The sequence below is a fragment of the Taibaiella koreensis genome (assembly GCF_003545715.1).
Classification (GTDB): Bacteria; Bacteroidota; Bacteroidia; order Chitinophagales; family Chitinophagaceae; genus Taibaiella; species Taibaiella koreensis.
Genome location: NZ_QVNU01000001.1, coordinates 288,358 through 346,028, shown reverse-complemented (window position 1 = coordinate 346,028; position 57,671 = coordinate 288,358). Strand labels below are relative to the sequence as shown.

Annotated in this window: 41 protein-coding genes (2 of these 41 only partly in view); 28 read left to right on the top strand and 13 right to left on the bottom strand. The window is 51.3% G+C overall.

Features of this window, described 5'->3' with window-relative positions:
* A protein-coding gene (locus tag DZK30_RS01470) for a putative LPS assembly protein LptD (RefSeq protein ID WP_118972310.1) crosses the window boundary here: on the bottom strand, positions 1-901 show its 5' portion. It extends 1,781 nt beyond the left edge of the window; 901 of the gene's 2,682 nt are visible here — the first part of the coding sequence; the start codon lies at positions 899-901; the stop codon falls past the left edge of the window.
* A gap of 178 nt (positions 902-1,079) precedes the next feature.
* On the opposite strand from DZK30_RS01470, the gene DZK30_RS01465 reads away from it, so the two are divergent.
* On the top strand, positions 1,080-1,961 hold the full coding sequence (locus DZK30_RS01465) for an N-acetylmuramoyl-L-alanine amidase family protein (RefSeq protein ID WP_118972309.1): 882 nt from the start codon (positions 1,080-1,082) through the stop codon (positions 1,959-1,961).
* 90 nt (positions 1,962-2,051) lie between these two features.
* Here DZK30_RS01465 and DZK30_RS01460 read toward each other — a convergent pair whose 3' ends face one another.
* Positions 2,052-2,909, bottom strand: coding sequence for an energy transducer TonB family protein (locus DZK30_RS01460; RefSeq protein ID WP_162902746.1), 858 nt, complete (start codon positions 2,907-2,909; stop codon positions 2,052-2,054).
* A gap of 187 nt (positions 2,910-3,096) precedes the next feature.
* Between DZK30_RS01460 and nadC the strand changes: the two genes are divergently transcribed.
* Together nadC and DZK30_RS01450 are read left to right on the top strand one after the other, a co-directional pair.
* Positions 3,097-3,933, top strand: a complete 837-nt coding sequence (nadC, locus tag DZK30_RS01455) for a carboxylating nicotinate-nucleotide diphosphorylase (RefSeq protein ID WP_118972307.1) — start codon at positions 3,097-3,099, stop codon at positions 3,931-3,933.
* Positions 3,934-3,950: 17 nt separating this feature from the next.
* Entirely contained in the window at positions 3,951-4,835 is an 885-nt protein-coding gene (locus DZK30_RS01450; RefSeq protein WP_118972306.1) for a diacylglycerol/lipid kinase family protein, read from the top strand.
* An 80-nt stretch (positions 4,836-4,915) separates the two neighbouring features.
* Here DZK30_RS01450 and DZK30_RS01445 read toward each other — a convergent pair whose 3' ends face one another.
* Entirely contained in the window at positions 4,916-6,064 is a 1,149-nt protein-coding gene (locus DZK30_RS01445) for a TlpA disulfide reductase family protein (protein WP_118972305.1), read from the bottom strand.
* Between the two features lie 286 nt (positions 6,065-6,350).
* Between DZK30_RS01445 and DZK30_RS01440 the strand changes: the two genes are divergently transcribed.
* The 6 genes from DZK30_RS01440 (at position 6,351) to DZK30_RS01415 (ending at position 11,799) form a co-directional block, all read left to right on the top strand.
* A complete protein-coding gene (locus tag DZK30_RS01440; RefSeq protein ID WP_118972304.1) occupies positions 6,351-7,445 on the top strand; it encodes an Ldh family oxidoreductase in 1,095 nt (364 codons plus the stop codon).
* On the top strand, positions 7,442-8,284 hold the full coding sequence (gene folP, locus DZK30_RS01435) for a dihydropteroate synthase (RefSeq protein WP_118972303.1): 843 nt from the start codon (positions 7,442-7,444) through the stop codon (positions 8,282-8,284). Before DZK30_RS01440 ends, folP begins: the two co-directional genes overlap by 4 nt.
* An 84-nt stretch (positions 8,285-8,368) precedes the next feature.
* A complete protein-coding gene (locus DZK30_RS01430; protein ID WP_162902745.1) occupies positions 8,369-8,752 on the top strand; it encodes a hypothetical protein in 384 nt (127 codons plus the stop codon).
* A gap of 147 nt (positions 8,753-8,899) precedes the next feature.
* Positions 8,900-9,499, top strand: a complete 600-nt coding sequence (locus DZK30_RS01425) for an NAD(P)H-dependent oxidoreductase (RefSeq protein WP_118972301.1) — start codon at positions 8,900-8,902, stop codon at positions 9,497-9,499.
* Between the two features lie 23 nt (positions 9,500-9,522).
* Positions 9,523-11,421, top strand: a complete 1,899-nt coding sequence (locus DZK30_RS01420; protein ID WP_118972300.1) for a monovalent cation:proton antiporter-2 (CPA2) family protein — start codon at positions 9,523-9,525, stop codon at positions 11,419-11,421.
* Between the two features lie 12 nt (positions 11,422-11,433).
* A complete protein-coding gene (locus tag DZK30_RS01415) occupies positions 11,434-11,799 on the top strand; it encodes a CoA-binding protein (protein WP_118972299.1) in 366 nt (121 codons plus the stop codon).
* 28 nt (positions 11,800-11,827) lie between these two features.
* Here DZK30_RS01415 and DZK30_RS01410 read toward each other — a convergent pair whose 3' ends face one another.
* Positions 11,828-13,009 (bottom strand): exo-beta-N-acetylmuramidase NamZ family protein, encoded by a 1,182-nt coding sequence (locus DZK30_RS01410; RefSeq protein ID WP_118972298.1) that lies wholly within the window; start codon positions 13,007-13,009, stop codon positions 11,828-11,830.
* Between the two features lie 220 nt (positions 13,010-13,229).
* Here DZK30_RS01410 and DZK30_RS01405 point away from each other — a divergent pair, with 220 nt between their 5' ends.
* The 9 genes from DZK30_RS01405 (at position 13,230) to DZK30_RS01365 (ending at position 28,917) form a co-directional block, all read left to right on the top strand.
* Positions 13,230-14,975, top strand: coding sequence for a glycosyl hydrolase family 28-related protein (locus DZK30_RS01405; protein ID WP_118972297.1), 1,746 nt, complete (start codon positions 13,230-13,232; stop codon positions 14,973-14,975).
* A gap of 194 nt (positions 14,976-15,169) precedes the next feature.
* Positions 15,170-15,595 carry a SufE family protein gene (locus tag DZK30_RS01400; protein ID WP_118972296.1) on the top strand — a complete coding sequence of 142 codons (426 nt, stop codon included), beginning with the start codon at positions 15,170-15,172 and terminating at the stop codon, positions 15,593-15,595.
* Positions 15,596-15,618: 23 nt separating this feature from the next.
* Positions 15,619-15,921, top strand: a complete 303-nt coding sequence (locus DZK30_RS01395) for a DUF59 domain-containing protein (protein WP_118972295.1) — start codon at positions 15,619-15,621, stop codon at positions 15,919-15,921.
* A gap of 118 nt (positions 15,922-16,039) precedes the next feature.
* Positions 16,040-16,891, top strand: a complete 852-nt coding sequence (accD, locus tag DZK30_RS01390; protein ID WP_118972294.1) for an acetyl-CoA carboxylase, carboxyltransferase subunit beta — start codon at positions 16,040-16,042, stop codon at positions 16,889-16,891.
* Positions 16,892-17,045: 154 nt separating this feature from the next.
* Positions 17,046-18,047 (top strand): recombinase RecA, encoded by a 1,002-nt coding sequence (gene recA / locus DZK30_RS01385; protein ID WP_118972293.1) that lies wholly within the window; start codon positions 17,046-17,048, stop codon positions 18,045-18,047.
* A 754-nt stretch (positions 18,048-18,801) separates the two neighbouring features.
* The gene (gene smc / locus DZK30_RS01380; RefSeq protein WP_118973362.1) at positions 18,802-22,332 is read left to right on the top strand and encodes a chromosome segregation protein SMC; all 3,531 of its coding nucleotides are present in this window, start codon (positions 18,802-18,804) and stop codon (positions 22,330-22,332) included.
* A gap of 234 nt (positions 22,333-22,566) precedes the next feature.
* Positions 22,567-24,573, top strand: coding sequence for a gliding motility-associated C-terminal domain-containing protein (locus tag DZK30_RS01375; RefSeq protein ID WP_118972292.1), 2,007 nt, complete (start codon positions 22,567-22,569; stop codon positions 24,571-24,573).
* Between the two features lie 197 nt (positions 24,574-24,770).
* Entirely contained in the window at positions 24,771-26,777 is a 2,007-nt protein-coding gene (locus DZK30_RS01370; RefSeq protein ID WP_118972291.1) for a gliding motility-associated C-terminal domain-containing protein, read from the top strand.
* A gap of 154 nt (positions 26,778-26,931) precedes the next feature.
* Positions 26,932-28,917 (top strand): T9SS type B sorting domain-containing protein, encoded by a 1,986-nt coding sequence (locus DZK30_RS01365; protein ID WP_118972290.1) that lies wholly within the window; start codon positions 26,932-26,934, stop codon positions 28,915-28,917.
* A 12-nt stretch (positions 28,918-28,929) separates the two neighbouring features.
* Here DZK30_RS01365 and DZK30_RS01360 read toward each other — a convergent pair whose 3' ends face one another.
* The 3 genes from DZK30_RS01360 to gcvT all read right to left on the bottom strand — a co-directional run bounded on the left by DZK30_RS01360 (position 28,930) and on the right by gcvT (position 33,329).
* Positions 28,930-29,577 (bottom strand): NUDIX hydrolase, encoded by a 648-nt coding sequence (locus DZK30_RS01360; RefSeq protein ID WP_118972289.1) that lies wholly within the window; start codon positions 29,575-29,577, stop codon positions 28,930-28,932.
* A gap of 123 nt (positions 29,578-29,700) precedes the next feature.
* Positions 29,701-31,935: a DNA helicase RecQ gene (recQ, locus tag DZK30_RS01355; protein ID WP_118972288.1), complete on the bottom strand. Its 2,235-nt coding sequence runs from the start codon at positions 31,933-31,935 to the stop codon at positions 29,701-29,703.
* Positions 31,936-32,240: 305 nt separating this feature from the next.
* Positions 32,241-33,329, bottom strand: coding sequence for a glycine cleavage system aminomethyltransferase GcvT (gene gcvT, locus DZK30_RS01350; protein ID WP_118972287.1), 1,089 nt, complete (start codon positions 33,327-33,329; stop codon positions 32,241-32,243).
* A gap of 192 nt (positions 33,330-33,521) precedes the next feature.
* On the opposite strand from gcvT, the gene DZK30_RS01345 reads away from it, so the two are divergent.
* The 3 genes from DZK30_RS01345 (at position 33,522) to DZK30_RS01335 (ending at position 36,709) form a co-directional block, all read left to right on the top strand.
* On the top strand, positions 33,522-34,541 hold the full coding sequence (locus DZK30_RS01345; RefSeq protein WP_118972286.1) for a vWA domain-containing protein: 1,020 nt from the start codon (positions 33,522-33,524) through the stop codon (positions 34,539-34,541).
* Positions 34,538-35,353 carry a tetratricopeptide repeat protein gene (locus tag DZK30_RS01340; protein WP_118972285.1) on the top strand — a complete coding sequence of 272 codons (816 nt, stop codon included), beginning with the start codon at positions 34,538-34,540 and terminating at the stop codon, positions 35,351-35,353. Before DZK30_RS01345 ends, DZK30_RS01340 begins: the two co-directional genes overlap by 4 nt.
* A gap of 183 nt (positions 35,354-35,536) precedes the next feature.
* Positions 35,537-36,709: a hypothetical protein gene (locus DZK30_RS01335; RefSeq protein WP_162902744.1), complete on the top strand. Its 1,173-nt coding sequence runs from the start codon at positions 35,537-35,539 to the stop codon at positions 36,707-36,709.
* A gap of 101 nt (positions 36,710-36,810) precedes the next feature.
* Here DZK30_RS01335 and DZK30_RS01330 read toward each other — a convergent pair whose 3' ends face one another.
* The 4 genes from DZK30_RS01330 to DZK30_RS01315 all read right to left on the bottom strand — a co-directional run bounded on the left by DZK30_RS01330 (position 36,811) and on the right by DZK30_RS01315 (position 45,893).
* A complete protein-coding gene (locus DZK30_RS01330; RefSeq protein WP_118972283.1) occupies positions 36,811-37,446 on the bottom strand; it encodes a carbonic anhydrase family protein in 636 nt (211 codons plus the stop codon).
* Positions 37,447-37,535: 89 nt separating this feature from the next.
* The gene (locus DZK30_RS01325) at positions 37,536-39,242 is read right to left on the bottom strand and encodes a SulP family inorganic anion transporter (RefSeq protein ID WP_118972282.1); all 1,707 of its coding nucleotides are present in this window, start codon (positions 39,240-39,242) and stop codon (positions 37,536-37,538) included.
* Between the two features lie 94 nt (positions 39,243-39,336).
* Positions 39,337-39,633, bottom strand: coding sequence for a hypothetical protein (locus DZK30_RS01320; protein ID WP_162902743.1), 297 nt, complete (start codon positions 39,631-39,633; stop codon positions 39,337-39,339).
* Positions 39,634-39,812: 179 nt separating this feature from the next.
* On the bottom strand, positions 39,813-45,893 hold the full coding sequence (locus tag DZK30_RS01315; RefSeq protein WP_118972280.1) for an alpha-2-macroglobulin family protein: 6,081 nt from the start codon (positions 45,891-45,893) through the stop codon (positions 39,813-39,815).
* Between the two features lie 204 nt (positions 45,894-46,097).
* Between DZK30_RS01315 and DZK30_RS01310 the strand changes: the two genes are divergently transcribed.
* The 5 genes from DZK30_RS01310 (at position 46,098) to DZK30_RS01290 (ending at position 52,389) form a co-directional block, all read left to right on the top strand.
* On the top strand, positions 46,098-46,802 hold the full coding sequence (locus DZK30_RS01310) for a ComF family protein (RefSeq protein ID WP_118972279.1): 705 nt from the start codon (positions 46,098-46,100) through the stop codon (positions 46,800-46,802).
* 196 nt (positions 46,803-46,998) lie between these two features.
* On the top strand, positions 46,999-48,435 hold the full coding sequence (locus tag DZK30_RS01305; protein ID WP_118972278.1) for a T9SS type A sorting domain-containing protein: 1,437 nt from the start codon (positions 46,999-47,001) through the stop codon (positions 48,433-48,435).
* Positions 48,436-48,655: 220 nt separating this feature from the next.
* Complete coding sequence (gene carB, locus DZK30_RS01300) at positions 48,656-50,317, top strand: carbamoyl-phosphate synthase large subunit (protein ID WP_118972277.1); 1,662 nt, start codon at positions 48,656-48,658, stop codon at positions 50,315-50,317.
* 195 nt (positions 50,318-50,512) lie between these two features.
* Positions 50,513-51,013 carry a hypothetical protein gene (locus DZK30_RS01295; RefSeq protein ID WP_118972276.1) on the top strand — a complete coding sequence of 167 codons (501 nt, stop codon included), beginning with the start codon at positions 50,513-50,515 and terminating at the stop codon, positions 51,011-51,013.
* Positions 51,010-52,389, top strand: coding sequence for a hypothetical protein (locus DZK30_RS01290; RefSeq protein ID WP_118972275.1), 1,380 nt, complete (start codon positions 51,010-51,012; stop codon positions 52,387-52,389). The genes DZK30_RS01295 and DZK30_RS01290 overlap by 4 nt, the downstream gene beginning before the upstream one ends.
* An 87-nt stretch (positions 52,390-52,476) precedes the next feature.
* Here the strand turns inward: DZK30_RS01290 and purQ are convergent, their stop codons facing one another.
* Together purQ and DZK30_RS01280 are read right to left on the bottom strand one after the other, a co-directional pair.
* A complete protein-coding gene (purQ, locus tag DZK30_RS01285; protein WP_118972274.1) occupies positions 52,477-53,184 on the bottom strand; it encodes a phosphoribosylformylglycinamidine synthase subunit PurQ in 708 nt (235 codons plus the stop codon).
* 5 nt (positions 53,185-53,189) lie between these two features.
* Complete coding sequence (locus tag DZK30_RS01280; RefSeq protein WP_118972273.1) at positions 53,190-54,278, bottom strand: DUF6427 family protein; 1,089 nt, start codon at positions 54,276-54,278, stop codon at positions 53,190-53,192.
* A gap of 179 nt (positions 54,279-54,457) precedes the next feature.
* Here DZK30_RS01280 and DZK30_RS01275 point away from each other — a divergent pair, with 179 nt between their 5' ends.
* Entirely contained in the window at positions 54,458-55,339 is an 882-nt protein-coding gene (locus DZK30_RS01275) for a flavin reductase family protein (RefSeq protein WP_118972272.1), read from the top strand.
* A gap of 136 nt (positions 55,340-55,475) precedes the next feature.
* Positions 55,476-57,671, top strand: partial view of a sensor histidine kinase gene (locus DZK30_RS01270; protein WP_118972271.1) — the 5' portion only. 741 nt of this gene lie beyond the right edge of the window; the window shows 2,196 of its 2,937 coding nt (coding positions 1-2,196); its start codon is at positions 55,476-55,478; its stop codon lies beyond the right edge, outside the window.

The window sequence follows — 57,671 nt, the reverse complement described above, 5'->3', positions numbered from 1 at the left end:
GATCGAACTGGGAGATCACACCGAGGTTGTCGTTTACGGCAAAATAATAGCCGCCGCGCTGCAGCCCGACGCCCAAAGCGTCCGAAATGGTATAGGTAGGCAGTATAAAACCCGATCGTTGGCCCTGCTTGATGGGAAACATGCCGAACGGAAGAAATAAAGGCGTGGGAATATCCATGATCTCCAGGTTGGCCGGCCCTGCAGCGATGATGCGACCGGGTATCACTTTGATCTTGCGCGCCCGTATACCAAAGTGGGGATGATCCAGGTTGCAGGTGGTATAAATGCTTTTATAGCCGTAGATGCTTTCGTCGGGATTACGCTTTACCTGCTCGCTGATCACGAAACCATCGCCATATTTGGAATGGGCATTACGCACGATAGCCCGCTTGCTTTTGAAATTATACTTTAGCGTATCATAAGTAAACGTTTCTTCTCCCTGCTTGAATTCCTGCACCGAAACCTTCTTACCACCGGTATCCAATATAGGTATGGCGGAAAGCACATTGGTTTTTTGATTAAAAATCAATACCCCCGATTGAACACCTACGTCCTGGTAAGTGGCCTTGGCGTCGCCATACAGATAGTACATGCTTGCCTTCATATCCAGCACCGCGGAATCTTTGGCCGTAGTGGTTACCGCTGCCGGCAAGGCATCTTTCGATATTCTTACGCCCAGCTCCTGCTCTTTATTCGCCACCTTGGCGCTATCGCTCAGCGCGCTGTCTGCAGCAGAAACGGTATCGGTATTATCCGTGACGGCCGTATCGGTAGTCAGGTCCAGCTGCTTTACTTCCTGCGCAGAGGCACCGATGGTGCACAGCAATACAAAAACAGCTACCACGGCAAAGCGGCAGCTTGTAAAGATAGCTGAGCAACAGGAATGGAGCGGATTACTCATCGATGGCTGCAAAAATAAGCTATAGTTTTTTGACTATGCCGGCTATTTTTTAAGGTTAATTTTGATAAAAATTTTATTTTGCACTCTTTCCTCCAATAAACAGGATAACCAGGCAATTTATTTTGTGGATTGCAGTTATAATTTTATTGGTATCCTGTAAGTAATTCTGTAGAAAACGATGACGAAATATCACCGCAAGCATACCCGGTACGGGCGTATCATCAGTTGTTTCCTTACCTTTCTCTTTCTCCAATTTACTATCGCCGGCTATGCCCAATCGGGTAAATCGTTCAAGACCATTGTGCTCGACGCCGGCCATGGCGGCAAGGATCCCGGCGCCCGGGGCAAATTTTCCAATGAGAAGGATATCACACTGGCTGTAGTGCTGAAGCTGGGAAAAATCCTGCGCGACAGCATGCCGCAGCTTAAAGTAATTTTTACGCGCAATACCGATGTCTTTATCGACCTTAAGGAGCGCGGCCCCATCGGCAATCGCGCCGGGGGCGATTTCTTCCTTTCGGTACATGTCAACTCTACGGCAGGGCGTCGCGAACGTATCCAGACCGGGACCCGCACCGTGGGCAAAGGCAGGAGAAAGCGAAAAGTGCCGGTTTACAAAACCATCATCCACCGGGAAACAGCCACCAGTGGCACCGAAACTTATGTGCTGGGACTTACCCGTACGGGAGAGAAGGAACGGGCCATAGGCGAATACGGCGAACAGGTCGAAGAAGAGCCCGGCCTGCTGGACAAAAACGACCCGATGACCGCGGTGCTCGTCGCGCAATACTCGCAGGCTTTCCTAGGACGCAGCGTGAATTTTGCCGGCAAGGTCCAGGCCAACTATTCCGGCACAGGACGCAACAATCTTGGCGTAAAGCAAATGAGCCTGCAGGTGCTGGCCAACAGTACCATGCCCGGTGTGCTTACCGAGATCGGCTTCATCAACAATCCGGAAGAAGAGGAATATCTCAATACCCAGGAAGGTCAGCAGAATATTGCGATGTGTCTTTACAGGGCCATTCGCTCATACAAATACGAAATGGAGAAAGGCAAATAACAAGACCCTCCCATTCCTAAAATCAATAAGGCTGTCCTTCCCGACAGCCTTATTGATTTTAGGAACACGAATACTTATTTATATGCAATCCTATTTCCGGGTTGCCTTAAAATCGAAAGTGATATTGCCGAACTGCTCGGCGGGCGCCGAAGCCGACTTATTGAAGCGTACGCTCTGCAGCTTCTTCAGCGCCAGTGCCCGTATGGTCGCATTGGCTGCCGATACAACGCGGGAATCGGTAATGTGCCCATCGCGGTTTACCGTAACCCTGATCACGACTTTGCCACCTTCCCTGAATTCGGCTTTGGGATCGGGACGGCTCACGATATTGCGCCCGGAGATCGAATGGCCAATGGATGTGCCGCCACCGCCCGGCACGCCGGTATAGTTGCTAGCGCCCGGTGTTCCGCCGGGTACACCCATATCTCCCTCGCCCTGCCCGATCCCCTCGTTGCTCCCGGGCCGGTTGTCCCTGGCGCTATTGCCGCCTTTCCCGGTAGCGCCGGGATACACATACCGCGGCGCCTGGGCAGGCTTATTGTTATGGGCTGTTGCCTGCTGTGGCGTAGGTTTATTGCGGTTACGCTCAGGCTGGGTGGCCGGCTGCGGATTCCGTTTTTTGTTGGGCGGCGTTTTGGGTGTATTGACTACGGGAGCATTCGCATCTTCCGAGGTCTCGACTTCCTTTTCGGTATGTTCATCGGCTGTTGCGGAAGCGCTGCTGGGTAACGCGGCCAATGCAGCCGCCGGATCCTCGGCGATCTCGGGCTGGTCGCTGCCATATCCGTTATCAGAAGTACCCAGGTTCACTTCCATACCGGCATCCAGCACAGGTGGGGTTACCGCAGGGAGGGTGTACTTTAATAGCAGGAAGGCCAGCAACAGCAACAGGTGAATGCCTATGGTCCAAACCAGCGCCTTTGTATTTTTGGTTTGCTCAAATGTCATGAATACACTTTTTATCCGGTACGGACAGCCGTGCAGCATATCCGTGCTCAAAAATAATCAATATAGCGGAAACAGGCCTTAAAGGAAAAACAAAAGCGGCTTTTCTTCCATCCCGTAATCCGATAATTCACCGCAACCTTCGGCCCCGCCTGATCAAATAACCTTATCTTTGCGTTATTTTTCGAACATGGACATTCAGGAATTTATCCGGCTGGCCCTTGAAGAGGACGTGGCAACAGGCGATTACTCCACACTCGCCTGCATTCCGGAAGACACCCAGGGTAAGGCTACTTTAAAGATAAAAGAAGATGGCATATTGGCCGGCATGGCAGTGGCAAAGGCGATCTTCAGCTACCTGGAGCCCGGTGCAGCTTTTATCGCACATAAGGAAGATGGTAACAACATTACCAAAGGCGAGATCGCCTTTGATGTAGTAGCCAGGGTGCATACTATTCTTAAGGCCGAACGGCTGGTTCTTAACTGCATGCAGCGTATGAGCGGCATCGCTACGCTTACCAGGAGCTATGCCGATAAAATAAGGGACTACAAAGCCCGCATACTCGACACCCGCAAAACAACACCCCTGTTCCGGCGCTTCGAAAAGGAAGCTGTGCGTATCGGGGGCGGCTACAACCACCGCATGGGGCTTTACGATATGGTGATGCTGAAAGATAATCATATCGACTATTGCGGTGGCATCGAAGCAGCAATCCGTAAAACCAACGAATACCTTAAGGCGAAAGGACTCGACCTCAGGATCGAGGTGGAAACGCGCAACCTGGACGATGTACGCAAAGTGCTGGCTACAGGACAGGTGCATCGCATTATGCTCGACAACTTTACGCCCGGGCTCATCACAGAAGCAGTCGGGCTCATTGGCGGACGCTTCGAGACCGAAGCTTCCGGGGGCATTCACCTTGGCAATCTCGTTTCCTATGCTGCTACCGGTGTGGACTTCATTTCCATCGGGGCATTGACGCATCATGCCGTCAGCCTCGACCTCAGCCTCAAAGCAGTCCTTTAATACCGGCTATTGTATCTATGGAGAAAATCTTGTTTATCATCAATCCCAAATCGGGGGTAGACCGGGTAAAGGCGTTGCAGGGTCTTATCGACAAACATCTTGACCGGGCAAAGTTTGCGCCCGAGATCGCTTATACGCAATATGCCAAACATGGCACAGAGCTGGCGCGGGAGGCTACACAGAAGGGATTCACAACCATCGTAGCCGTAGGCGGCGACGGATCGGTCAATGATATCATTGCCGGCATATACGGCACCGCTGCCACATTGGCCATTATCCCGAAAGGATCGGGCAACGGGCTGGCACGCAGCCTTGGCATTCCCCTTGATCCCGTAAAGGCTATTACGCTCATTAACAGTGGCCACAAAAGCACGATAGACCTGGGCAGGGCCGATGGCCGCATTTTTGTGAGCAATGCCGGCGTGGGCTTTGATGCACTTGTGGCCCGTAAATTTGCCAAAAGTAAGCGCCGGGGCATGGCCATGTACAGCTGGATCGTAACCAAGCACCTATGGACCTACAAAGAATGGCAATGGGATATAGAAGTGGATGGCCGGCACCTGAGCGAGAAAGCATTTATCCTCACTGTCGCCAACGCCGAGCAGTTTGGTTATAATTTCAGGATAGCGCCCTCGGCCGACCTGCAGGATGGCCTTTTCGACATTGTCATTATCAAAAAATACCCCAAAATACTGGGCTCAGCCATTGCCATAAGGGCATTTAACGGGACCATCCTGAAAAGCAAATATGTAACTCACCTCAAGGGACAGAAAGTGGTGATCCGCCACCCGAAACTGAATCTCCTGCAAATGGACGGCGATGTGCATCCCTGCGGGCACGAAATTTCGATAGAAATGATCCGTTCTGCGCTGCCCGTGGTTACACCCGGGCAATCAGCGTAACAATGGCTCCAGCAAAGAAGCAGCCGTTCCCTCTGGGAACGGCTGCTTCTTTATTTGTACGATGACAGATAATCTGCCTGTTATTTTTGCACCAGGGTTTCTCCATTAAGCTTAGCAGTCAGCACCTTCTCCAGATCATCGCCGCGCAGGTCCGTCGCAATAATCTTTCCGGCAGGATCGACCAGGAAATTGGCCGGTATGGATTGCACGCCGTACAAAGCAGCAACAGTAGATTCCCATCCTTGCAGATCGCTCACATGATTCCAGCCAAGCTTGTCTTTGGTCACGGCTTCCTGCCATTTATCCTTGTCTTTGTCGAGGGATACACCCAATATAGTAAAGTTTTTAGACTTGAATTTTTCATAAGCAGCCACCACATTAGGATTTTCGGCACGGCAGGGCGGGCACCAGGAAGCCCAGAAATCGATGAGCACATACTTGCCGCGGAACGCGCTCAATGCAATCTGCTTGCCGTCCAGCGAGACGAGGGTAAAATCGGGCGCTACGGAACCAATCCTCGGCCCGCTCGTCTTCTCTTGCGAAGCCAACCGCTCCTTTACCTTATCTTTAAATTCGGTCAGCAACTGGTTATCGGCAAAACGCTTCGAAAGGTTGCCGGCAAAGGTTTTCATATAATCCAGCTCCGAATTGTCGCTGAGCAGCTTGCTTACGGCATAGATGGCCACAGGCAGGCTTTTAGTCGTATCAGATACCTGCTTCACATAAGCTCTGAAAGCTTTGGACCGGCTATCCAGGTCGGCCTGGACCATAGTGATCATGCTGTCCGGCGCCGAGGCCGCATTCAGACTGTCTGCTACCATTTCCAAAGCCAGCATTTCTTCGTTGGCATTGATATACCGTTTCATGAAAGCGGCCAGGCTATTGGAGCCAGGTGAACCTTCGGCAGTATAATCTGCCGGATGCTGCCAATCCGATTTCAGGTTGATCTTTTCACCATCTATCACCACCAGTATTTCCTGTGATCCCAATTTCAGACGGTACAATCCCGGTTCACCATAGATACCTTTAAGATGGAATCGCCCTTCTTTATCAGAAGTTGTAGAATCAATCAGCTTGGTTTCGTTAAAACCCAATTCCTCCAGCACTACGCTTTGCGGCGGCATTCCTTTTACAGAACCTTGCAGGTTAAAAAAATGGTCTTCGCTACTGCAGGACGCAAAACTGAGCAAGGCTAATAAACCTATGATATAGTGGTAATTATTTTTCATGAAAAGCCCGAAAACGTTAAACGCAAAACTACTATTATTTTATACCATCCATTATAAATGAATGCTAAAATAGATTGGCTGATTGGTTAATCTGTGGTTAAGGAAAAGGCATATAATGCGCGACCGGATTGTCCAAAAAAAACGCAATCACGAATCTGCATTCAGACACAAATCTACCCTAATTCTGTAGGCGGGAAAATACCCGTCGACGGGTATTTTTAATATCGGCAAATAGTTGTAGCTGTCGTTGACCGGCAACCGGACGATAATGTGTTACTTTGCGGCCATGAAGGAAATACGATACTCCCTTGGGCAACTTTACGACTTCACCGTAGCCGTATTCGACGCCATTGGCTGTCCCGGCAGCGATGCCCATACCGCCGCCGGTGTGCTGCTCTCCGCCGATCTGCGTGGCATCGACAGCCATGGTATCGCAAGGCTCAGCGGCTATGTGCGGTTGCAGGAGGCAGGCAGGGTCAATCCTGTCCCCCATATCAGCAAGGTACACGAAACCCCTTCGACAGCCGTGATCGATGGCGATGCCGGCCTGGGCCTGGTAGTGGCCCCGCTGGCGATGCGCACTGCTATGGAAAAGGCCAGGCTGGCCGGTACAGGTTGGGTAAGCGTACGCAACAGCAATCACTTCGGTATCGCCGGCTACCATGCTATGCTCGCGCTGGAAGAAGATATGATCGGCATCGCCATGACCAATGCCAGCGCCCTGGTAGCGCCTACCTTTTCTATCGAACGTATGCTGGGTACCAATCCCATCGCAGTGGCCATCCCAGCCGGTGAGCAGCCGCCCTTTGTAGCCGATATGGCAACCACCACGGCCGCCAACGGCAAGCTGGAGCTATTGCAGCGCCAATCGAAAGCAGCGCCCTATGGCTGGGTACAGGACAAACACGGCGATGCCACCACCAATGCCCATGCGCTCAGGGAAGGCGGCAGCCTGCTGCCCCTTGGCAGCGACCGGGAGCATGGCAGCCATAAAGGTTATGCGCTGGGCAGCATCGTTGATATTTTTTCTGCGGTACTGAGCGGCGCCTCTTATGGTCCCTGGGCGCCACCTTTTCCCGCTTACGTGCCCATGCCCGAAAACATGCCGGGGCAAGGTCTCGGGCATTTCTTCGGCGCGATGCGCATCGATGCGTTCCGCACCGCAGAAACATTCAAAGAGCATATGGATCATTGGATCGGCCGCTTCCGGCAGGCAGTCCCAGCAAATGCGGATCAGAAAGTGCTGATCCCGGGCGATCCCGAGCGGGAAACCGAAGCCTTACGAAGGGTCGAAGGGATTCCGCTGGTCGCTTCTGTAATAGATGAGCTGCGCGAGCTTGCAGCCAGATTATCGCTCACCGGTCATCCTTTTTCCTCATGATATTCCAGCTGAATGCCAACGGCAGGCTGCTTACCGCATCGCAGCCCGTAGTGATGGGTATCCTTAACGTGACACCCGACTCCTTTTACACCCGGGGCAGGGAAAACACCCCGGAAGATCATTTACGGAAAGCGGAAAAGATGCTGGCCGAAGGCGCGGGTATACTCGATATAGGCGGTATGAGCACCCGGCCCCGGGCCGATGTCATTTCACCGGAAGAGGAGATCGCGAGAGTGACTCCCGTAATCGGGCTCATCCGCCGCCATTTTCCCGAAACCTTTATTTCTATCGACACCTACCGGGCCGCCGTAGCCCGGGCCGCCGTGGAAGCCGGCGCCGACATTGTGAACGACATCAGCGCGGGCAACCTGGATGCCGGCATGCTGACTACGGTAGCCGCCCTAAAGGCGCCTTATATCCTCATGCATATGCAAGGTACGCCTGCCGATATGCAGCAGCATCCCCACTACAAGGATGTAGTGGCCGATATTTTGGATTTTTTCCTGGACAAGATACATCGGTGCAGGGAAGCCGGCATCAACGATATCATACTTGATCCCGGCTTTGGCTTCGGGAAGACCCAAACCCACAATTTTCAATTGCTGAAAGGAATGCATGCTTTTGCCCTTACCGGCTTGCCGGTCCTGGCCGGGCTTTCCCGGAAATCGATGGTATACCGGCTGCTGCAATCATCGGCCGAAGAAGCCCTGAACGGCACTACAGCGCTGCATATGCTGGCCCTGCAGCAAGGCGCCGCTATTTTGCGCGTTCACGACGTGCGGGAAGCAGTAGAATGTGTGAAACTCTACCATTTTTACCAAACTATTCAGGAAATTTAACTGTCTAACTTGCTGAAGACACGAAAGACAACATTCTTTTTTTTAACTTCGATGAACATTCATCTGCAAAAAATTACCATAGTTATGAATTTAAAAATTGCACTGGCCACCGCAGTACTTTTTACCGGCGGGGCTTATGTATCCAATGCACAGCAACAAACGACGCCCGCTACTGCCAAAGCTGCCGCAATTGCCAAAACATTCAACAGTAAGGTTTCGGAGTATGAAAAAGCAACAGCAGCACAACAGGGCCCTATACTGGAAGAGTTGAAGCACCAGATGGATGAAGGCGTAGCAGCTGCAAAGCAAAAGATCATCCTGGCTTCAAACAACACGGAGAACCAGCAAGCTTCGGAGCGTTACCAAAAAAGAGTTAGCGCCTATAATGATGTGAACAGCCTTTCCAAAAGCGCTGCAGGCAAAGCCGGCATCATAGCTGCACTGAAACAATACGCAGCTACGCTGTAAAAAACTATTCCGCTATTTCCCCATCCCCGCACAACAACTGCGGGGATTTTTTTGTCCTTAATATTCTCATAAGACATGCTTATTGGGTTTTCTGCCCGAACTGCGTTATTTTTGGGATTCCTGTTAACCGGCTAAATCCTTCTGATTATGAACAAGATATTACTGGTTGTGGCCCATCCGGCCCTGGAAAAATCCCGGAACAATATCCGGTTGATGAAAGCGGCCGGCAATGTGGAAAATGTCATTATCAGGGACCTGTACGAACTCTATCCCCGGTTTTCCATCAATACTGCTAAAGAGCAAAGCCTGCTGGAGCAAAGCGACGTCATCATCCTGCAGCATCCCTTTTACTGGTATAGTATTCCTGCATTGATGAAGCAATATCTCGACATGGTCTTTACCCATGGTTGGGCTTATGGCAAAGAGGGCAATAAGCTTGAAGGCAAGGTCCTGTTCAATGCACTGACGACCAGCGGCACCCGCGAAAGCTACAGCTGGGAAGCGCACAACCGCTTTCCCTTATCGGCCTATATGGTACCTTACAACCAGCTGGCACATGTATGCCGGATGCATTACCTGCCGCCTTTTGTGCTGCACGAATCGGGCAGGGCCGACGCCAGCGCTTCGGCACGCCATGCCCGACAGTTTAAATTGCTGCTGAAGCGTTTTTCAACCGAACGCCCCGACCCGGCGCAGTTCAAAGAGCTGGAATACCTCAACGATTATGAGGTAGAAAATGTATTGTAAACGATTACTTTTTTAGCGCGCTTATGGATCATTCTTTCTTCGTACAGGCATTGATATACCTCGGCTCGGCCGTATTGCTGGTCCCGCTATCCAAGAAGCTGGGACTGGGATCAGTATTGGGCTACCTGCTGGCCGGCATTCTTATCGGCCCCTCCGTATTGGGCTGGATCGGTAACGACGGCGCAGACATCATGCACTTTGCGGAGTTTGGTGTAGTGATGATGCTGTTCCTTATCGGGCTCGAAGTAGAGCCGCAGCTCTTGTGGCGGTGGCGCACGGCGATCCTGGGGCTGGGCGGCCTGCAAGTACTCATTACGGCCCTTATTATCGGCTTTATCGCACACATTATAGTGGGCCTCAGCTTCAATCAGTCTTTATCCATCGGCCTCATTTTCGCTATGTCGTCAACAGCGATCGTGCTGCAAACCATGACGGAGAACAACTGGATGCAGACGATTGCTGGCCGCAACGCCTTTTCTGTGTTGCTGTTCCAGGATATCGCCGTAATCCCTATCCTGGCATTGCTCCCCCTGCTAAGCCCCGATGACATCACGGCAAGCGCCACGCAAAGCCATGTAACGATTACGCAAAACCTCGAGCCCTGGGCAAGAACGCTGGTGGTGCTGGGTGCGGTCGCTGCCATTATTATCGGCGGCAAATACCTTACCCGACCTATTTTTCAGATGGTCGCCGCCACCAACCTGCGGGAGCTCTTTAGCGCCACTGCATTGTTGCTGGTGGTCGCCATTACCGTACTCATGTCGCTGGTAGGATTAAGCCCGGCACTGGGTGCATTTCTCGCCGGTGTAGTACTGGCCAACAGCGAATACCGGCACGAGCTGGAAAGCGATATAGAACCGTTCAAAGGGTTGCTCCTGGGCCTTTTCTTTATTGCCGTAGGCGCCTCAATTGACTTCGGGCTTATTGCACAAAGACCGGGGCTTATCGCCATCCTGGTATTGGGTGTTATGCTTATCAAGCTGGGTATCCTGGCTTTCCTCAGCCGCATGTTCCGTATGCGGGTCGACCAATTCCTGCTGTTTGCTTTTGCGTTGGCGCAGGTGGGCGAGTTTGCCTTCGTCCTGTTTTCCTTTGCAAAAGACCAGCATATCTTTTCCACGGAATTGTTCAACCTCCTCATGGTGGTCGTAGCGGCCAGCATGGCTTTATCACCGGTGTTCATGCTGGTAATGGAAAAGGTCCTGATGCCCCTGGTCGTCAAAAAAATACCGCACCGGAACGGACCGGAAGCAGACGCATTCGAAGAGAACAACCCGGTGATCATAGCCGGGTATGGCCGTTTCGGCAGCGTTACCGGCCGCTTTCTTAAAGCCAACGGCATTAACACGACGGTACTCGATGCCAACAGCGACCGGGTAGAGTCGCTGCGTAAGATCGGCATTAAAGTTTACTATGGCGATGCGCTGCGCATCGATCTGCTGAAGTCGGCCGGCGCCGACCGTGCCCGGCTGATCATTATTGCGCTCGACGACAGCGCCCAGGTGCTACAGCTGGTCAATACTGTAAAAAAACATTTCCCCAACCTGCACATTATTGCCAGGGCCCATGGCCTCGATGATACTTACGAACTGATGGATGCCGGTGTGCTGCACGTATTCAGGGAAACGATCGACACCTCGCTGCGGGCCGGCACCGAAGCGCTCAAGATCATGGGCGTGAGAGCGTACACGGCGCAGAGGGCCTACGACCTGTTCCTGCAGCACGACGAGAAATCGCTAAAAAAGATGGCGGCCGCACGGCATGATAAGAAGAAATACATCAATGCTATGCGCAGCCGTATCGAGGAGCTGGAAACCCTGATCCAGAACGACATCCACGAACGCGCCATCCATACACATACCGGTAAAGACATGAGCGAAGTACGTAAAGAAGATGAAGAAACTGTCGAAGAAGAAGACTAAAACGAGAAAACAATGACAAACAAAAAAACACTAGTGATCGGGGCATCGGAAGATCCCTCACGCTACAGCTACCTGGCTATAAATAACCTGCGTAAAAAAGGGCACGACGTAGTCGCTATCGGCAACCGCCCCGGCACCGTGTCCGATGTTACTTTCGGCAAGGATAAGGAGCCTTTTGAAGGCATTGATACCGTTACGCTATACATCAATCCCACGCGGCAGCCCGAATATTACGATTATATCCTTTCGCTGCACCCGCAACGCATCATTTTTAATCCTGGCGCCGAGAATCCCGAGCTGGAGCAGCTGGCCGAAAACAAAGGGATCAGGACGATGGAGGCCTGTACCCTGGTATTGCTTAGCACGGGACAGTTTTAAAGCTACTATAGACCCACAGAAGGATCAGTTATTCGGCATACAACAAATATTTTTTCCTGATCGCCCGGAACTTTGCCAGTCCCGGCGCCCAGCTTTTCCGTATCGCTTCTTCGCTCAAGCCATCGGCGATTTGCTTTCTTAACAAGGCCGTTCCGCTTAGCTTTTCAAAAAAGGGAATAAAGAATTTATTTTTTTCAGGGTACTTTCCATAAGCTTCCAGCAACCATTTGATCTGCAATTTGCCCTCCGTCAGCTTTCGCGCTGCGGCAGCGTCGGTGGCCAGCAACTGTCCGTAGCATTTTTGATTTTTCAATGGCGGATCGCTGGCCCCGGGCATGCTCACCGGGGTGAAGGAATAGGTATACCCCTTAAGCAAAGGATTGCCAAATTGCTGAAAAGGCTTATCCGTGCCTCGTCCCAGGCTAACTACAGTACCTTCAAAAAAACACAGCGAGGGATACAGGTAAATCGCTGCCATATTCTTCAGGTTGGGAGAAGGTGAAACGGGCAGTTCGTATACGCTGCTGTGCGCATAACCGGAGCAGGCAATTACGTTCAGCTGCGGCACAGGTCCTTTCAACCATCGCTCCCCGATCAGCATTTTCGCATACTCGCCAGGCGTCATACCGTACACTACCGGGATAGGCTGCATACCCACAAACGAGCTGTTGGCCGGCTCCAGTACGGGACCATCCACGATATGGCCCAGAGGATCGGGCCGGTCGAGGATCATCAGGCCTTTCTTTTGCTCGCCGCAGGCCTCCATCGCATATTGCAAGGTGGAGACATAAGTATAGAACCGGGCCCCTACATCCTGAAGATCGTAAACGAGCACATCCACATCTTTCAGCTGTTCTGCCGAAGGTTTTTTATTGCTGCCGTACAGCGAGATCACCGGCAGACCGGTGCGGGCATCCACACCGTTTTTCACATGGGCGCCGGCGTCGGCATTGCCCCGGAAGCCATGCTCAGGCGAAAAGATCTTTACGACCTTAACGCCCAGCTTCAGCAGGGTATCGGGCAATAGTACACCATTGATCTCCGAGGTCTGGTTGACCAGCAGGGCGACGCTTTTGCCTTTCAATGCGGGTAAATATGCCGCAGTATGGTACGCACCCGGCAAAACAGATACTGCCGGAGCGATCTGGCTATGTATTAAGCCCGGGAACAAAATAAGCGCATTCAGGATAAGGAAGCGAAAAAGGCGCATGATTGCGAAACGATTTTATGGTTTAAGGATAATGACGCCGCACGCTGGCGTAGTCAGTTGTGACCTTTGTAAAAGAAAGCAGACAGAACAGTAACGGCACAAAAATAAGTGTTTGCCGGTTGAATCGAAAAGATAACAACGCTGCGCGCCATAGCCAATGGACCTGACCGTTTTGTTTTACCCGCTTCTTTATCCTTATCATTCTTAAAAAATAATCTTTATGCCTATCACCTTTTCTCCATTTAATGTTGTAGATGTAACGCATCCCGATTATGGCGCCGTTGGCAATGGTATTGCCGACGACACCGAGGCCATAAAAAAAGCTGTTACGGCACTAGCCGCTTATTATACACAAATCGCGGGAAGCAATGTAGCTGCCGCTTCTGCGCCGACATTGCTTTTCCCGCGGGGAATGTATCTTATCAAAGAGACGATCGAATTTAGCCTGGCCGGCTCAGGCCCTGCGCCAGAGCAGTTAAAGATCATAGGCGAAAATGCCATCATAAGCCCTTATACCACCTTTAATGGCGCAGCAGGCTTCCAGTTCAACCATGCCCTCGACATCGGTCTGACCAAATTGAATTTTACCGGCTTTCCCGGCACGGCGCTACATATGTTCAATCCTAACCTGAACAGCGCGCGGGTAACCATAGAGAGTTGTGAATTTCATGATAATGTCAAGGGAATCTACATTGAAACCGGCTCCACTTTGTGCACGATAGAAAAATGTAAGTTTTTCAACAACAACATGGCCATCGACATGAACGGCGGTGATCAGCTGACCATCAGGGACTGCTGGCTTGAGACGAACAGCATGGGAGTACCTGATCAGGCCAACCCCACAGCCCCTATCTACTGGCCCGCACAGATTGAGAACCGGATGAATGCCTATGTGCTGGTAGAATCGACCATTTTTGTGAAAGCAGCTGCAGTACTGGGCAATGTTGTAGAACCGGCCTGGATCAATAACCACGATGGTAGCATTACCTGCCATCAGATAAGGGCAGGCTCGGAATACAGGGGCCTTACGCTGATCAACAATTTTGCCAAAGCCCGCCCTATTATCGGTAGCTCGACGGCTATTTTTTACCCCAATGCTATTATCGTCAAGGATAGCCAATGCTACGCTACTGAAGACAATGACTGGCCGGCCATAGTACGTTATGTCGAAGCTATCCCCAATCAAACGGTCATCCGGAACAACAGGGGAATGATCAACGCCGCTGTCATGAATTTTTCCAAGAGCAGATACAACCAGTTCCTGGCCGACAATACCGGAAGCACCTTAAGCTTCAATGATTATGCCCGGCAATACATTGTCAACAATTCTATGGTCAATGGCGACCCTTCGGGCCTCATCGCCTCCGATATATTAGTGGAAGTAGCCAATAATGTACGGGGCAATCCACAGGACAACGGTTCTCAGGTGCCCACACCCCTGCTCGACTTTGTAAGGGATGCCGAAAGCCGCTGGCCCACCTCCTTCAAAGCGCTGCCGGTCCTGCATACACACATACTTGCCGATACAAACGGCACGCAATACGGCATTGAATATACCTTCGAATACCCGGCCGATATTGCTGATGCCATGCTGCTGATCCGATATTCCGGCAATCCCCTGCCATCGGGATGGAGCGGTTACAGCGGCGGTTATAGCGGCTTGCTGAAGGCCAACGGAGCGCTCTACGGCAATTTGACGGGCTGGTTCTGGGAATTGAGAGAGCTCTTCAATAAGATCGGCTCCGCTCATGCGACTTTTGCCACCGTAAATAGCAGCTTCAATGTAGCCGTACGCTGGAACCAGGGTATAACGATACCGGCAACGCCCGATAGCTTTTCTGTATTGCAATCGCCTACGCCCCCTGCTGTATTAACACCCGAACAGCGGCAATTCACGATCAGCTTTACCGGGTCGAGAGGCAACGACCATATCGAAGTTATCCCGATGTCCAGCCTGGCCCTTTAATTAAATGAAAAAAGATTGTTGAAAAAGAAATCGACTCCGCCACATTTTGGCGTAGTCGATTTCTACTTTTGCATTATCAACCGGGACAAACCATGCAGGATGAATGAAAAGGAACATTTATGGTGGCATCAGGAATACCGTCCCTGCCCCGGTACAGATTTCGTAACTTTGCGGTCTGAAACTTTTTAATTTTCATGACCATTAACGAGATCCAGGATCAGATCATTGAAGATTTTTCCTACTATGACGATTGGATGGAAAAATACGAGCATATTATCCAGTTGGGAAAGGAGTTGCCACTGATCGATGAGCGATATAAAACAGAAGATCACCTCATCAGGGGCTGCCAGTCGCGGGTGTGGTTGCATGCGGAGCTAAAAGACGGCAATGTGCTGTTTACCGCCGATAGCGACGCCATCATTACCAAGGGCCTGGTGGGACTGATGATCAGCGTGCTATCGGGACAACCGGCTAAAGATATCGCTGCGGCAGATATTTATTTTATCGACAGGATCGGGCTCAAAAGCCACCTTTCCCCTACCCGCAGCAACGGCTTGCTGGCTATGCTGAAGCAGATGAAATTGTATGCCGTAGCCTTTAATGCCACTCAGCCGTCCTGAGCGAGCGCAAAAAAAGAAAAGAAATGAATCTATATGATGCAATAGTAGCCACGCTACAAACGGTGCACGACCCCGAAATACCGGTAAATATCTACGAACTGGGGCTGGTGTACGAGATCAGGATCGAAGATGGCGGCAAGGTGGCTATCGTAATGACGCTGACGGCGCCGGCCTGTCCTGCGGCAGGTGATATCATCTTTGATGTGCAATCCAGGCTGGAGGCGCTGGAAGGGGTCAACGATGTGCATGTGCAGCTCACATTCGACCCGCCCTGGAGCAAGGATATGATGAGCGAAGAGGCTAAGCTGGAACTGGGATTTCTCTAAATATGCCATTAATAAGTAAGGATTCTCTATTTTTGTCAGCCCTTTTGCCGATTCTTATTATAAATTAGCATAATCAATTGTATTCCCTGCTGATTGTCAAAACTTCAAACTTTAAGGAATGTCATCAACCTGGTTCAGGCGTATTAAAAAAGGTATCTCTACCGAGACGAAGGAAAAGAAAGAAGCCCCCGATGGCCTCTGGCACAAATGTCCCGAGTGCCGGACTACAGTTACGCAAACGGCCTTGAAAGAGAATCTGTACCTCTGCCCCAACTGTAATCATCATAACCGGATCAACGCAGTAGAATATTTTGAGATCCTTTTCGATAAAGGAGAATATAAAGAGCTATTCGGCAATATTGCCCCCAAGGACGAGCTTCACTTCGTAGATGTAAAACCTTATGAATCCCGTTTGAAAAGCGCTCAGAAGCAGACGGGCCTGCTGGATGCCATGACCGTGGGCGTAGGTGAGGTGGAAGGCAAAAAGCTGGTGATCGCCTGCATGAACTTTAACTTCATCGGCGGCTCCATGGGCTCTGTGGTAGGTGAAAAGATCGCGCGCGGTATCGATTACAGCATCAAGCATAAGCTGCCGTTCATGATCATTTCCAAATCGGGCGGCGCCCGCATGATGGAAAGCGCCTTTTCGCTGATGCAAATGGCCAAAACATCGGCCAAGCTTACACAGCTTGCCAGTGCGAAGCTGCCTTACATTTCGCTGATGACCGATCCCACCACCGGTGGTGTTACGGCTTCCTTCGCAATGCTGGGCGACATCAACATTGCCGAGCCCAAAGCGTTGATAGGGTTTGCTGGTCCGCGTATCATCAAAGAAACGATTAAAAAAGATCTTCCTCCTGGCTTCCAGCGCAGCGAATTCCTTGTGGAAAAGGGCTTCCTGGATTTCGTGATCAACCGTAAAGACCTGAAGCGCAAGCTGAGCGACGTTATGGATTGGTTTGGCAAATAAGCGCTGTTTCCGGGTGCCGGGGCAAATGTCCGGCACAAAGTATGCAGTGTAAATATGGCGGCGGAGTCTTTGTTCTATTCCTGCAAAGGGTTGCCTGTGCAGCCCGGAGCATAAACGGTAACGTATTTCATATCATATTTAAATCAAACAAAACATGTCGGAAGAAAAACTGAAAGCGCTCCGGATGACGCTGGACAAGATAGATAAAGATTTTGGCAAGGGTTCCGTAATGAAACTGGGCGACCGTCAGCAAAACGAGATAGAGGTCACCTCTACAGGCTCTCTGGGTCTGGATATGGCCCTTGGTGTAGGCGGGTTTCCCAAAGGCAGGATCATCGAGATCTACGGGCCCGAATCTTCCGGTAAAACAACCATTGCCATCCATACCATTGCCGAAGCGCAGAAGAAAGGCGGTATTTGTGCTATTGTAGATGCCGAGCATGCTTTTGACGCTGCCTATGCCCGCAAACTGGGCGTAGATGTTGATAACCTGCTCATCTCTCAGCCCGACTATGGCGAGCAGGCGCTGGAAATTGCCGAAAGGCTGATCCTCTCCGGTGCGCTGGATGTAGTCGTGATCGACTCCGTAGCGGCGCTGGTACCCAAGAGCGAGCTGGAAGGAGAAATGGGCGACAGCAAAATGGGCTTGCAGGCCCGCCTGATGAGCCAGGCCATGCGTAAGCTCACGGCTACCATTGCGCGGACCAATTGTACTTGTATCTTCATTAACCAGCTGCGCGAAAAGATCGGTGTTATGTTCGGTAACCCCGAGACCACTACCGGTGGTAACGCGCTTAAATTCTATGCTTCTATCCGTCTCGATATCCGCCGGATATCGCAGATCAAGGACGGCGATACTGCTACGGGTAACCGTACCCGCGTTAAGGTGGTTAAGAATAAAGTAGCGCCGCCTTTCCGCCAGGTAGAATTTGATATTATCTTCGGTGAGGGGATCAGCAAGATCGGCGAGATCATCGATATGGGCGTAGATATGGGTATCCTCAACAAGAGCGGCTCCTGGTTCAGCTACGGCGAGAACAAGATCGGTCAAGGCCGCGATGCGGTGAAGAACTTCCTGCTGGATAATCCCGAATTTGCAGCAGAGATCGAGAACAAGATCAGGGAAGGACTTAAAGCTAAGGCAGCTGTTGCCTAAGCCTGCAAACCTTTTTGAGCTTATAAATATACGACGCCGTTCCCTGACAGGAACGGCGTCGTGCTGTAACAAAGGCTTTCTACCCCAGCTTGTTGCGACCGGGCAAAAATGGTCACTGGCCACAATAAACCCGGGGAATCATTCTCAGTCAAATAAGCAACAAAAAAATACAGAACAATGAAAAAGAAGAATTGGCTTTCGTTAATCGCACTGGCTTTGATCGTATCGATCGGTATGAGTTCTTGTTATTATGGCGCATATGGCCCGCCACGGCCGCGTCGCCCGCATCACCATCACCACTACGGTTATTATCGCTAATGGGAGGAGCTGCCTGAAAGGCGGAAACCTCCCGGGTGCTGCTCATGCATTAGAGGCTTCATATACCTCCATAACAAAGGGGCTGTCTTGTATTTCCAGGACAGCCCCTTTTTCAAACAGGCGCAATCCCATCGTCCGCCGATGTTGCCACGCCGGCAATACACAATTGCTTTAAGTCCCGCATGCTGATCATGCCTTTTAAGCCGGCGACATTTCCTCCCACCATTGTTGCCAGTAAGTGCAAGCCAATCTTAAGCCTGCGTTTACCCAACCAGCACTATGAAAATGACAATGCCCAAATAACAAAAAATCAAGTATTTATATAAAAACCCCGCAAAAGAGAAGCACCATATAATCTTATTTTACCAAACAATTGATCGCAAGGGACGCAAATCCCACCCTTTTCGTATTTTTGACACCCCTTAAAAAAATAGCTTTGCGTCTAAAATCTCTGGAAATAAAAGGATTCAAGTCCTTTGCCGACAAGACCCAGGTATTGCTCGACAACCCGATCACGGGCATTGTAGGTCCCAATGGCTGCGGCAAATCCAACATCATCGATGCGATCCGCTGGGTCATAGGCGAACACAAAATCAAATCCCTGCGTTCCGACAATCTGGAAGACCTGATATTCAACGGTTCGCGCAGCCGTTCGGCATCGGGCATGGCTGAAGTATCGCTTACCTTTGAGAACACCCGAAACCTGCTACCAACGGAGTTTACGACAGTGACGATCACCCGTAAGTTTTACAAAAGCGGTGAAAGCGAATACCGGCTCAACGATGTAACCTGCCGCCTCAAGGATATTCATAATCTCTTCCTCGATACCGGGGTCAGCAACGACTCTTATGCGATCATCGAGCTGGGTATGGTCGACGACATCATTAAGGACAAGGAGGGCAGCCGACGCCGCATGCTGGAACAAGCCGCGGGCATTTCGATATACAAAACGCGCAAGAAGGAAGCCAAGCAAAAGCTGGACGCTACCCTACAAGACATTTCCCGTATCGACGACCTGTTGTTTGAGATCGGTAACAACCTGAGAACCCTGGAAAGCCAGGCCCGTAAGGCGGAACGCTATTTCCAGATCAAGAATGAATACAAAGAGGTCAGCATCGAGCTGGCAAAGGCCTCCCTGGAGGAGTTCAATGGCAAATACCAGGACCTGAATACGCAGCACGACGTGGAGCACGATAAGAAGCTGAAGATCGAGACCGAGATCGCGGGCGATGAGGCGGAGATCGAAGCCAACAAAGTAAAGCTGGTGCAGAAAGAGCAAGAACTGAACGGACTGCAGAAGCAATTCAACGACCTGGTGAACCGTATTCGCTCGCTGGAGAGTGAAAAAAAGCTGGCAGCACAAAGGCTGGATCACCTGCAGGACAGGGAAAAGAATCTCAACCAATTCCTTGTAAATGCCGATCAGCAGGGTAAGCAATTGCACGAGTCTATTGCTTTTGCAGACAAGCAGGTTGTCGCTGAGCAAGAAGCGATCGCAGAGCTGAAGGACCAGCTGGAAACGTTGAAAGAAACCCTGGAAGATAAGCGGGAACATTTTGAGCAGAAGCGACAGGAGCTGGAACAACAGCGCAGCAATCTCCAGCAGTTCCAACGCCGGCAGTTTGATGCGGAGAAAAAAGTAGCCGTTGCCGACACTTCCGTAATGAACCTGCAGCGCTCCATTCATCAGGTCCAGGAAGAGAAAGCGCAACGTAACGCGCAGATCGATCAGCTGCGCCGGGAAAAAGAAGATACGGAGGGGCAGGCGCTGCAGCAGCAGGACGAGCTCCAGGCCTTGCTTACCCGCCACGAAGAGATCAAAAATAAAATTTTGCAGGGCCAGGAACAGCTGGAGAACCTGCGCGCCCGGTCAGTAGAGCAAAACCGGAAGCTCGATGCGCGCCGCAATGAGCACGACCTGCTGAAATCGCTGGTCGATAGCCTTGAGGGCTACCCCGACAGTATCAAATTCCTGAAAAAGAATAAAGACTGGAATAGTGATGCCCCACTGCTTTCCGATGTTTTTGTGGTAAAGGATGAATACCGTACCGCATTGGAAAACGTGCTGGACAGCTATCTTAACTATTATGTGGTAGACGATGTGGCTGAGGCGGCACAGGCCGTGCAGTTGCTCGACAACTACAAGAAGGGTAAAGCCAATTTTTTCCTGCTGAATCAATTCCGGGAAAATCCCGGCCGCGATACCGCGCCGCAGGATGGTCTTACGCCGGCATTAAGTGTGATAACCGTAGACCCGCAATACCAGGCTCTCGCCGAGCACCTGCTCGGCCACGTCTATATAGCCGAGCAGGAAACCGCGCTGGCGCAGGCCGATGTACACAATGGCAATGTACTGATCGAAAAAAGCGGCAAGACCCTCAGGGGAAAGTATACCCTCGGCGGAGGCAGCATCGGACTGTTTGAAGGAAATAAAATAGGCCGTGCCAAGAACCTCGAGCGCCTGGCAGCAGAGATCGAAGAGCTGAGTCAATCAACGGCAGCATTGAAACAGCAGATCAGCGAGACGCAAATCATGATCACAGGCTTTAACCAGGAGCTGAATGACAAGGCCATCGAGCAAAGCCGCGTTGAGATCAATAAACTGAACAACCAGGTCATCAATCTCAGCCATCGTGTCGAGCACCTGGATCATCTTAACGGATCGGGCGAAAAACGCCTGCAGGACCTGGAAGAGCAGCTCGCCGATACACAGGACAATATCAGCGGCACCCGCGGAGAACTGGATGAGATTACAGAGCAACTGCAGGGATTGCAGGATGCTATACGCAAAGCGTCGGAAGATTTCTCCCTGGTGGAGCAGGATTTCAACATGGCCCAGCAGCAATACAACAACCAGAACCTGCAGCATACAAGGCAGCAGAGCAAGGTGGAAAACCTGAAGCAGGAGCTAAGCTTCCGCAACAACCAGCTGGGCGACCTGGAAAAGCAGATCACCAGCAATAAAGAGCAACTGAAAGAAACAGCATTGCTTATCAGCGAAACCAGCGGCAAGCTGCACTTTGGCGACAATGAGCTTTATGAGCTGTTGCAGAAAAAAGAAACGGATGAGAAAGCGTTGAGCGAAAAAGACCGCACCTATTATGAGCTGCGTAATGCAATCAGTGAGCACGAAAGCAAGATCAGCCGCCAGCGCCGTGAAAAAGAACAGGCGGAGACTCTACTGAACGGCATCCGCGAAAAGCTGAACGAGATGAAACTGCAGGTGGCCGGCATGAAGGAACGCCTCAGTGTTGAGTTCAAGGTCGACCTGGAAGCCATACTGGAAGATCCCCGTAGGAACGATATGACGGTCGAGGAGCTGAACGGTGAAGCCGAACGGATGAAGAAACGCCTGGAAAATATGGGGGAGGTGAATCCCACAGCCATAGAGGCGTATGGCGAGATTAAAGTACGTCACGATTTTATCGCAGACCAGAAGGCCGACCTGATGGAGGCGCACGATACCTTGCTGGCGACTATCGAAGAGGTGGAAAATACCGCCAACAGCAAGTTCCGGGAAACCTTCGATGCGGTACGTACCAATTTCCAGCAAGTGTTCAAAGCGCTCTTTACTGAGGAAGATACTGCCGACCTCAAGCTCACTGATCCCGACAATATTGCCGATAGCGGCATCGAGATCTATGCGCAGCCCAAAGGCAAGCGCCCCAGTACCTTGACCCAACTCTCGGGCGGAGAAAAGACACTGACCTCAACGGCATTCCTGTTTGCGATTTACCTCATCAAGCCGGCGCCTTTCTGTATCCTCGATGAGGTGGATGCACCTCTGGATGACGCCAACGTAGGCAAGTTCACACAAATGATCCGCCGCTTCAGTGACAACTCACAGTTCATTATCGTAACGCACAATAAGCAAACCATGGCTGCTGTCGATGTGATCTATGGGGTCACGATGCAGGAAGCCGGTGTAAGCAAACTAGTACCGGTCGACTTCCGAAGCCTCAATTAGACAACGGAAACAACATACGATAACCCTTAGCGGCAGCCTTCCGGCTGCCGCTACTTTTATGATGGATGTGCACGCTGCACACTTATTGATGAATCGGGCACACTTATCAAAAATATCAGTATCCGGAGCCAGAGATTGGTATATTGTGAATTAACCTAAAAATAAAGCAGGGGAAAAATAAAGGATAGAATGCCTGTTAACACCTGTTTTATGTGAGCAATAGACCAATAGAACATGAAACCGCTTTTTTCTTTTCTCTTGTTCATGATCGCTGCTTCACCGGCGCTCCTGGCACAACGGGAAAACAATATCTGGTGCTTTGGCCGGCACAAAAGCCTGGACTTCAATGGCACGACACCTGTGCTCGGAACCTCGAAGCTTGATGTATTTGAAAGTTCTGCCAGCGTATGCGACAGAAGTGGCAGCCTGCTCTTTTATATGGGCAGCGATACGGTATGGAACCGCAACCACCAGGCTATGCCTAACGGTACGGCGATGCTGGGCAATAGCATGGGATCGGCTTACCGTGGTGTTGGTATTGTTCAATTCCCGGCCGATACCTCCAAATACTATCTCTTCGTGACAGATGCGGTCGAACTACATCACTTCGATGCTTATTATTCCGTTATAGACATGAACCTGAACGGCGGTTTGGGCGACGTGGTACCCGGACAAAAAAATATCCGGCTGGATACCAATATTGTCGAAGGCGTTTGCCTGCTGCCTATGAGCGACTGCAAGGGCTACTGGGTGGCTCTGCATAAAAGAGGGAGTACCGAGTTCCATGCATACAGCATCGATGCCGGTGGCCTGTCGACCAGCCCTGTCATTTCCCAGGGCATTCTGGCTTCATCTGCCGGCATCTACAACGGCTATAGCTTTAGGGCCAACAATAGCGGCAATCGTATCGCGGCCGTGGGTACTACCAAGATCGAACTGGGTTCGTTCGACCAGGCCACAGGGATGTTCTCCGGCTTCCATGTCGTGGATACTGCCATGTACTATCCCACCTTTTCGCCCGATGACACCAAGCTGTATATGAGCAACGGTGCTGGCCTGCATCAGCTTGATGTTTCGCTGCTACCCAATACTGCGGCCGTTCTCGGCTCGCTCTCTCTTATCGACACTGGTCATTATGCCGGCTCAAGACTGGGCCCCGATCAACAATTATACGTGATACGACCCAATTTTTTTTCGGTCGGAACCGCGATCGCCCGTATACAGAATCCCAATGCTATCGCTACGGCAATAAACCTGCAACGCAACTTCATCCCGGCCTTCTACGGTCTCCCATTTGAGGAGCTCGGTAGCGCAGCGGCGGTGCTGCCGCCGGGCATAACCTATTATAGCAGTAAAGACACCATTGTCTGCAATGCAACGTCCGTAACGCTTACAGGCGATCCGACCTACCGGGATATACGCTGGAGCACCGGTGGCACCACGCAGCAGGAAGTATTTTCGGAGCCGGGTACCTATTGGCTGCAGGGATGGAAGCAATGTAATCGTTACATCGACACCTTCCGGGTTAGCTTCCGGAACCTGGCACAACCTTTGCTGGGACCCGATACCAGCATTTGCCCCGGCGATACGCTCACGTTGATCCCTTCTGCTATGGCAACCAGCTATCAGTGGCAGGATGGAAGCACGGGGCCTATCTTCAGCGTAAGCCAGGCAGGAACCTACCAACTGACCGCTTTCGTTCCACCTTGTACCTACCGGGACACAATACATATAACACTGATAGCGCCTTTTGCCGGCATCCTGCAACCGGGCACCACCATATGCGCCGGTTATCGCCTGTTGCTGGAGGCAAAGGCCGCCCCGGGAAGCGAATTATTGTGGAGTACCGGTGAGCAAGGCAGTACGATAGCAGTTACAGAAAGCGGCAGCTACACGCTTACGGCAACCAATGCCTGCGGCGTGTTCAGGGACTCTGTACAAGTGACCGCAGAAAATTGTATCTGCAAGCCGTTTGTCCCCAATGCCTTTTCGCCCAATGGCGATGGGAAGAACGACAAGCTGCGGGTATTCCTCAATTGTCCGGGCACCAGGGAGTACCAGTTCCAGGTGTATAATCGTTATGGCCAGCGCGTGTTCCGCAGCACCCAACCCGGCGATGAGTGGGATGGGTCATTTAATGGAAAGGGTAGCGATACAGGCACCTATTTCTATTATCTCCAGTATAAGGATACAGAAGGGCAGATGATCAAGAAAAAGGGAGACATTATCCTGATACACTAGGCGTTTTCATTGATAAGGCACATTTACCGCACTCGAACTGATTACCATTAGGCATTTTGGCAGAATTGCTGTCCGGTAAAGCCTCCTCTCGGGCTTCGGCATGGTCAAGGAGACAACCGCTATCCTGGTCAAGAGGAGAATCCCGGACAGCAACACCCGGGTATTGCTTTTAAATTGTGTAAAAAACCGATTGAACCATGAAAACATTTGCCATCCTTCTCTTATTCCTTGTAAGCTGTTCTGTTATGCTTTGCGCACAGCGGGAAAACAATATCTGGTGTTTTGGCTACAGGGGAGGCCTGGACTTCAATGGTGGCACACCGGTACTTACTCCTTCAAAATCCAATTCGGCAGAAGGCTCGGCAAGTGTATGCAACAAAGCCGGTAACCTGCTTTTTTACATCGGCAGAGATACCATTTGGAACCGCAACCACCAATATATGCCATATGGCACCGGTATATCCGGCAACACTACGGGTTCTTCGCACCGTGGTGTCGGCATCGTACAGTCACCATCCGACACTGCAAAATACTACGTTTTCATGATCGACGAATTTGAGCATGCAAGCCACAACACCTATTATTCCATTGTAGACATGAACCTGGACGGAGGCCTGGGCGATGTGGTACCTGGTCAAAAAAACATAATCCTGGATACCAACACCGTCGAAGGAATCAGTCTGATGCCTATGGCCGGCTGTAATGGCCACTGGCTCGTGCTGCACCAAAAGGGCAATACAGAATACCGTGCCTTTCGTATCGATGCCGGTGGCATAGCAAGCAGCCCTGTCATTTCCCAGGGGCTGCTCCCGGCCAATGCTTACGCTGGCGTCCATTTTATGCCTAACAATAACGGGAATGGCATTGCTGGTGTGGTTTACCCCTTCACAGAGCTAGGCTCCTTCGATAACAGCACCGGCCTCTTCTCTAATTTCAAGATCATCGACACTGCGCTCAACTTCCCTACCTTTTCGCCCGACGATTCCAGGTTGTATGCCCGTAATAGTCACGGCTTGTATCAATTTGACCTTTCACTAATGCCCAATACCGCTGCGGTACTCGGCTCAATGACACTCATCGATACCGGCAATTACCTGGGCTCGCGCGTGGGACCGGACCAAAAGCTGTACCTCGCACGGTTCAGTATTGCACCGCTTGGTGTTATAATGAGCCTGGCCCGAATCCCAAACCCCAATGCAGCAGGCGCCGCCGTGAGCATAGAGCGTAGCTTTATTCCTTCATTGAATGGTGTGGCCACCTTGGAGCTGGGATGCCCCGCCGCTGTGTTGCCATCGTTAGATACCAGCTATAGCCATAAGGATACAGTAGTTTGTCAGGCAGCTTCCGTTACGCTGACCGGGGACCCCGGCTACGAGGGCTATTTCTGGAGCACCGGCGGTACGGCACAGCAGGAAACGTTTTCCCAACCCGGAACCTACTGGCTGCAGGGACGGAAACGATGCACTACGTTCATAGATACTTTCCGGGTAGCCTTCCGGAACCTCGAGCAGCCGCTGCTGGGCCCCGATACTGCCATTTGCCCGGGTGATACTTTCGTTTTAACGCCTTCGCTACCGGACGTCGATTACCAATGGCAGGACGGCAGCCATGCCGCTACGTTTACGATAAAGCAGCCGGGTGTATACAGTGTAACAGCAATTGCACTGCCCTGCCGGTACCAGGACACGATACGGGTAACACTGCTCCAGCCTTTCGCCAACATTCTGCAAGCAGATACCACCATCTGCAAGGGGACGCCCTTATCCCTGCGTGCCACTGCATCGCCAGGAAGCGAACTGCTTTGGAATACGGGGGAACAGGGTAATACGATCGAAGTAACGGAAAGCGGCAGCTATGTGCTGACCGCGACCAATGCCTGCGGCACGCTTATGGATTCGGTGAGGATAACAGTCGAGGATTGTATTTGCAACCCGTTTGTCCCGAATGCCTTTTCGCCTAATGGAGATGGCAAGAACGATCAGCTAAAGGTATTCCTGAATTGCCCGGGTACTACCGGTTACCAGTTCTCGGTATACAACCGGTATGGTCAGCGTGTCTTCCGCGGCAGGGCTCCCTCCGACGCCTGGAACGGGGAAACCAACGGGCATACAGCAGACCAGGGCACTTATTTTTACTACTTGCAGTATAAAAACGGTGAAGGCGTTATGATCAAAAGAAAGGGAGACATTACGCTGTTGCGTTAAGCCAACTCCGTTGCGGTACACATATTGCTTATCCGGCACAGTTCTCAAATGCTGTTAGGTATAAAAAAAGGAAGATCTTATCATTGTAAGGTCCGGGCTGTGGTATGGGAAAACTCCTTTAATTTTTAGTATGACACGTTAGACCAATAGTACCATGAAACCGCTTCTTTTCCTCTTTATATGTATCGTAATCTGTACACCCGCACTTCTGGCACAGGGAGAAAACAATATCTGGTGCTTTGGCGGCAGACGAAGCCTGGACTTCAACGGTGCGTCGCCTGTGGCGGGGACATCAAAGGTCTTTGTATTCGAAGGTTCGGCCAGTGTGTGTAACTCCTCCGGCGGCCTGTTGTTTTATATGGGCGCCGATACCGTCTGGGACCGCAACCACAATTATATGCCAAACGGCACAAATATATCGGGCAACCAGAACCTGGGCTCCAGCTACAAGGGTGTCGGCATCATCCGCTTCCCCTTCGATTTCTTCAAATACTTCCTGATCACCACCGACGCTATTGAGCAGAGTAGCTACAATGCTTACTATTCCGTAATCGACATGAGCCTGAACGGGGGGCTGGGAGATGTGGTGCCCGGCCAGAAAAATATCCTGCTGGATACAAATGTGGTTGAGGGGATAAACCTGATGCCGATACCCAATTGTGGCGGCCACTGGATCGTGCTGCACCGGAGAGGCAATAAAGATATTGTGGCCTACCGGGCAGATGCAAATGGGATAGCTGCGAGTCCTGTGGTGTCGCAAGGTGCGATTGCGGCTCCTCCGGGTACTAGCGATAACTATGCTATGAATACCAATACCTCCGGAAATGGTATTGCCGCCGCTAGTGGCGCCGCTATCGAGCTCGCTTCCTTCAACAACATTACAGGGCAGTTCTTCAATTTCCATACACTGGATATACCCATGCTTTATCCGGCATTTTCGCCCGACGATTCTAAATTGTTTATCAGCGATCAAACTGGCTTGTACCAGGCCGATCTTTCTTTTATGCCCAATACAAGCGCTGTAGCGGGCTCGCTTGTGCAAATAGATACCGGCCGCTATTTCCGATCGCGTCTGGGGCCCGATCAGAAGCTGTATACGACACGCTGGGATGCCATATCAGGAGGCCTGGGTACCGCTATCGCCCGCCTGAATACGCCTAATGCTTCAGGAGCCGCAGTGACCCTCGAACGGAATTTTCTACCTGGCATGATATCGCTTCCTTTCGTCGAGCTGGGCAACCCGGCAGCGGTAGCCGCGCCTGTTTACGGGCAGTACATATTTACAGATACCGTTATTTGCAGGGACAGCGCTGTGACGCTGTACGGCGATCCAGACTATCAGACATTTATGTGGAGCACCGGCAGCACCCAACCGCAGGAAACCTTTACACAGCCTGGTGTCTATTGGTTAGCGGGGCAAAAAAATTGTACAGGCTATATGGACAGCATCCGGATCCGTTTCCAACTGCTGGAGCAACCGCTGCTTGGACCTGATACCAGTATATGCCCCGGCGATACCCTTATACTGTCGCCAGATGTTGCGGGACCATTATACCACTGGCAGGACGGCAGCTTTAGTCCTTCCTATAAAGTGTCCGGAGCAGGATTATATACGGTCACGGCCGACTCTGCCCGCTGCCAGTACCACGACTCGATACAGATATCCCTTTTAACCACGGTTACTGCTATTCTGCAGCCCGATACTACGATTTGCGCCGGCGCCGCATTGACCCTCCGGGCAACCGCGTCTCCGCCTGGTTCCATGCGATGGAGCAATGGCGAGAGCGGCAATACCGCAACGGTAACACAGCAGGGAACTTATACCGTAACGGCAACTAATGTATGCGGTGTCTTTAGCGATACAGTGGAGGTAACCACTGAAGATTGCGATTGCCAGGCATTTGTACCGAATGCCTTTTCACCCAATGGTGACGGCAACAACGACGGGCTGAAAATATACCTGCACTGCCTGAACATGACTGAATACGACTTCTCCCTGTACAACCGTTACGGTCAGCGCGTATTCCACAGCAACCAACCGGAACAGGAATGGAATGGACAAATGAACGGCGGAAAGCCGATACAGGCACCTATTTTTATTATCTCAAATACAAAAGCAGCAAAGGTAGGCAGGTTGTAAGAAAAGGAGACATTACGCTGTTGCGTTAAGCGCCTTCCATTCCGCGACGATAGCCTCCAGCTCCGACAGGATCATGGCTGTAGCGCCCCAGATGAACTGCTCATCGTCCATCATATAGGCGATGGTATGTATAACGATATCGAGCCCGGAGGCCCTTACATCGACCATCTCTTTGCGGGAGAACAGCGTAGACAAGGGCAGGCGCAGGATGCGCGCTACTTCGGCTTCGGAAGCGATCAGCTTCGGTGCCTCAGCGGCAAAGGCAACTACCGGCGTTACTTCAAAATTGCTGACCGGGATATAGAGGCAGGACAATTGCCCGATCACGGTCACTTTGTGTGCGTTGAGCGCTACCTCTTCGGCAGCTTCCCGCAAGGCGGTATCCACGATCGTAACATCGGTATCTTCCTTGCGGCCGCCGGGCAAGGCGATCTGCCCGCTATGGACGCCACCGTCGGCGCTGCGCTCGATCAATACCAGTTGCAGGTCGCCCCCATCGGGATACAACAACAACAACACACCACTCTTGCGTGCATGAGGCGGCGCTTCACGCCCGTCGGGGCGGTTTACATTCATCATTCTTTTCTGCGCTTCATAGCCGGGAAGCGGCTGTGTGAGCCGTTGCTCCAGCCAGGAAACAAAGCCTGTCCATTGATCCATAGCATGCGAAGGTAAAGGCAATGATAAAAAAAGAAGTCAAGTTTTTTAAAAACTTGACTTCTTTTTAGTCTTTAAAATGTGATCTTATTTCCTTTAAATGACTATCCGGATAGTCAGATTCCTTTAATTCCCATACTCGCTCAAAAACTTGATGCGCATCAGCTGCAATTGCTCGATGCTTACATCGCGGTCGCGGAACTCCTCGAATGCCTCTTCAAGATCATCGTCTGTGGCGCCCCGGAAATAATCAAAGATATCTTCCTGCTCGTGCTCATCCAGCTCTTCGTCGAGACAGTAACCCAGGTTGAGCTTGGTACCGCTGGCCACGATACCCTCCATCGCCACCAACAGCTCTGATACCGAAATATCCTTGTTGCGTGCGATGGCTTCAAGCGGTATCTTCTTATCTATGTTCTGAATGATATAGACTTTCAGCGCTCCTTTATTGGCTACAGTCTTCATCACAAAATCATCGGGCTTTTCAATATCGTTTTCCTCGACATATTTGGCGATCATGTCGACAAACTTGCGGCCAAACTTAATCGCCTTGCCTTTACTTACACCCTGGATCTTCTCCAGCTCCTCCATAGAAGTAGGATAGCTAAGCGCCATATCTTCCAGCGAATTTTCGAGGAAGATCACGAAAGGCGGCAGGTTCTTTTCCCTGGCTACCTGCTTGCGCAGCTCCACCAGCATTTCCAGCAGCACAGGATCTGCTGCAGCGGTACCACCGGCGTTCAACTCCTCATCGTCTTCACCGGTATCCAGGTCACGGTACTGGTGGTTAAGCGCCACCTTGATCGAGAAAGGTTTTTTCAGGAATTTACGGCCGTTGTCGGTGATCTTGAGCAATCCGTATTCTTCGATATCCTTACGGATAAAGTCTTCCAGCATCATCTGGCGGATCAGCGACTGCCAGAAGGTGTCGTCCATCTCCATAATAAGACCAGCGCCAAAGGACTTGAGCTTATCGTGCTTGAAGGTTTTGATCTGGGGATTGTTCTTACCCAGCACCAGGTCTACGATATAGTTGATGCCAAAGCGCTCGTCCAACTCGTTAATCGCGTCCAGCACGATCTTCACGCTGTCTTTTACATCGAGTTTTTCTTTGGGATGGCAGCAGTTGTCGCAATTACCACAGTTCTCGATACGGTCGATCTCGCCGAAATAGTGCAGCAGCTGGCGCCGGCGACAAGCGCCGCTTTCTACATAAGCTACCGTTTCGGTGATCAGCTGGGCGCCCATTTCCCGCTCGCTCAGCGGCTTGTCGCGCATAAGATGCTCCAGCTTCTGTACGTCTTTATAAGAATAGTAAAGAATACACTTACTGTTGCCCCCGTCGCGGCCGGCACGACCGGTCTCCTGGTAATAATTTTCCAGTGATTTCGGGATATTGTAGTGCATCACAAAACGGACATCGGGTTTGTCGATACCCATGCCGAAGGCAATAGTAGCCACGATCACATCTACATCGTCTTTCAGGAACTGGTCCTGGCGCAGCCCACGTGTAGTCGCATCCAGCCCGGCATGATAGGCTACGGCCTTGATACCATTGGCGCCCAGCATACCTGCCAGCTCTTCGGTCGTTTTGCGGTTAAGCGTGTAGATGATACCGCTTTTGCCCTTGACCTGCGAAATGTAGCGCACAATATGTTTCAGCACCTGTGCCTTCGAAGTCTTGGGCACTACTTCATAATACAGGTTGGGGCGGTTGAACGAAGCGACGAACGTAACAGGATCTTTCAGCTCCAGGTTCTTCACAATATCATCCTGCACCTTGGGTGTAGCCGTGGCCGTGAGGGCAATGATCGGCAGCTTGGGATTGATCTCGCTGATCATATCGCGCAGCTTGCGGTACTCAGGTCTGAAATCGTGCCCCCATTCCGAGATACAGTGCGCTTCGTCTACTGCGACGAACGAAATATTGATATCGGAGAAAAAGTCGATATTTTCTTTCTTCGTCAGCGTTTCCGGGGCGACATACAGCATTTTGGTCTTCCCCTCGCTGAGGTCGGCCTTTACCTTACGTTGCTGTACACGGCTCAGGCTGGAATTGAGAAAGTGCGCTACATTATCGTCGTCGCTATAGCCACGGATAAGGTCCACCTGGTTCTTCATCAGTGCGATGAGCGGGGAGACGATGAGCGCGACACCATCGCTGATGAGCGCGGGTAATTGGTAGCACAGCGATTTGCCGCCACCGGTAGGCATGATGACAAAAGTATCTTTACCGTTCAGAATACTCTTAATGATCTGTTCCTGCTCTCCTTTAAAACCGTCAAAGCCAAAATACTTTTGCAATTCTTTCTTGAGATTCGGGCCTCCCTTGGTCTTTGTTTTTGCTACGGTTGTTTCCATAAAAGGATCATTGTTTCAATATCAATCAAAGAAATTTCGCATCGCACCTGCTATTTCAGAGGGGCATTTTTAAAAATGGATGCGAATTTACGAAGGTTAAAGTAAATAACGTCGCGGAAATATGCAAGTTTTCTTTATTTTTCCTATAACCGGCACAAGATGCAGCCTGTTCTTATAAAGATAACGGTTTCCGGCTATATGCCGGAAACCGTTACATAATTTATCGTATAAATCCCCCTTTAACTCCCCCTTGTGGTGAACCAGCGAAATTATCCGGGTCTCAAAACATTGAATATAACTATTTACTATTTCAAAAAAGGCATTTTGACCACAACCGCTTTTAAAGCCTTGTCCCTTACCGATACCCATATTTCGGAGGCTTCGCCGGCAAATGACTTCTCCACATAAGCGATCGCGATAGCCTTACCCAGGCTGGGCGACTGCGTACCGGAAGTCACATAGCCGATCTCGCGGCCTTCTGCATCCAGTATCTTATAGCCGTGGCGGGGAATCCCTTTATCCTGCATTTCAATACCCACCAACTTACGCTGTATCCCGTCTGCCTTTTGCTTTTCCAGGATGTCTTTTGCCGTAAAGTCCTTGGTAAACTTAGTGATCCAGCCCAGACCTGCTTCCAGCGGCGACGTAGTGTCGTCGATATCGTTACCATAGAGGCAGAAACCCTTTTCCAGGCGCAGGGTATCCCTGGCGCCAAGGCCTATTGGCTTCAGTCCTTTGGGCGCGCCGATGCGGAAGATCTCGTCCCATATTTTCTGTGCGTTATCATCCTTATCTTCAAAATATATCTCGATGCCGCCGCTTCCGGTGTAGCCGGTAGCGCTGATGATCACATTATCCACACCGGCAAAGGTGCCTTTAGCAAAGGTGTAATATTTAAGGTTAACCAGGTCTACACTGGTCAGCTCCTGCATGTATTCCACTGCTTTGGGGCCCTGGATAGCGAGCAGCGCCGTCTTGTCCGAAATATCATGCATCTCTACACCCTCTGTATTCTTGCTGCTGATCCAGTTCCAGTCTTTCTCAACATTGGAAGCATTGACCACCAGCATATAGCTTGCATTTTCTTCGAGGCAATACACGATCAGGTCGTCCACGATGCCGCCCTCTTCATTGGGCAGGCAGGAGTATTGCGCTTTCCCGGCCGTAAGCTTGGAAGCATCGTTGCTGGTCACCCGCTGGATAAGGTCGAGGGCTCCGGCACCTTTCAGAATGAACTCTCCCATATGGCTCACATCAAACACGCCTGCATTGCTGCGCACCGTAGCATGTTCGTCGTTGATGCCTGTATAAGAAATTGGCATATTGTAGCCGGCAAACTCGGCCATTTTTGCGCCCAGCGCAATGTGTTGTTGTGTAAATGGTGTATTTTTCATTACGATTCTTTTCAGATATCCGCAGTGGCTGCGGAAAAGCGCTCAAAAATAGGATTAAGTGAGCATATAACGGGCGCTGTTAAAAAAATCCACAATAACTTTTTGTTCAAATTCGTTTATTTGCAGAGCTTTATTTTTGTCTGTAACCCATTATCCGGCACTCTTGCGGCGCCGGCGTAGCTTGACACCGATATGTTCCGTTTTCAGCACTTAGAAGCCTTGTGGGCCCTTTTACTGATCCCCCTGGCCGTCATTCTTTACATTGTTTACCTGCAGTGGCGCAACAGCCGCCTGCGTAAGCTGGGCGACCCGGCCCTCATCCGCAACCTGCTGGCAGGAAGGATCAACGGCCGCAGCACCACCAAATTTGTATTGGTAACGGCCGCCCTGGGACTGGCTATTGTAGGCCTGGCCAACCTCCAGCGCGGTGCGCAAACAGAGAAGGCACAACGCAAAGGCGTCGACGTGTTCTTTGCGCTCGATGTAAGCCGTTCCATGCTGGCCAAAGACGTTCAGCCCGACAGGCTTACCCGCGCCAAGCAGCTGATCTCCCGTATGATGGACAAAATGACCAACGACCGCGTAGGCCTGGTTGTATTTGCAGGCAAATCGTATCTGCAGGTACCACTTACCATCGATTACAGCGCGGCTAAAATGCTGCTCGAAACCGTAAACCCCGATATGGTCCCTACACAAGGTACTGTGCTATCTGAGGCCATACAGCTGGCAGACGAGTCTTTCAGTCAAAAAGAAAAAAAATACAAGACCATTGTCCTGATCTCCGATGGAGAAGACCATGATGAGAAAGCCCTTGATGCGGCAAAAAAGGCAGCCGAGCAAGGCGCCGTAATCCACGCCATCGGCATAGGATCGCCGCAGGGCGCACCCATTATCGACCAGGCCACGGGACAGCAAAAGCTGGACGAGAACGGGCAACCGGTAATCACTAAACTGAACGAAGAAGAATTAAAATCGCTGGCGAGGGCAACAGGTGGCTCCTATACCCTGCTCAGCAATACCAATAAGGCAGCCGATGAGTTGGTAGATCTCATCGATGAGATGGAAGGCAAGAACTACGGCAGCGTGCTGTTTACCGATTACTACAGCTATTTCCAGTATTTCATCGGAGCGGCCCTGCTGCTGCTGATCGCCGAATGGCTGCTACCTGCCGCCGGCGCACTAAGAAAACAATTTGAGACAAGAAAAGCATGAGGAAATTATTGATCATTTTATTGCTTGCAGCCGGATCCGGCGCGGCGGCCCAGGCGCCTGTAAAGAAACAGAACGTACGGCCCGAGCTGCGCAAGGGCAATCAGCTGTATAGTGAGCAGAAATACAAGGAAGCGCAGAATGCCTACCTGTCGGCCCTGCAAAAAGACCCTTCATCCTATACCGGCATGTTCAACATGGGCGATGCCCTATACAAGACGAAGCAATTTGAGAACGCCCGCCAGGCCATGAGCGCCAGCGCCAAAGCGACTACCGATAAAAAAGAGCAGGCAAGGGCTTATCACAATGTAGGCAACACTTTTATGGAAGAAAAGAAATGGGAAGAAGCGGTCAATGCCTATAAGCAATCGCTGCGCCTCGACCCTACCGACGCCGACACCAAGTACAACCTGGCTTATGCCAATGCCATGCTGAAAAAGAACGGCGGCGGCAAAGACAACAAGGACAACAAAGATAAAAACAAGGATAATAAAGACAACAAAGACAAAAACAAGGACAATAAAGACAACAAGGATAATAAGGACAACAAAGACCAGAATAAAGACAAACAGGACCAGGATCAGAAAAACCAGGATAAAAAAGGCCAGGATAAAAAAGACGGCGACAAGCAGGATAAGCAAGACCAGGGCGACAAAGACAAGCAAGAACAGCAACGTCCGCAGGGACAGCCCAGCAAGCTAAGCCAGCAGCAGGCCGAAAACCTGCTGAATGCTTTACGGCAGGAGGAGAAAAAGCTGCAGGATAAGAAAGAGAAGGGCAAAGGCGTTCCGGTCAAGCTGGATAAAGACTGGTAAATTGTTCTTAAGCCGATATTTGAAAGCCGTCCCCTCATTACCGGGACGGCTTTTTCCGTAGGGGATTGAGCACTATCCGATCGTTAATGTAAGCCGGTCGTTATTGACGGGTGTTTAGCAAAGACCGACCCTGCTCCCGGGAAACGGATCATTGTCTTTTACAGGGAAACCAAAAACTTCCTTATGAAAAGATCCTTACTACCATGCCTTCTGCTGATGGTCTGCCTTAACGGACCAGCTCCCATCCTGAGCGCACAGCACGCTACTTTTGTCACAGCATCAGGCTTGCGCGAACCGCCGGAAGCCGTCGACCGTAACCTGCTTTATACGTCCCTCGACAGTTTTCTCCTGCAGAAGGAGCAAGACAATACCCGTAATGCCTTCGTATGGCAGCCCGAGCTCCCGGCTACGGCGCTACTGCTGGACGAAATGAAAGGCATGGAATACAACGACAGTGGCCAACAGGTCAGTAAGGCACAACTGATTAACGTAACCGCATTGGCTGACAGCAGCTACCTGCTGCAACTTGCCTATGAAGCAGCGCCAGGCGGTGCGCCTGTGTACAAGGCTATGTTCCGGCTGATGGCGCAGAAACAGGGAGACCGGTACCGGTTCTATACTCCCTTGAAACGCAATACCAGGAGCTGGTCCCGGTACCCGGAAGGCAATGTCACTTTTTATTATAAGGATACGCTCAACAGGTTAAAAGCCCTTGACTACAGCCACTACAACGGGCGCTACCTCGAAAAGCTGGGCATGCCCGGACAGCAGACCATATTGTATTGCTGCGACGATTTCCAGGAAGCGCTGCAGCTCTGTGGCGTCGACTACAAGGCTGCATACAACGGCTATCGCAGGAATACCTTAACCACCTTCGACAACCGGCAAAGCCTTATCGTCAGCGGCACGTTGAGCAATGACTTCAAGGCATTCGATCCGCATGATATGTGGCACGACAAGCTGCGTACCGTATTGCCGGCAGCAAAGATCAACCGGCCTGTCGACGAAGGTTGTGCTTACCTGTACGGCGGCAGCTGGGGATTGGGCTGGGATAGCATAAAAATCCTGTTCAGGACCTATGTGCAAAAACATCCCGGGGCCGACTGGCTTCACTTATGCCTGGAGGGTGCTGATTTTCGCAGCGGCAACGAACCTCTGAAAATAGCTTATTTCATCAATGCACTGATCGTGCAGCAGCTGGAAGCAGAGAAGGGATTTCCAGCCGTAATGCAGCTACTGTCCTGTGGTAAAAAGGAACAGGGCGACAACAATTACTTCGCCGCGCTCGAACGGCTAAATGGGATCAATAAAGCCAATTTCAATACGCGCGTGCAAGGGCTTATCGACCGGTTGTAAATAGGCTACTGCCCAGGATGAGCAAGGAAGGCGGTGACCACAAATGAACAGGGAGCGGTCCGCCGGACCGCTCCCTGTAATTATTCCCGGCATGGCAATGCTTAAGCCGGCACCATTTCATGATGGAACGCAACTGTACCGGTAGCAATGTCATACATCGCGGGCACGATACGTATCTTGCCGCTTTCAACATGCTCCCTGATGATCTCGCTTTGTGTCAGTATTTGCTGCACGGAATGGTGCACATTCAATAGCGCGACCTTATTCACAAAGGGTTTGTTCCTGCTGCTACGGTCTTCCGATTCTGTTGTCTCCAGCGGCAGACAAGCCTTTACCTCATCCAGCAGACCAGAAAGATTGCCCAGCTTGACATCATCGCAAGCCCCGGCCACGGCACCGCAACCGGTATGGCCCATAACCATGATCAATTTGGAGCCGGCCACGGCTACGGCATATTCCAGGGAGCCGAGCACATAAGGCGACACTACATTACCTGCGATGCGGATATTGAATATATCGCCGATGCCCTGATCAAAGATGAGCTCGGCCGGGGCGCGTGAATCCATGCAGCTAAGGATCGCCGCAAAGGGCTTTTGCCCGTCCTTTGTTTCCGCTACTTTTTGCAGCAGGTCGCGATTAGCGCTCATACCGTTGATAAAGCGTTCGTTGCCGCTTTGCAGCAGCTGCAAAGCCAGGTCAGGTGTCATATTTTTGGAATCATTCTGATAAATAGCCATGTAATATTTGTTTTTAAAAATTTTAGTAATGCTTAACGTGCACGAAAGCCCGCGCAGTTATGTCTGGAAAGGATCGGCAGTCCCTGATCTCAGGAAGAAGAGGTCAGTTGCTTCAGCAATTTCTTGTACCGGCCGGCAGTACGCTTAATCGGCGTCTGGCCATAGATCGTCTCCCGATCATCTTGCAGCGGGACATCATCTTCCTCGCCTGCCAGCTTATAGCTGTTCTTAAAGCCAACCAGCGACATCTTGATATCCTTGTCTGGCGCCTTGGTGATCTGGAATTCCCGGATCAACTCGAGCACATCATAATCGATGTATTCGGTACCGGATGCATCCAGGATGATGGTGCTGTTATCGGGTATGCTCTCCAGCGTTTTCTTAATACTGGCTTTGTTCAAAAAAGACACTTCCTGGGCCAGATCAAGGCGCACCACTTCTCCGGATTCATATACGGTACGATGGTAGAAGAAGGGAATACGCAGGTTGTTGCGCAGTATGTAGAAGATACTAATGATCATACCGATGCCTACCCCTTTCAACAGGCCCAGGAAGGGCAATGCCACGCATACCGCAGTCACCACGAAAGGTATAAACTGCGACAGGCCGGCATGCCACATGTGCTTGAACACCGCGGGGCGGCACAGCCGGTAGCCGGTAAAGATAAGGATCGCTGCCAGGGTCGCTTTAGGGATCATGTTGAGCACCATAGGAATGGCCGCTACACAAACCAGCAACAGCACGCCATGGGTAATGGTCGACAGCTTGGACCGTGCGCCGGCATTGATATTGGCCGAAGACCGTACAATCACTGAGGTTATGGGCAAGCCTCCGATAAAGCCGCTCAGCAGGTTGCCGATACCCTGTGCCTTGAGCTCCGCATCGCCCGAGGTATAACGTTTCATGGGGTCCAGCTTATCGGTAGCTTCGATACACAGCAGGGTTTCGATAGAGGCGACGATCGCGATGGTAGCGCCTATCTGCCACACCAGCGGATTGGCAAAACCGCTGAAATTTGGCATCCGGAACTGGTTGAAAAAGTCACCGGCGCTCTGGGGCACCGGCAGGCTTACCAGGTGCGCGCCGCTTACATAAAGGGCAGGCGCTACATGCCTGAATACCTCGTTCAGCAACGTACCGAGTATCACCACAAGCAGGCCGGCCGGTATCATTTTGAAACGACTCATAGCTTTGGTCGTCCACAAAATCAGAATCCCGATACCGACCAATGCGATGATCACGGCGCCAGGCTCGATATGGTCCAGCAACCCGCGAATGGGATCCAGGGCCACCCCGGCCTCGCCATCTTCAATACCCGCATCGTGGGCTGCTGCTTTTACGTAACCAAAAGCGTCGGGCAATTGCTTGAAAATAATAGTAAGACCGATACCCGCCAGCATGCCTTCGATCACGCTGGTGGGGAAATAATTGGCAATGCTGCCTGCACGCACAAAGCCGAGGATCAGCTGAATGAAGCCCGCTATCATCACAGCGCAAAGGAACAGACTGAAGCCTGCTGCTGCGTCGGGTTTACCATTCACTACGGGACTAAGCGAAGCCAGCGCGCCGATAACGATCGCTACCAGGCCGGCAGCGGGGCCGCTGACACTAAGGCTGGACTTACTAAAAAAGCCGATCACGATACCACCGATCACACCGGCAACAATACCTGAAAATAATGGCGCATTTGATGCCTGGGCAATACCAAGGCAGAGTGGCAGGGCTATAAGGAATACGATAAGGCCTGCCGTCAGGTCATTTTTCGCATTCGCGAAAAAAGATTTTTCCGTTGACATAACATGGGTGTTAAGCAATAAATAATAGGATACACACCAGCTACCAGGCACAGCGATATGAACAGCCGAGCCGGAAACTGAGAACAACTAAGATTTATGCTGCATTGGGAGGCTGCAAAGGCACTTCCAGGTGAGGGCACTTGATCAGTGTCTCGTCGCGGAACGCATGCTTAAAGCAGGTTTGGGTTTCCTGTTCGGCAGTAGGAGGGGTAATAAAATGGAGATACCAGAACTTGTCGTGGTTATCGTTCGTCATCTTCTTGCCACATGGGCCATGCTCATGGACCTCTTCTGTCATCTGACTATTCCAAAGCATTTTCCCAATCGCTCTCAGGGGGAGAAGCTGAATGGTAAAAATAGTAAGGAATAATATGGCCAGGGCCTTTCTCATGAGTAAGGCAAAGATAGGGCAAATGAGGTTTACAAACCGGCAACCAAGGGTTAAAAATAACAGGAATTTTAAATCAGAAACACCAATGAAGGCATTGACAATCATTATATACTAGCTAACAATAAGGAGCTGCCCACAACCGGGACAGCTCCTTAAACAGCTTATCATAAGGCAGGCTGCTATTTCACCTTCACCCTGATCCCCTCGCTATGGCTGCTGAATTCAGGTGCATACATGCATTGGATGGTCGTGATGCCATTGCTGAAATCGCCTTTAGCCGATACGAATACCGGGTATTCGAACACATAGGTGCCCTTGCGCAGGTAGTCGAAGAAAAAGTTGGTGGATACATCCCTGGTGCTTTCGTAATAGCCAAGACCGCCCTGGTATTTATAGCCGCTCAGCACGTTGACCGGTTCCATACAGGCCGCACGCATGTCTTTCATGTGCACATACTCCATATCACGATCGGCACGCAATTCGATCCTTACCTTCACCTTATCGCCTACCTGTAGCTCATTGCCTTCTTTTATCTCTGTCAGCACGGGGCCGCGGTCGGTATTCCGTTCGACGAATAATTGCTTTTTGATGCTGAGGGGTGTAGCGGCGCCGGTGATCTTATCCAGATCTTCAAAATATTGCCAGTATACGGCGCCCCAGCTTACGCCGGTATTGCTGCCTTGCTGGTTGTCTACTTTTACTTTTATCGTGCCCATATCGTTCTTTACATCCAGCCCGGGATACCGCTTCTTGAAGTAGCCGGTGCCCGCTTCTGTTTTTATCTCTGTAGAGCGGATGGTTTCCTGCCCCAGTTTGATGGTCACTACCGGCTCGGCGGTAAGCCAGTCGCTGCCTTTCAGCAACAAGGCATAGCAGGCATCGGCAGTGGCCTTGGTCGTCTTCCAGTTCTGCGTTTGCTTCTGCTTCAGCAGCCATACCTTCATAGCATCGACGGCTACATCGTCCTTACTTACCTCTGCAAAGGCCTCAATAAGGAGCGACTGCCCTTCTACCGGCGCTTCGTACCACCAGTAACCCGCCGGCATAGCGCTCCAGTACATGCCCATCTCTTCCTTATTGGTCGCGGTCTCTTTAAGAGAAGCCATTACCTGTCCTGCCGCCTGCGGCTCACCAAAGCGGGATAAAGCCAGGGCGATCTGTCCTTTCAGGTAAGGATTGAAACGGCTCCAGTATTGTGCCGCCTGCTTACGATAGTAATCAAAAGCCTTCTGCGATGCAGCCGGTATTTTTGTGCTGCTGTAGAAGCTACGCATATACAGGTATTGCACCTGTGTGTAGCCGATCTGCTGCTCTGTAAGCTTGGCTTTGCTTTTTACCAGCGCATCATAGTCTTCCTTAAGCTTGCGATCCAGGTACGGCAGGGCTGTCGCTGTGATGGTGGCGGCATCGTCGCCCGATGCAGTACCTACCCCCAGGTGTTTCAGCCTGGCCAGGCCGGTAACGATGTACTGCGTAATATAGCGATCGCTTTGCATGCCTTTGAACCAGGGGAAACCGCCCTCGCCCTGCTGCATCTGCTTTAATTTTGCCAGGTTGCGCTTCAGCTCCTTTGCCAGCTGATGCGTCTGGAACAGCATGGCGATGCGGTGCTTCTGCTCATTTTCATCTTTAGCCTCCATCACCCATGGCGTTTCTTCCAGCAGGGCCGATTTCAATTCTTCATTTTTTTGCAGGTTAGACAGCAATGCTGCCGTATCTGTTGTTTTCCAGCTATCGAATATCTGCGCGACTTTAGGCGACTGGCTAACGATATGGCCGGCCAGGGCGTTGGCATAGTAGCGGTTGAAGGTTTGCTCGGCGCATTCATAAGGATACTCCATCAGATAAGGCAATGCCTGCACGGCATACCAGGCGGGATTGCCGGTAAATTCAACGGTTAGTGCATGGTTGGCCAGCGTATTGCTGTTCTGGTGTAGCAGCTTGTCGAGGGTAAAGGTCTTTTCCTGGTTGCCCCGTACAGGCAAAGGCAGGGTTTCGGTAACCAGCGTGCGGTTGGTAATGACCGGCAGTGTGTTCTCCTCACCATCGGTGAAATTGCCGGCTTTGGCCGTAATGCGCAGCACCACGGGTGTGTAGCGGCTCTCGGGTATATGTACCGTCCAGTTAGCCGTTGTACTTTGCCCTTTGGCCGCAGAGAAGGCCTGCTTGCTTTCTTTCAGGCGGAAAGGCAGATCAAGCGGCTGCAAAGTAGCGGCATCCAGTATTTCCAGACGAGCTTCTCCGTTCAGCATATCTCCACTCAGATTACTGATCTTGGTGCTGATAACGATATCATCATTCTGACGCAGGAAACGGGGCAAGTTGGGCATTACCATCAGGTCTTTCTGGGTCTTCACTTTACCTTCCAGGTAGCCGGTCTGCCATTCTTTGGTATGCGCCAGGGCCATTAGCTTCCATTCGGCGAGTGCTTCAGGCAGCGTAAACTTGATCTTTACATTGCCTTCCGCATCTGTGGCCAGCTGCGGGAAAAAGAAGGCTGTCTCCTGCAGGTTTTTACGAACAGGTACCGGAGCATCAGCAGGTCCCTTAGGTGCTTTTGGTGCTATAGAATCGGCACTAGCGCTTTCTTCTTTTTCCCTGCGGGGCGCTTCTTTTGCTTTGCGTTCGTCTGCCGCTCCGGCTACCATTTCGGCAACAGGCGCAGCCGGCGCCGCTGCATCTTCCAGCGTCAGGTTCCGGCTCAATGCCCTGCTTTGATAGGCATAGACACTACCATAACCAGCAGTCCGTATAGCATCGCCAAATATCTCATCATACCTTTTTTCATAAGAGCGGTAGGTATCATCGCTCAGGTACCGCAGCTGGCGGGAGCCTTCTATTCCGAAACCGTACTGGCTTTCCCAGCTATCGGCCAGGTACGCATAAGGAAAAATGCCACCCCGCTCCCAGCCATGCGGCCGGAAAGCGTCCAGCGATGCATCGTACAGGCCGGCGACCATTTCCGCCGCCACCTTTTCTTTGCCCGGCCCTTTTACCGTAAGCGACCATTCTTCGGCAGCGCCCGGCAGCAGCTTGTCCCGGTGGGTAGCCCATTCCAGCTGCAGCTCTTTATTGCTCCAGGGAATGCCGATCGTTTCTTCGGCGGTATACACGCGGTTGTTGTATACATAGATCCAGGCCAGGGCCAGGCCGCCACGATCGGCTTCTGTCAGCTTCAGTTTCCAGGGATTTTTTGCTGCATCCACGCTGAGCGTTGCGCCCGCACGCGCACCGATCACCAGGAGGTAAGGATTATCAACTGCGGTACCGTGCCATAGTTCCAGCTCGTCGCCAGGCTGATAGCTATCTTTAGCGGTATAAGTAATCAACGCCTGCTGCACCGGCTCTTTTTTGCCGGGCGCCCATACATGCGTATATTTCTTTTCTACGATCTCGTTGCCTTGCGCATCTTTCGTGCTGAGCTCGATCACATACCAGCCGTTCTGGTACCAGGTCTCTTCCGGCAGGGTCACATCGCCCTGTCCTGTGCTGGTAAAGGTTTGCTCATGCAATACCTTACCTTTTTCCCAATTAAGATAATTACTCTCTTCTTTGTATTCGTCTTGTGGAAAAGCAGCTCTGAATTCCGTTTCAGTCATCACAAACTGATCAGGCAACGCCCACAGGCGTTTACGGAAAAAGCCCGAAAATTTCAGCTGCGCCACAGACAACTTCACGGTTGCCGGCACAAATATGCCGTTCAGATTCTCCGTGCGCACTTTTATTTTCTTCAGATCGGACGGGCGACTCTCTTCTCCTAAGACTGCACTTAACTGCAGGGAACGGTATCCCGCGCTGACGCCTGTGTTACCACTTCTCGTCTCTCCATTCACATCGGTCACATCGGCATACACTTTATAGGTGAATACCGGGAGCGATTGCGGATCGACCATTTTATCCGGGATAGTAGTAAACGATAATTCGAAGGCGCCATCGGCGTTGGTAGTTGCTGTGCCATTGGCAATCTCCATTTCAGGCGATGAGGGCCGCCCCCAGAGGTAGAAGCACCAATAATAGGGAAAGCGGGCTTCCCGCATCACACGGTATTTTACGGTCGCACCATCAATATTGTTGCCGGCATAAGCCCTGGCATAACCCTTCACCTGAACTTGCTGATTGAGTGCGTAATTTCCTTTGAGCGTGTCGAAATCGACATAAAACTTAGGACGTTTGTACTCCTCCACAGAGAAAGAAACGCTGCCATCGCCGTCGCCCAGGCGCATCTCGCCGGCGAGGCCGCCTTCCGGTGCGGTAAACTTGCCGGCAACCGATCCGAACTCGTTGCTGACCAGATCCAGCGATTGTACTGCCTGGCCATTGGCATCGTACAAGGTGACTTTTCTGCTGACCTTGCCGGCCACATCCGTCTTGCGGCCACCAGCGCTAACGTTCAGCACAATACCTTTGAAATAGATCGTTTGCCCCGGGCGATAGATCGACCGGTCGGTAAAGAAAAAGGACCTTTTGGCATCCGGGCTCCTGTTATAGTCGTCTGGCTTCCGGCCATCAAGATAACCGCCCAGCTGCAGCGAATCTTTTTCCTTCACCAGGGTAAAGGCCTGTATTGTATTTTCATAGTCACCATTGCCAACGGGTAGCGTTACGCTTCCATCGGCGGCGGCTGTGGCCGAACCCTGCGCACGCGACTCGTACCGGTTCGCCTTGTTGTTGTATCGCTGGCTCCAGAAGCGGACAACCGTGCCGGCAACCGGATAGCCTGTCTTCCGATGCAGCACATAACCTTTATCTGCCTTACGGACAAAACTGAGCGTCGAGACCTGGAAGGATGTAGCGGTGACGATATCGGCGCCCAAGCCTGCCCCGGAAGAGGCAACCAGCAAGTAAGCGCCTGCCGGGAGCGCCTCTATTTTGACTTCGGTGCTATGATCCTCCATATCGTCGGATCCGGGCAACGCCTGTTCCCATTTTTTCACAGGACTTAGCCCTGCGATCTGCTTCAGAAGCACCTCTTCCTGCTCGTAGTTTTGTATTTTTATATTATTCGGTACCCTAAACAGACTCAGGTACACCTTATTCCTGTTTTTGTACTGCACCAGGGCTTTCACCGGTTCTGAGGGCAGGTTCACATCTTCTATATTCACCGTGAGGCTGGATGCATCCAGGCTGCGGATAAGGTTCCAGGCATTAACAGCGCCTTCGGTACCGGGGTATTTTGCCACGATCTGCTCCAGGTCGGCTTTGATGCGCCGCAGATCGCGATCCGGCTTCCTGTTCTTCACTGGAGCAGGTTGTGTCCGCCCTTTAAAAGGTCTGGCAGGTTGCTGTCCCATCTGCTGTACAGCGATAAGGTAGGCTACCTGCGCAACAGCCGGCTGACCGTCATAACGTTGACGCAGGCGCTGCAGGGCCGCCAGGTAAAGGCTGTCTTTGTCAGGGCCGGCCGCATTGCTATATACAAAACGGAGCCGTTGCAGGTCGGCATCAATAAGGGCATCGGGCGCAGCATCTTTCAGATGAAAGGCGATCGCCTCCTGGTATAGCTTCAAAGCCTGGAAGTGCAGGGAGCTGGCATTTTTCACTTTTACCTTTACTTCACTGAACCGTGCCGCATCATCAAACCACAGGGGGCCTTCGATCTGGAACTGGTCGGCCGGGTTGATGACATCTTTTTCATCGTTCTCAAAAAAGGCTATGGCACGAAAAACAAGGAGGTCGTATAATGTAGGCCTTAGTTTCCGGGTGTTAACACCCTCTACCAACAGGGGAGCATATTTTTCGACAGGGATTCCCTGAAGCGCAGTTCTGTCCGCTATCGATTCCTGGTACAGACCCGATACTTTGCTGAAGAAAGCCGGAGCATCCCAGGTTGCGATATCGTCCGACTTCGTTTCGGCAAGTGCGGTACGCTGGTACAAACGCCAGCGATTGCGTTGAAAATAACGCCAGTACAGGGAAGCTGTAATGCTTTGCCAGACTGCCTTTTCGGGGCCCGATGCTGCCGCCAGACAGGCTTCTGCCTTTTTAATATTATCCATCTCGGCATTTTCATCCCTGTTGAGGCCGGCATTCATCAGAAATAGCTGCGCCTTGATCACATTGGGATGATCATTGCGGCTTCCGGCATCTTTAAGAATCTGATCAACCACTTTGACAGCGGATTCCGGCAGGCCTTTATCCATAAGGGAATCGGCCTTGCTCCATTCTTTCTGATAGGATTGTTTCATCGTACGGGATTGTGCAAACAATGCGGCAGGGATGCAGCAAAGGATAAGGAATACAATAGAAACACGTTGCAACATAGCATTGTAGGTTAGGTGAGTAATTGCAAATTAAAACAAAATAAGGATGCCGTTCCGGGAAGGAATGCACAAGGGCATGTTATATTTATTTATTTTTGATCGGGAAATGATGCCCGCCCGATCCAACCAACCCATACACTGCTGAAGCCGGAATTGCCTCCCTGCAAGCGCCGGATATCGTTGCTACTATCAATTATCGTATCCATGAAGCATTGGGTTAAAAAAGGTCTTGAGCGTCTGGGCGTGCTCTTTTTTCCGCAACTATGCGCATGCTGCAATGCAGAGCTCAATAGCGGAGAACAAGTATTATGTCTCTCGTGCGTACTGCAGCTACCACGCACTGCCTTTCATCACATCCCTGAAAACAGGGCTTTTCAAAACTTTACCGGCAGGGTACCCATTGAGCGGGCCACTTCTTTCGTCTATTTCACCAAGGAAGGTATGATGCAACATTTGCTGCATCAGCTTAAATACCGCAACCGGCCCGATATAGGCCGTTACATGGGAAAGCTAATGGTGGCTGACCTGGAAAAAGCCGGGTGGCTGGATACTATAGACGCTATTATTCCCGTTCCTTTACACCGATCGAAATTGTACCAGCGCGGCTATAACCAGGCAACCTGCTTTGCCGAGGGCATCGCTGCTGCTGCGGACTTACCGGTGTACGACAAACTGCTGCTGCGGAAGCAGGCGACAGCGACGCAAACGCGAAAAAGCCGTGCTGAGCGGATTGCCAATGTGCAGGAAGCATTCCTGCTGAAGCACCCCGAACAGTTGGCCGGGAAGCATGTCCTGCTGGTCGATGATGTACTGACTACCGGAGCTACACTCGAGGCCTGCGCGCTGGCACTGAAGAAAACCAGCGGGATACAGATAAGCGTAGCAACCCTGGCTTTGGCCATTGATTAGATAGACTGGCTTTGCGGCCTTTCCGGCCGGGGGTGTTCTATAGCGAAATCGTCTTATTGCTGCCCCTGTGGCCGGCAACAACTATAAAAATATTGCCCATTGTTGCCCTGCTTATGCCAAAATAGCATACGCAGGGCAGCTTAAAAACTGAATAACCATTATCCATTCTTAATAGACAAAACAGATCAACCCCTCGATGAAAAAGACCTTATTACTGGGATCATTAGCCGCGCTGAGCTTCACACAAGTCAGTGCCCAAAACGCACTGGACCTTATTACCGGCCGCCACAAGACCGAACGCCGGAATGCATCGATCACTTCCCGGCTGATACAAGCCCAATCGGCAGCCAGCCCAAGCCAGAAGCCGACCGCAACCAAACAAAGGGTAATTGCACAGGCCGTCAATGCTAATATCAATGATGGAGAAGTAGACTCTACCCGTTATAACTATTCCGGCACCAACGGCTCTCATTACAGCTATAATAAAGAGGATTTAAATTATAGCCAGTATTTTACAAGCGAATATGCGCCTATGTTCCAGGCGCCCGGCATTCCCGGCAGCATGGATGTGCTGGCCGACAGCATTACCCTGTACGACAATTCGGGGATAACGAGCCAGGACAGGGCCTATTACCGGGCGGATAAAAAGATAGACTCCGTGATACACCGGGCTCCGGGCGGCGCCCCAAGCGGCAAGATCGTCAATGTGTACAATCCCCAGGGATACCTTACCGCCACCTATCAGATGATGCAAAGCGGCCCCAGTTGGGATACTTTTTCGCTGAAGCGTTACAGCTACAACAGCACCTTTACCCAGATGGCCACGGATAGTTCCTGGTTTGGCTTTATGAGCCTGGACCTGAGAGAAAAGAACGTATATCATTACAGCGCGGCAGGCAAGCTGGACTCCTTCATTAACTGGGACCTCCAGGGTACCGACCCGGTGAGGCAACAAGGGTATTTTATCACCTACAACGGCGCAGGTAAGATCTCAACGATCAAGAACTACGATTTTGCTCCGGCCACCGGAATAGCTTCCCTTTACAGCATCGATAGCTTCGGTTATACTACCGGTGTAGCGGATTTTACTTTATATCAGAGCACCCGGTACGAAGAAGATACCCTAAACAATGGCGATCGCCAGGTTATTTTCCGTAATGCAGCGGGCCTGGTGGACTCTGTAAAAGCGTACAGTGTAGAAGGGGCCTCAGCGCCCTGGAATTTTGACGCCCAGCTCCGGATCGACTACAACAGCTTCAGCAACCCCGAGGCGCTTGTGATCACCGCACCTGCAGTACCCGGCTTTCCCAACGGCATAGTTGGCTACCGGTTTTACTACGAAACCTATGAGGATCAACCTATCTCTGTACGGCCTCTGACAGCCAACAAGGATTTCACAGTATATCCCAATCCTTTCAGCAATACCATCAGCATAGACTGGAAGGGACAACAGCAAAGCAACACTACTGTTCGCCTGGTCAATATAATAGGTCAGGAGGTGTTCCAGGCCAGGCTGAGCCTGAAACCCGGCCAGAACAAGCTGGATATCCCGGCAGTGGCCAAAGGCAACTATGTACTGCTCCTCCAGGATGCCGCCGGCAAGTCGTGGAGCACGAAAATGGTAAAACGTTAATCCATTTGCATATCGGACCACCAAAAGAAGAAGAGAGCGCCCCGACAACGGGGCGTTTTTCTTTTTCCGAAAAACGACTTCCTGTCACCTGCCACCAGGACCTGAGGCCAGGTGGCGACAACGCACGGCCTCTCAGCTCTCAAAAATTTTATTTACTTTTGCGGGCCGTACAGACAGCGTATTGTCTTATTGTCTATCCACAATTTTTACCGCACACGCAATGCCATTAGATACCTCCATTAAATCCGTGCTGATCATCGGCTCCGGGCCTATCGTTATCGGCCAGGCTTGTGAGTTTGATTATTCCGGCTCCCAGGCTGCCCGCAGCCTCAGGGAAGAAGGCATCAGGGTGATCCTGATCAACTCCAACCCGGCGACCATTATGACCGACCCGCTCGTGGCAGACCGGGTATACCTGCTGCCGCTTACCGCCGAAAGCATAGAGCAGATCATGGAAGAGAACGAGATCGATGCCATACTGCCGACCATGGGCGGCCAGACGGCGCTCAACCTCGCCAAGGAGGTGGAAGAGCTTGGTCTTTGGGAGAAATACAATGTGCGCCTGATCGGTGTCGACATTAAAGCGATCGACAAGGCCGAGGACCGCGATCTGTTTCGCAACTGGATGCTGGAAATGAACATTCCGGTAGCGCCGGCCCGCGTGGCCAACTCGATGCTGGAAGGCAAGGAGTATGCGCAGGAGATCGGCATCCCGCTGGTAATACGTCCTTCCTTTACCCTGGGCGGCACAGGCGGCGGCTTCGTTAAAGCAAAAGAAGAGCTGGAAGCTGCACTGGAAGCAGGCCTTAAGGCCTCGCCTATTCATGAAGTACTGGTAGAGAAAGCAGTGCTGGGATGGAAAGAATTTGAGCTGGAGCTCCTGCGCGACACCAACGACAATGTGGTGATCATTTGTACGGTCGAAAATCTCGACCCCATGGGCATCCATACCGGCGACAGCATTACCGTGGCGCCCGCGATGACCCTGAGCGATACGGCGTTCCAGCTGATGCGCAATACGGCCATAGACATGATGCGTAACCTCGGCAACTTCGCGGGCGGCTGCAATGTACAGTTTGCGCTGAATCCCGAAACAGAGGAAATCATCGCCATCGAGATCAACCCCAGGGTAAGCCGTTCTTCGGCCCTGGCCTCCAAAGCGACGGGCTACCCCATTGCCAAGGTTGCTGCCAAACTTGCCGTCGGCTATACGCTCGACGAATTAAAAAACCAGATCACACAGACTACCTCGGCCTATTTTGAGCCGGCGCTCGACTACGTGATCGTGAAAATGCCACGTTGGAACTTCGACAAGTTCAAAGGCGCCGATGATACCCTGGGCCTCCAGATGAAGTCGGTGGGTGAAGTGATGGCCATCGGCCGCACCTTCCCCGAGGCCCTGCAAAAGGCCTGCCAAAGTCTGGAAAACAATGCAACCGGGCTCAGCTCAATCAGCCGCAGCCAAATGCGCCCTGAAGAGCTGATGGATTACCTGAAGCGCCCCACCTGGGATAGGATATTCCGTATTAAAGAAGCACTGCAGGCCGGCATTTCGATAAAGACCATACGGGAGCTGACCCAGATCGATCGTTGGTTCCTCTACCAGATACAAGACCTGGTTACCCTCGAGCAAAGAATACAAGCCTTCCAACACCTGGATAAGTTACCCCTGGAATTACTGCGGGAAGCCAAGCAAATGGGCTTCAGCGACGAGCAAATCGCAGGCCTGGTTAAAGATTGTACTGCCGAAGAGGTGTATGAGAAGCGGAAAGCCGCCGGCATTATCCGCGTCTTCAAAATGGTGGACACCTGTAGTGCTGAGTTTGAAGCGAAAACACCCTACTTCTACAGCACTTTCGAAACAGCGGCTCAAAATAGCTGATACATAGCGACACAACCCTTTTGAGATAGCTCCCGTGCCCGAATGGTACGGGAGTTTTTGCAATGCCTTTAGTACGATTGCAAACCACAATGAAAGCAGCTTTACAGAAAGCAAAAAAATCTGTTCCGGCAATCAGGGTTTTGCTGCGGCGCACGTGTCATACCGTTACCAATAAACAATAAAACAGTTCTGCACATGAATGCCGTCAAGCTCAACCAGTTGCTATCGCAGGTGGCCCTAACTTTTATTGCCATAGTCGCTTTGTTTATCTTCAGCCACGCAGGCGTCAATAAGGAATGGTTTGCCAAGGTCGTCAGCTATTGGGACGACTACCAGGAGCAGCGTCAAAGCAATAAAACGATTGAAGAGATCAGGGAAGAACGTTTGGGCCCTTCCTATAAGATCAGCAAAATGGTCAGGGAAACCTTTGAAGCCAGGCACATCAAAAACCCGGTAATCCTGCTCGAACCCAATACCTATGTGGAAAAGACAATGGGAGGTATCAAAATGCCCGAGCCCATCATCTTCTATTATTTTACGGGCATAAAAGCATTGTGGACCAATAGCACCAACGTAAACGAGGCTACTCACATTCTTCGCCTGAAAAACGGCCAGATGCAGATAGACACTATTTCTTCTCCCGGTGCGCTTAAGCAAATCCTCAATTTTTACAAACCGTATCCACAATCGCTATGAATCATCTGATTATTTTGATCGGACTAGCTACGTTGCATTTCCTGACAGGTTACGGTATATTGAACCTGTTTACGATCAAATTAAAATTGCTTCCCCGTATCGCCCTGGCAATCATTACCGGCATCCTGGTGGCCTCCATGGTCCCGTTCCTGCTACAGCTGTTTTATATCCCCATTACTATCAGTACCGTTTTCGGCACGCTGGGGATGCTTACTTGCCTCCTAAACATCAAAACGGCCATCGGCCTGAGAAAGGTAAGGCCCCGCCTGACCTTTAGACCCAGGTTGAAACTATATGAGCTTCCTGCAATCCTGCTTATCGGGTTTATGCTGTTTGTGGGCGCCTGGCGTTGCTTTTATTACCCGCAGTATACCCGCGATGGCAACTCGGGTCCCGAGCCTATCGCAGCCTATGCGATCAGGGAGCATACCCTTATTAATTCTGTGTTCAGCACTAATCTTGAATCGACCAACAATCAATACAAATCACCTTTCCTGACCGACCTCCAGATCATTTACCAGTATGCCGGGTTCCCGTTCGGCTCCATGTGGCTGCCTCTGTTGGTCCTCTGCTTCTATATTTTCCTGTATCATGCCTTATCAGAAAAGCTGCATCCATTGATCTCAGGCCTGCTCCTGGTATTTTTTATCTTCACGCCCGAGGCCTATGCTTACACTTTTTTATGTCTTTTTGACTATACCAACATGGCGCTGCTATTCCTGGGCTTTTATTTCCTGTTCCGGTTCTTCAGGACAAGACAGTTAAATGAGTTTTATTTTTCTGCATTGCTCATGTCCTTTTCGGTCTACGTTCGTTCCGAAACCCTCTTGCTGATCGCTATGGCAACGCCGATGATGCTCTATTCTGCGTACCGGTCAAAAGAAAAAGCGGGTAAGGTGCTCCTGCATATTGCTGCGTTTATGCTCATTTGCACGATAGCTTACTTTTTACCTGTTCAGCTATATAACAACTATTACCTGCCAAAGGGGCTGGCAGTAGACAGCATGCTGAACAAGAATATCACGAACCTGTCGCCCTTTTTCAACCGCCTCTCGGATATGACCAGCATCCTGATGTTCGGACCACAAGGGAAAATTCTCTGGGGCTATTTCCTGCTGATCTTTATGATCTTCCTGGTTGCTGAGCTCATATTCAAACGCAACCTGGACAAGGAGGCCCGGAACTGGCTGATCGCCATATTGATCATTTATACCGGCCTCGCTCTCCTCGGCTTTCTTTTCCCGCTCATTACCCTCCAGGATACTACCAAACGGGGGCTTTTCAAGCTATTGCCCCTGATGTTGCTTTTTGTGGCCAATACCCGGCTTCTGGCAAAGCTCTCAGAAAGGATCAGGAAATGGGAAGGTATTGTTTAAGCTTTTAACACTTATCATCTCAATACAAAAGCGCTGCATAAGGTCTATGCAGCGCTTTTGAGCTTATCTCTTTAAAGTTCCAGGGGATCAGGCCGCAACCGTGTTCCAGCTTTCTACCAGGGCTTTCAATATCTCACGGCCATCGGTATTGTTCAGCGTTTCGCTGCAAGCCCTCTCGGGATGCGGCATCATACCATATACATTCCGTCCCTCGTTGCAGATACCGGCAATATCGTTGATCGCACCATTGGGATTGAACTGGCTGTCTACTACGCCGTTTTCGTCGCAATACTGGAATACGACCTGGTTGTTCTGCTCCAGCCTGGCCAGGGTGGCCTCGTCGGCAAAATAGCGGCCTTCGCCATGCGCCACCGGTATCTTCAGCGCTTTGTCCGCTACGGCTTTACCTATGAGATTCTGTTCGCTGGTCTTGCGGATATGTACGTTGCGACAAATAAATTTCCGGCTATCATTCTGCAGCAGCACGCCAGGTAGCAAACCCGCTTCGCAAAGGATCTGGAAACCATTGCATACGCCCAGCACTTTTCCACCGCGGTTGGCAAAGTCGATTACTTGTTCCATCATAGGGCTAAACCGGGCCAAGGCACCGCAACGCAGGTAATCACCATAGGAAAATCCTCCCGGCAACACAATGCAGTCATCGGTTGAGAACATGCTCAGGTCTTTATCTTTATGCCAAAGCATGATCACTTCCTGCTGCAGATCGTCCTGTAAGGCATGCTGCATGTCTCTGTCACAATTGGATCCCGGGAAAACGACAATTCCGAATTTCATAATATCTATATTGTATGTATGCGATTATAATTGATGTTCAGACTAATTTTATGCGATGCTGTGCTTGCGGGCTTCTTCTCCCGCTCCGGGGCCGGTACGCGCTCCGGTATTCCGGGAAACCATTGTGCAAAAATAACAACTGCCACAAACAAATAAAAGAAAATAGTCGTTACCCACTTTTTTCGCTCTTCAAACCAGACATTGGCAATAATGAACGAAGCAGGCACCAGCATTGCCATCCATTGGTGATAACCTTTTGCAACGGTAAAGGCCCCGGCGAGCAGGCTAACGAGAAAAGCGGCCACTACGACCCACCACCATTTTTTATTCTGGAACAGCATGCGGCTCATAAAATAGTTCAGGTACCAGATACCGGCCAGCAGCATCAGCAATAACAGACCTGCGGCCGTTCCCACTATTTCGGGGTGCTGCAGCCGGCCCGGCAGCTTAAAGCCGATAACGATCATCTGGCGCAGTAGCGCCAGATGATCGGTAAGGTAGAGAATGCCCGTAAGGAAATAAAAAGGCGTGATAATGCCCAGCAGGCCGACCATCCATTCCGATGCCTTGAAGGGCCGCAATACCCCGAGCGCTACCAGCAGCAGCAATACAAAGAGGATATTGGGGCATACCAGCATAGCCGTGAGCGAGATAAAGCAGCCGATATTGAAGATCTGCTTTCTTACATCCGTAGGGGAATACAGTTGCAGCATAGCCGACAGCATGGCCAGCACCAGCCAGTTACTGACCAACTCGGCCGACAAGTAGTTCCAATCCTTGAATAAGGAAGTAACCAGGATATAGCTAAGCGCAGGTAAATAGGTAGCCCGTGGGTAAAGGTGATGCCGGTTGGCGATACGGTTGAGGAAAATGGCCTGTCCAAACAGGTTTACCAGGGCAAAAAAGGTGATCAGAAAAGCAGAGTTGCCCAGGAAGGCTTGCAGGAAACCCGCCAGTTTCAACCATACTACCTGGCTGTGTCCTGCGGCAAATGCCATTTCAGGATGGATCAGGATAGCCAGTTTCAGGAAAATGGCCACAAGGAACAGTACAATTACCGAATAGGGATTATAACTCCTGAATAGATTGAGCACCTTGGATCAGATCAAATGTTTTTTGCCGGCTGAATATAAAGCCGCGAAGTTCGTGAAAAGATTTGGTTATACCGAGCCAGCCTCCCCGATTAAACAAAATTTAGACGATAGCTACTATATCGTGTTCAGGCTTCCGTTTCGTACCTTTGCCCCCCTTTTAAGGTCCGAAATATTATTTTATGATCATTACTCCCAGCGAGATCAGCACCAAGCAACTGCATGCTTACCTGCTTGGCAGCGTGGCGCCACGTCCTATATGCTTTGCCAGCACCATCGACCAGGAAGGCCATGCCAACCTATCGCCGTTCAGCTTTTTCAATGTATTCGGCAGTAAGCCACCCATTGCCATTTTTTCTCCCGCACGCAGGGTAAGAGACAATACGATCAAGCACACCCTCGAAAATATCTATGAAACGAAGGAGGTGGTGATTAATGTGGTGACCTATGATATGGTGCAGCAGATGAACCTGGCCAGCTGCGAGTATCCCAAAGGTGTGAACGAATTCGTCAAATCGGGTTTTACGCCCGTGGCCTCCGAGCTGGTAAAACCTTTTCGCGTGAAAGAATCGCCGGTGAGCATGGAGTGTAAGCTATTACAGGTGATCGAGACGGGGACCGAAGGCGGCGCCGCCAACCTGATCATTTGCGAGATCGTTAAGATACACATTGATGAACGTATACTTGGCGACGACCAGCAGATCGATCCGCACAAGATCGACCTTGTGGCCCGCATGGGAAAAGATTTTTACTGCCGGGCTTCGGGTGATGCCGTGTTTGAAGTGCCCAAACCCAACCTGGAGCTGGGTATTGGTATGGACGCCCTGCCCGAAACCATCCGTAGCAGCGATATTCTTTCGGGCAACGACCTGGGTCTTCTGGCCAATAGCACAGAGATCCCGGTAGTTTCCGGCTTGCAGGACGACGACAGGCTGATCCGGATCATCCAGGATTACAGCCAGGACATACAATTGCTGCGAAAAGCGCAGCACCAGTATGCGAAAGAGTTGCTGGGGCGCCACGAGGTGGATCGGGCCTGGCATGTGCTTCTTGCCGAACTGTAATAAATAACACCACATAAAAGGTCCGGTCGTATTTCCGACCGGATCTTTTTGTTCCTGTTCCGCGACCGGCACATCACATTTATCTTCTAAAGTGTTATTTTTAACCTGTGTTTGTGTTCCCCAAGCCTGTGTTTCGTTGATACCACACCCCGCTCCCCGGCTCCTTTTCTATCTGCTATGGCTGCTTTGCGGACAGCTGCTGGCTTTGCCGCTGGATGCTCAACCTTATAAGATCACTCATTTTGACCGCAGCAACGGCTTTCCATCCAGTTATGTACATGAGGTATTCCAGGACAGTCGTGGTTACATCTGGATGGCTACGGGCAACGGGCTTGTCTGCTACAATGGCTATTCCTTCCGATCGTTTACGACTAAGGATGGCCTGCCGGATAACGAAGTATTTGGCTTATACGAGGATATTTACCATCGCTTGTGGATGAAACCCTTTGCCAAAGAAATATGCTATATGTGGAAAGGCCGGATCTACAATCGCCACAACGATGAGATGCTCAAAAAGGTAAAGCTTCACAATATCGCCCAATACGTAGTATCAGACCGCTGGGGGAATGTTTTCGCCTCGGAAAGCAACGCCATTACCTGTATCAGCCCCACCGGTGAGGTAAAACGTATTACGCAGCTTGATGGGCAAAGCCTTTACTACCTGGTTCCCCGACTGGACACCGCCGGCAGGCTGCTTGCGTTGAGCAAGAACAAGCTGTATCGTTACCAACGCGATCACTTCGAGCTGGTGCTCGTTTTGCCGGAGTCCAATCTCCCCGACTACATAGAAGGTCCTATGCGCACTTTCATTACCGAGTCGCTTAGCTGGACACCGCCCGCGCTATTTCTGTCACGGTACAACTGCAACAGCCGTACCGGGCTATATTTTTCAGATGTAGAACGGGCAAGAACACATTATTTCGGCAGACTTTCGGATACAAGTGTCATATTGGCTACGAGCGATGGCATCCATATTAAAAACCTGTTTACCGGTAAACTACAGGAAACGTTGCTGGATGGTTACGACGTGGCTTGCGCTATGCATGACAAGGAGGGAAATTTATGGGCGGGCACCCTGGGCCAGGGCGTGTTCCGTATCTCCCGGTCGCCTATCTCGTCTATCCCGCTCAGCAAAGCGTCGCAGCCGATAAGATTTCTGCAGGCCGGCCCAAAAGAGCTGATCCTTAGTTCCGACGACGGAATGTTGGCGCTGGTGCGGCACACCGGAGCCCGCCCCGCATTGCTGTGGGAGCGTCCCATAGATCCTGCTCACGCCCACGAGCTATGCACTTATGCCGGCCGCAACAGCGAGGGACGCTGGGTGATCAACCAGGGTGGTTATTTCAGACTGTATACATCGTCATTAAAACCCTTACCGCATTACGCCGCGTTGCATGTTTACAGCAAAACCGTCATGGAAGAAGGGAAGGACCAGCTGCTGGTAGGCACACCTGTCGAGCTGAACCGGGTCGATACCCGCAGGCTCCAATGCACTGATACCTTGCTGCAAGACCGGATCACTGCTGTCACAAAGCTTGGGAAAATCATCTACGCCGGCACGCTGAACGGCCTGTTTATGTCGGACGGAAACCAACAAATGACACCCTGCACCTTACCGGAGCTCACAGGGCATATCGCCGCGCTTTATGCCGACAGCCTGCTATGGGTAGCCAACAACAACGCTACGCTTATCATCCTGGATCACGATAAGGCGCTTGCCCGGATCACCTCCGACAACGGGCTGGTGTGCAATCATATTTTCGTGATCAAATCCTCTAAGAACCTGGTCTGGATCGGTACCGACGAGGGTTTATATGCCCTGACCAAAAGCCCGCCTTTCAGGATCGTGCGGCACCTTTCGGAACGACATGGACTGAACAGCAACGAAATCCACCACCTGGAAGTAACCGGTGGTACCATATGGGCCGCCAGCAGCAAGGGACTGAATTATTTCAAAGAGCAGGATGTGATTCCCGTGAAACAGCAAGCCTCATTCCTGGTGACCACCGTACAGAACGAGGATGTCGTGATCCCCCTGCAACAGCAACCCCTGACGCTTAATAAAAAGACGCTCCGCATAGACTTCGACGTTATCGACCATAGTGGGATCAGTAAGCCTGGTTTCGCTTACCGGCTCAACGAGGGCAAATGGACCGAACTGGATAATAGTTCGTTGTATTTCCCTACCCTGCCCTATGGCGATTTTGTGGTATTCCTTCGTGCCACATCTCCCGAATGGGAGGCACCCAAGATCATACAAATAGCCTTCTATCGTCCGCCCCCCCTCTACCTGCGCTGGTGGTTCGTACTTTTACTCACACTATCGGGCGCT

Coding starts and splice junctions, on each gene's coding strand:
- DZK30_RS01295 (WP_118972276.1), top strand. CDS start 50,513: ATGAATGCCGTCAAGCTCAACCAGTTGCTATCGCAGGTGGCCCTAACT.
- DZK30_RS01315 (WP_118972280.1), bottom strand. CDS start 45,893: ATGTTGCAACGTGTTTCTATTGTATTCCTTATCCTTTGCTGCATCCCT.
- DZK30_RS01335 (WP_162902744.1), top strand. CDS start 35,537: ATGAAAAGATCCTTACTACCATGCCTTCTGCTGATGGTCTGCCTTAAC.
- DZK30_RS01460 (WP_162902746.1), bottom strand. CDS start 2,909: ATGACATTTGAGCAAACCAAAAATACAAAGGCGCTGGTTTGGACCATA.
- DZK30_RS01425 (WP_118972301.1), top strand. CDS start 8,900: ATGAACAAGATATTACTGGTTGTGGCCCATCCGGCCCTGGAAAAATCC.
- DZK30_RS01275 (WP_118972272.1), top strand. CDS start 54,458: ATGATCATTACTCCCAGCGAGATCAGCACCAAGCAACTGCATGCTTAC.
- DZK30_RS01410 (WP_118972298.1), bottom strand. CDS start 13,009: ATGCGCCTTTTTCGCTTCCTTATCCTGAATGCGCTTATTTTGTTCCCG.
- folP (WP_118972303.1), top strand. CDS start 7,442: ATGATATTCCAGCTGAATGCCAACGGCAGGCTGCTTACCGCATCGCAG.
- DZK30_RS01310 (WP_118972279.1), top strand. CDS start 46,098: ATGAAGCATTGGGTTAAAAAAGGTCTTGAGCGTCTGGGCGTGCTCTTT.
- DZK30_RS01430 (WP_162902745.1), top strand. CDS start 8,369: ATGAATTTAAAAATTGCACTGGCCACCGCAGTACTTTTTACCGGCGGG.
- DZK30_RS01320 (WP_162902743.1), bottom strand. CDS start 39,633: ATGAGAAAGGCCCTGGCCATATTATTCCTTACTATTTTTACCATTCAG.
- DZK30_RS01365 (WP_118972290.1), top strand. CDS start 26,932: ATGAAACCGCTTCTTTTCCTCTTTATATGTATCGTAATCTGTACACCC.
- DZK30_RS01345 (WP_118972286.1), top strand. CDS start 33,522: ATGTTCCGTTTTCAGCACTTAGAAGCCTTGTGGGCCCTTTTACTGATC.
- DZK30_RS01375 (WP_118972292.1), top strand. CDS start 22,567: ATGAAACCGCTTTTTTCTTTTCTCTTGTTCATGATCGCTGCTTCACCG.
- DZK30_RS01395 (WP_118972295.1), top strand. CDS start 15,619: ATGAATCTATATGATGCAATAGTAGCCACGCTACAAACGGTGCACGAC.
- nadC (WP_118972307.1), top strand. CDS start 3,097: ATGGACATTCAGGAATTTATCCGGCTGGCCCTTGAAGAGGACGTGGCA.
- DZK30_RS01405 (WP_118972297.1), top strand. CDS start 13,230: ATGCCTATCACCTTTTCTCCATTTAATGTTGTAGATGTAACGCATCCC.
- DZK30_RS01440 (WP_118972304.1), top strand. CDS start 6,351: ATGAAGGAAATACGATACTCCCTTGGGCAACTTTACGACTTCACCGTA.
- DZK30_RS01450 (WP_118972306.1), top strand. CDS start 3,951: ATGGAGAAAATCTTGTTTATCATCAATCCCAAATCGGGGGTAGACCGG.
- DZK30_RS01340 (WP_118972285.1), top strand. CDS start 34,538: ATGAGGAAATTATTGATCATTTTATTGCTTGCAGCCGGATCCGGCGCG.
- accD (WP_118972294.1), top strand. CDS start 16,040: ATGTCATCAACCTGGTTCAGGCGTATTAAAAAAGGTATCTCTACCGAG.
- DZK30_RS01420 (WP_118972300.1), top strand. CDS start 9,523: ATGGATCATTCTTTCTTCGTACAGGCATTGATATACCTCGGCTCGGCC.
- recQ (WP_118972288.1), bottom strand. CDS start 31,935: ATGGAAACAACCGTAGCAAAAACAAAGACCAAGGGAGGCCCGAATCTC.
- DZK30_RS01400 (WP_118972296.1), top strand. CDS start 15,170: ATGACCATTAACGAGATCCAGGATCAGATCATTGAAGATTTTTCCTAC.
- DZK30_RS01360 (WP_118972289.1), bottom strand. CDS start 29,577: ATGGATCAATGGACAGGCTTTGTTTCCTGGCTGGAGCAACGGCTCACA.
- gcvT (WP_118972287.1), bottom strand. CDS start 33,329: ATGAAAAATACACCATTTACACAACAACACATTGCGCTGGGCGCAAAA.
- DZK30_RS01325 (WP_118972282.1), bottom strand. CDS start 39,242: ATGTCAACGGAAAAATCTTTTTTCGCGAATGCGAAAAATGACCTGACG.
- carB (WP_118972277.1), top strand. CDS start 48,656: ATGCCATTAGATACCTCCATTAAATCCGTGCTGATCATCGGCTCCGGG.
- DZK30_RS01290 (WP_118972275.1), top strand. CDS start 51,010: ATGAATCATCTGATTATTTTGATCGGACTAGCTACGTTGCATTTCCTG.
- purQ (WP_118972274.1), bottom strand. CDS start 53,184: ATGAAATTCGGAATTGTCGTTTTCCCGGGATCCAATTGTGACAGAGAC.
- DZK30_RS01330 (WP_118972283.1), bottom strand. CDS start 37,446: ATGGCTATTTATCAGAATGATTCCAAAAATATGACACCTGACCTGGCT.
- DZK30_RS01415 (WP_118972299.1), top strand. CDS start 11,434: ATGACAAACAAAAAAACACTAGTGATCGGGGCATCGGAAGATCCCTCA.
- DZK30_RS01305 (WP_118972278.1), top strand. CDS start 46,999: ATGAAAAAGACCTTATTACTGGGATCATTAGCCGCGCTGAGCTTCACA.
- DZK30_RS01370 (WP_118972291.1), top strand. CDS start 24,771: ATGAAAACATTTGCCATCCTTCTCTTATTCCTTGTAAGCTGTTCTGTT.
- recA (WP_118972293.1), top strand. CDS start 17,046: ATGTCGGAAGAAAAACTGAAAGCGCTCCGGATGACGCTGGACAAGATA.
- DZK30_RS01465 (WP_118972309.1), top strand. CDS start 1,080: ATGACGAAATATCACCGCAAGCATACCCGGTACGGGCGTATCATCAGT.
- DZK30_RS01445 (WP_118972305.1), bottom strand. CDS start 6,064: ATGAAAAATAATTACCACTATATCATAGGTTTATTAGCCTTGCTCAGT.